54 protein-coding genes (2 of these 54 running past the window's edge) are annotated in these 55427 nt (G+C 68.4%); 37 read left to right on the forward strand and 17 right to left on the reverse strand.

Features of this window, described 5'->3' with window-relative positions; genetic code table 11:
- A protein-coding gene (locus FPJ27_RS24960) for an ABC transporter substrate-binding protein (protein WP_072435914.1) crosses the window boundary here: on the reverse strand, positions 1 to 599 show its 5' portion. 430 nt of this gene lie to the left of the window's left edge; only the first 599 of its 1029 coding nucleotides appear in the window; it begins with the start codon at positions 597 to 599; its stop codon lies beyond the left edge, outside the window.
- A 73-nt stretch (positions 600 to 672) separates the two neighbouring features.
- Positions 673 to 1698: a substrate-binding domain-containing protein gene (locus tag FPJ27_RS24965; RefSeq protein WP_072435913.1), complete on the reverse strand. Its 1026-nt coding sequence runs from the start codon at positions 1696 to 1698 to the stop codon at positions 673 to 675.
- Positions 1699 to 2711: 1013 nt separating this feature from the next.
- Between FPJ27_RS24965 and FPJ27_RS24970 the strand changes: the two genes are divergently transcribed.
- The 7 genes from FPJ27_RS24970 to FPJ27_RS25000 all read left to right on the forward strand — a co-directional run bounded on the left by FPJ27_RS24970 (position 2712) and on the right by FPJ27_RS25000 (position 11958).
- Positions 2712 to 3944, forward strand: a complete 1233-nt coding sequence (locus FPJ27_RS24970; protein ID WP_204426081.1) for a 3-methyl-2-oxobutanoate dehydrogenase (2-methylpropanoyl-transferring) subunit alpha — start codon at positions 2712 to 2714, stop codon at positions 3942 to 3944.
- A 2-nt stretch (positions 3945 to 3946) separates the two neighbouring features.
- Complete coding sequence (locus tag FPJ27_RS24975) at positions 3947 to 4987, forward strand: alpha-ketoacid dehydrogenase subunit beta (protein ID WP_072435911.1); 1041 nt, start codon at positions 3947 to 3949, stop codon at positions 4985 to 4987.
- A 1-nt stretch (position 4988) separates the two neighbouring features.
- Positions 4989 to 6338: a dihydrolipoamide acetyltransferase family protein gene (locus tag FPJ27_RS24980; RefSeq protein ID WP_204426082.1), complete on the forward strand. Its 1350-nt coding sequence runs from the start codon at positions 4989 to 4991 to the stop codon at positions 6336 to 6338.
- A 5-nt stretch (positions 6339 to 6343) separates the two neighbouring features.
- Positions 6344 to 7735: a dihydrolipoyl dehydrogenase gene (gene lpdA / locus FPJ27_RS24985; RefSeq protein WP_204426083.1), complete on the forward strand. Its 1392-nt coding sequence runs from the start codon at positions 6344 to 6346 to the stop codon at positions 7733 to 7735.
- 392 nt (positions 7736 to 8127) lie between these two features.
- Complete coding sequence (locus FPJ27_RS24990) at positions 8128 to 8757, forward strand: NAD(P)H-binding protein (RefSeq protein WP_204426084.1); 630 nt, start codon at positions 8128 to 8130, stop codon at positions 8755 to 8757.
- A gap of 534 nt (positions 8758 to 9291) precedes the next feature.
- Positions 9292 to 10722 (forward strand): cytosine permease, encoded by a 1431-nt coding sequence (locus FPJ27_RS24995; RefSeq protein WP_204426085.1) that lies wholly within the window; start codon positions 9292 to 9294, stop codon positions 10720 to 10722.
- A gap of 165 nt (positions 10723 to 10887) precedes the next feature.
- Positions 10888 to 11958, forward strand: coding sequence for a porin (locus tag FPJ27_RS25000; protein ID WP_204426086.1), 1071 nt, complete (start codon positions 10888 to 10890; stop codon positions 11956 to 11958).
- A 58-nt stretch (positions 11959 to 12016) separates the two neighbouring features.
- Here the strand turns inward: FPJ27_RS25000 and FPJ27_RS25005 are convergent, their stop codons facing one another.
- Positions 12017 to 12973, reverse strand: a complete 957-nt coding sequence (locus FPJ27_RS25005) for a LysR family transcriptional regulator (RefSeq protein WP_204426087.1) — start codon at positions 12971 to 12973, stop codon at positions 12017 to 12019.
- A gap of 192 nt (positions 12974 to 13165) precedes the next feature.
- Between FPJ27_RS25005 and FPJ27_RS25010 the strand changes: the two genes are divergently transcribed.
- From FPJ27_RS25010 to FPJ27_RS25020, 3 genes are read left to right on the forward strand one after another with little or no spacing between them, the layout of a single operon-like run.
- Positions 13166 to 14476 (forward strand): MFS transporter, encoded by a 1311-nt coding sequence (locus tag FPJ27_RS25010; RefSeq protein WP_072435904.1) that lies wholly within the window; start codon positions 13166 to 13168, stop codon positions 14474 to 14476.
- A gap of 31 nt (positions 14477 to 14507) precedes the next feature.
- On the forward strand, positions 14508 to 15779 hold the full coding sequence (locus FPJ27_RS25015) for a Zn-dependent hydrolase (RefSeq protein ID WP_204426088.1): 1272 nt from the start codon (positions 14508 to 14510) through the stop codon (positions 15777 to 15779).
- A 25-nt stretch (positions 15780 to 15804) separates the two neighbouring features.
- Entirely contained in the window at positions 15805 to 16827 is a 1023-nt protein-coding gene (locus tag FPJ27_RS25020) for a histone deacetylase family protein (protein ID WP_204426089.1), read from the forward strand.
- Positions 16828 to 16892: 65 nt separating this feature from the next.
- Here FPJ27_RS25020 and FPJ27_RS25025 read toward each other — a convergent pair whose 3' ends face one another.
- Entirely contained in the window at positions 16893 to 18098 is a 1206-nt protein-coding gene (locus FPJ27_RS25025; protein ID WP_204426090.1) for an MFS transporter, read from the reverse strand.
- 629 nt (positions 18099 to 18727) lie between these two features.
- A complete protein-coding gene (locus FPJ27_RS25030) occupies positions 18728 to 19639 on the reverse strand; it encodes a LysR family transcriptional regulator (protein WP_204426091.1) in 912 nt (303 codons plus the stop codon).
- Positions 19640 to 19795: 156 nt separating this feature from the next.
- On the opposite strand from FPJ27_RS25030, the gene FPJ27_RS25035 reads away from it, so the two are divergent.
- The gene (locus FPJ27_RS25035) at positions 19796 to 20716 is read left to right on the forward strand and encodes a pyridoxal-phosphate dependent enzyme (RefSeq protein WP_204426092.1); all 921 of its coding nucleotides are present in this window, start codon (positions 19796 to 19798) and stop codon (positions 20714 to 20716) included.
- 264 nt (positions 20717 to 20980) lie between these two features.
- On the opposite strand, the gene FPJ27_RS25040 is transcribed toward FPJ27_RS25035, so the two are convergent.
- Both FPJ27_RS25040 and FPJ27_RS25045 read right to left on the reverse strand, forming a co-directional pair.
- Positions 20981 to 22060: a DUF2242 domain-containing protein gene (locus tag FPJ27_RS25040; protein WP_204426093.1), complete on the reverse strand. Its 1080-nt coding sequence runs from the start codon at positions 22058 to 22060 to the stop codon at positions 20981 to 20983.
- Between the two features lie 227 nt (positions 22061 to 22287).
- The gene (locus FPJ27_RS25045; protein WP_204426094.1) at positions 22288 to 23181 is read right to left on the reverse strand and encodes a LysR family transcriptional regulator; all 894 of its coding nucleotides are present in this window, start codon (positions 23179 to 23181) and stop codon (positions 22288 to 22290) included.
- 108 nt (positions 23182 to 23289) lie between these two features.
- On the opposite strand from FPJ27_RS25045, the gene FPJ27_RS25050 reads away from it, so the two are divergent.
- Positions 23290 to 24045, forward strand: coding sequence for a TerC family protein (locus FPJ27_RS25050; RefSeq protein ID WP_072435896.1), 756 nt, complete (start codon positions 23290 to 23292; stop codon positions 24043 to 24045).
- A gap of 91 nt (positions 24046 to 24136) precedes the next feature.
- Positions 24137 to 24448, forward strand: a complete 312-nt coding sequence (locus tag FPJ27_RS25055; protein WP_204426095.1) for a zf-TFIIB domain-containing protein — start codon at positions 24137 to 24139, stop codon at positions 24446 to 24448.
- 111 nt (positions 24449 to 24559) lie between these two features.
- Here FPJ27_RS25055 and FPJ27_RS25060 read toward each other — a convergent pair whose 3' ends face one another.
- Positions 24560 to 24970, reverse strand: a complete 411-nt coding sequence (locus tag FPJ27_RS25060; RefSeq protein ID WP_204426096.1) for an Hsp20/alpha crystallin family protein — start codon at positions 24968 to 24970, stop codon at positions 24560 to 24562.
- A gap of 16 nt (positions 24971 to 24986) precedes the next feature.
- The gene (locus FPJ27_RS25065) at positions 24987 to 25427 is read right to left on the reverse strand and encodes an Hsp20/alpha crystallin family protein (protein WP_072435893.1); all 441 of its coding nucleotides are present in this window, start codon (positions 25425 to 25427) and stop codon (positions 24987 to 24989) included.
- A 245-nt stretch (positions 25428 to 25672) separates the two neighbouring features.
- Here FPJ27_RS25065 and FPJ27_RS25070 point away from each other — a divergent pair, with 245 nt between their 5' ends.
- Entirely contained in the window at positions 25673 to 26590 is a 918-nt protein-coding gene (locus tag FPJ27_RS25070; protein WP_072435892.1) for a 3-hydroxyacyl-CoA dehydrogenase NAD-binding domain-containing protein, read from the forward strand.
- A gap of 39 nt (positions 26591 to 26629) precedes the next feature.
- Here the strand turns inward: FPJ27_RS25070 and FPJ27_RS25075 are convergent, their stop codons facing one another.
- Together FPJ27_RS25075 and FPJ27_RS25080 are read right to left on the reverse strand one after the other, a co-directional pair.
- On the reverse strand, positions 26630 to 26908 hold the full coding sequence (locus tag FPJ27_RS25075) for a DUF4148 domain-containing protein (RefSeq protein ID WP_204426097.1): 279 nt from the start codon (positions 26906 to 26908) through the stop codon (positions 26630 to 26632).
- Positions 26909 to 27083: 175 nt separating this feature from the next.
- Positions 27084 to 27932 (reverse strand): LysR substrate-binding domain-containing protein, encoded by an 849-nt coding sequence (locus FPJ27_RS25080; RefSeq protein ID WP_072435890.1) that lies wholly within the window; start codon positions 27930 to 27932, stop codon positions 27084 to 27086.
- 328 nt (positions 27933 to 28260) lie between these two features.
- Here FPJ27_RS25080 and madL point away from each other — a divergent pair, with 328 nt between their 5' ends.
- From madL to FPJ27_RS25135, 11 genes are all read left to right on the forward strand, one after another.
- Positions 28261 to 28656, forward strand: coding sequence for a malonate transporter subunit MadL (gene madL, locus FPJ27_RS25085; protein WP_034183253.1), 396 nt, complete (start codon positions 28261 to 28263; stop codon positions 28654 to 28656).
- Positions 28657 to 28667: 11 nt separating this feature from the next.
- Positions 28668 to 29435 (forward strand): malonate transporter subunit MadM, encoded by a 768-nt coding sequence (gene madM, locus FPJ27_RS25090; protein ID WP_072435889.1) that lies wholly within the window; start codon positions 28668 to 28670, stop codon positions 29433 to 29435.
- 131 nt (positions 29436 to 29566) lie between these two features.
- A complete protein-coding gene (gene mdcA / locus FPJ27_RS25095; RefSeq protein WP_204426098.1) occupies positions 29567 to 31213 on the forward strand; it encodes a malonate decarboxylase subunit alpha in 1647 nt (548 codons plus the stop codon).
- Positions 31214 to 31223: 10 nt separating this feature from the next.
- Entirely contained in the window at positions 31224 to 31538 is a 315-nt protein-coding gene (gene mdcC / locus FPJ27_RS25100; protein WP_034183256.1) for a malonate decarboxylase acyl carrier protein, read from the forward strand.
- Positions 31535 to 32458, forward strand: coding sequence for a biotin-independent malonate decarboxylase subunit beta (locus FPJ27_RS25105; RefSeq protein ID WP_204426099.1), 924 nt, complete (start codon positions 31535 to 31537; stop codon positions 32456 to 32458). Before mdcC ends, FPJ27_RS25105 begins: the two co-directional genes overlap by 4 nt.
- Positions 32459 to 32549: 91 nt before the next feature.
- Complete coding sequence (gene mdcE, locus FPJ27_RS25110) at positions 32550 to 33257, forward strand: biotin-independent malonate decarboxylase subunit gamma (protein WP_204426100.1); 708 nt, start codon at positions 32550 to 32552, stop codon at positions 33255 to 33257.
- Positions 33244 to 33912: a malonate decarboxylase holo-[acyl-carrier-protein] synthase gene (gene mdcG, locus FPJ27_RS25115; protein ID WP_204426101.1), complete on the forward strand. Its 669-nt coding sequence runs from the start codon at positions 33244 to 33246 to the stop codon at positions 33910 to 33912. The genes mdcE and mdcG overlap by 14 nt, the downstream gene beginning before the upstream one ends.
- Positions 33909 to 34775, forward strand: coding sequence for a triphosphoribosyl-dephospho-CoA synthase MdcB (mdcB, locus tag FPJ27_RS25120; protein ID WP_204426102.1), 867 nt, complete (start codon positions 33909 to 33911; stop codon positions 34773 to 34775). Before mdcG ends, mdcB begins: the two co-directional genes overlap by 4 nt.
- Positions 34772 to 35704: a malonate decarboxylase subunit epsilon gene (gene mdcH / locus FPJ27_RS25125; protein ID WP_204426103.1), complete on the forward strand. Its 933-nt coding sequence runs from the start codon at positions 34772 to 34774 to the stop codon at positions 35702 to 35704. Before mdcB ends, mdcH begins: the two co-directional genes overlap by 4 nt.
- A gap of 117 nt (positions 35705 to 35821) precedes the next feature.
- Entirely contained in the window at positions 35822 to 36343 is a 522-nt protein-coding gene (locus tag FPJ27_RS25130) for a phospholipase D-like domain-containing protein (RefSeq protein ID WP_072435882.1), read from the forward strand.
- Between the two features lie 125 nt (positions 36344 to 36468).
- The gene (locus FPJ27_RS25135) at positions 36469 to 37134 is read left to right on the forward strand and encodes a phosphoribosyltransferase family protein (protein WP_072435881.1); all 666 of its coding nucleotides are present in this window, start codon (positions 36469 to 36471) and stop codon (positions 37132 to 37134) included.
- Here the strand turns inward: FPJ27_RS25135 and FPJ27_RS25140 are convergent.
- Entirely contained in the window at positions 37121 to 38344 is a 1224-nt protein-coding gene (locus FPJ27_RS25140; RefSeq protein ID WP_072435880.1) for a polyhydroxyalkanoate depolymerase, read from the reverse strand. The two genes, FPJ27_RS25135 and FPJ27_RS25140, sit on opposite strands and share 14 nt — an antisense overlap.
- Before the next feature lie 165 nt (positions 38345 to 38509).
- Here FPJ27_RS25140 and FPJ27_RS25145 point away from each other — a divergent pair, with 165 nt between their 5' ends.
- Together FPJ27_RS25145 and FPJ27_RS25150 are read left to right on the forward strand one after the other, a co-directional pair.
- Positions 38510 to 39139 carry a glutathione S-transferase gene (locus FPJ27_RS25145; RefSeq protein ID WP_204426104.1) on the forward strand — a complete coding sequence of 210 codons (630 nt, stop codon included), beginning with the start codon at positions 38510 to 38512 and terminating at the stop codon, positions 39137 to 39139.
- A 195-nt stretch (positions 39140 to 39334) separates the two neighbouring features.
- Positions 39335 to 39529, forward strand: coding sequence for a hypothetical protein (locus FPJ27_RS25150; protein ID WP_072436412.1), 195 nt, complete (start codon positions 39335 to 39337; stop codon positions 39527 to 39529).
- A gap of 109 nt (positions 39530 to 39638) precedes the next feature.
- On the opposite strand, the gene proP is transcribed toward FPJ27_RS25150, so the two are convergent.
- Positions 39639 to 41123 (reverse strand): glycine betaine/L-proline transporter ProP, encoded by a 1485-nt coding sequence (gene proP, locus FPJ27_RS25155; protein ID WP_204426105.1) that lies wholly within the window; start codon positions 41121 to 41123, stop codon positions 39639 to 39641.
- A 542-nt stretch (positions 41124 to 41665) separates the two neighbouring features.
- On the opposite strand from proP, the gene FPJ27_RS25160 reads away from it, so the two are divergent.
- Positions 41666 to 41998 (forward strand): YnfA family protein, encoded by a 333-nt coding sequence (locus FPJ27_RS25160; RefSeq protein WP_072435877.1) that lies wholly within the window; start codon positions 41666 to 41668, stop codon positions 41996 to 41998.
- 27 nt (positions 41999 to 42025) lie between these two features.
- On the opposite strand, the gene dnaQ is transcribed toward FPJ27_RS25160, so the two are convergent.
- From dnaQ to FPJ27_RS25175, 3 genes are read right to left on the reverse strand one after another with little or no spacing between them, the layout of a single operon-like run.
- Positions 42026 to 42760, reverse strand: a complete 735-nt coding sequence (gene dnaQ, locus FPJ27_RS25165) for a DNA polymerase III subunit epsilon (protein ID WP_072435876.1) — start codon at positions 42758 to 42760, stop codon at positions 42026 to 42028.
- A 38-nt stretch (positions 42761 to 42798) separates the two neighbouring features.
- Positions 42799 to 43242 (reverse strand): ribonuclease HI, encoded by a 444-nt coding sequence (gene rnhA / locus FPJ27_RS25170; protein ID WP_072435875.1) that lies wholly within the window; start codon positions 43240 to 43242, stop codon positions 42799 to 42801.
- Positions 43239 to 44051 (reverse strand): class I SAM-dependent methyltransferase, encoded by an 813-nt coding sequence (locus FPJ27_RS25175; RefSeq protein WP_034183269.1) that lies wholly within the window; start codon positions 44049 to 44051, stop codon positions 43239 to 43241. Before FPJ27_RS25175 ends, rnhA begins: the two co-directional genes overlap by 4 nt.
- An 18-nt stretch (positions 44052 to 44069) precedes the next feature.
- On the opposite strand from FPJ27_RS25175, the gene gloB reads away from it, so the two are divergent.
- From gloB to FPJ27_RS25215, 8 genes are all read left to right on the forward strand, one after another.
- Positions 44070 to 44876, forward strand: coding sequence for a hydroxyacylglutathione hydrolase (gene gloB / locus FPJ27_RS25180; protein WP_072435874.1), 807 nt, complete (start codon positions 44070 to 44072; stop codon positions 44874 to 44876).
- A 151-nt stretch (positions 44877 to 45027) separates the two neighbouring features.
- Positions 45028 to 46596 carry a transglycosylase SLT domain-containing protein gene (locus tag FPJ27_RS25185; RefSeq protein ID WP_072435873.1) on the forward strand — a complete coding sequence of 523 codons (1569 nt, stop codon included), beginning with the start codon at positions 45028 to 45030 and terminating at the stop codon, positions 46594 to 46596.
- Between the two features lie 163 nt (positions 46597 to 46759).
- The gene (locus FPJ27_RS25190) at positions 46760 to 47977 is read left to right on the forward strand and encodes an MFS transporter (RefSeq protein ID WP_204426106.1); all 1218 of its coding nucleotides are present in this window, start codon (positions 46760 to 46762) and stop codon (positions 47975 to 47977) included.
- A 390-nt stretch (positions 47978 to 48367) separates the two neighbouring features.
- Positions 48368 to 49513, forward strand: a complete 1146-nt coding sequence (gene carA / locus FPJ27_RS25195) for a glutamine-hydrolyzing carbamoyl-phosphate synthase small subunit (protein ID WP_072435871.1) — start codon at positions 48368 to 48370, stop codon at positions 49511 to 49513.
- A 28-nt stretch (positions 49514 to 49541) separates the two neighbouring features.
- Entirely contained in the window at positions 49542 to 50201 is a 660-nt protein-coding gene (gene leuE / locus FPJ27_RS25200; RefSeq protein WP_072435870.1) for a leucine efflux protein LeuE, read from the forward strand.
- Between the two features lie 49 nt (positions 50202 to 50250).
- Positions 50251 to 53505, forward strand: coding sequence for a carbamoyl-phosphate synthase large subunit (carB, locus tag FPJ27_RS25205; RefSeq protein ID WP_072435869.1), 3255 nt, complete (start codon positions 50251 to 50253; stop codon positions 53503 to 53505).
- A 118-nt stretch (positions 53506 to 53623) separates the two neighbouring features.
- Positions 53624 to 54100 carry a transcription elongation factor GreA gene (gene greA, locus FPJ27_RS25210; protein WP_021163362.1) on the forward strand — a complete coding sequence of 159 codons (477 nt, stop codon included), beginning with the start codon at positions 53624 to 53626 and terminating at the stop codon, positions 54098 to 54100.
- Between the two features lie 14 nt (positions 54101 to 54114).
- Positions 54115 to 54573 (forward strand): DUF4149 domain-containing protein, encoded by a 459-nt coding sequence (locus tag FPJ27_RS25215; RefSeq protein WP_072435868.1) that lies wholly within the window; start codon positions 54115 to 54117, stop codon positions 54571 to 54573.
- A gap of 40 nt (positions 54574 to 54613) precedes the next feature.
- On the opposite strand, the gene FPJ27_RS25220 is transcribed toward FPJ27_RS25215, so the two are convergent.
- A complete protein-coding gene (locus FPJ27_RS25220) occupies positions 54614 to 55141 on the reverse strand; it encodes a YhbY family RNA-binding protein (RefSeq protein ID WP_204426107.1) in 528 nt (175 codons plus the stop codon).
- Positions 55142 to 55334: 193 nt separating this feature from the next.
- Between FPJ27_RS25220 and FPJ27_RS25225 the strand changes: the two genes are divergently transcribed.
- A protein-coding gene (locus FPJ27_RS25225; protein ID WP_034183277.1) for an RlmE family RNA methyltransferase crosses the window boundary here: on the forward strand, positions 55335 to 55427 show its 5' end (the start). 570 nt of this gene lie beyond the right edge of the window; the window shows 93 of its 663 coding nt (coding positions 1-93); it begins with the start codon at positions 55335 to 55337; the stop codon falls past the right edge of the window.

A 55427-nucleotide genomic window follows, 5' to 3' on the forward strand; every position in this document is an offset into this window, starting at 1 on the left:
CGGAACCAGTCGAGCGCCGGCTTGAAGTTGTCGACGCTGCCGCCGAGCGCCTGGTTGACGGCCACCGCACCCGCGTAGCCGACGAATGCGCTGGACGGATCGAGATAACCGACCATGCCCTTGTATTCGGGCTTCAGCAGATCGGCCCACGAGCGCGGCACCGGCTTGCCGTCGAGCGCGTCCTTGTTCACGAAGAAGCCGAGCGTGCCCGAGTGGATCGCGAACCAGTAGCCTTGCGGATCCTTCAGGTTCGCGGGAATGTCGTTCCAGTGCGCGGGCTTGTACGGGGCGATCACGCCCTTGTCCTTAGCCTGGAATGCCGACGACACGCCGAGGTAGACGACGTCGGCGACCGGGCTCTTCTGTTCGGCGATCAGCTGCGCGATCGACTGGCCCGAGTTCTTGTTGTCGAACGGCACGCGAATGCCGGTCTTCTGCTTGATCGCCGCGATCTGCGCGGCCCAGTCGGCCCATTCGGGCGGGCAGTTGTAGCAGATCGCCGTTTCGTCGGCATGGGCGGCGGGTGCGCCGGCGAAAAGCGCGGCGCAGGCGAGCGGCGCGGCGAGTGCGCGCAGCAGCGAGGTCAGGCGAAAGGACACGGTGGGTCTCCGGGCGAGTGTGTGGCGCTGGGGTGATGTGGTGGTCGGCGTGCGTGGTGGCACGCCGGTGCGTTCAGGCCTTGCGCAATTGCAGGTCGGTGGCAGGCGGCGCGACCGTCGCGCCGTCGCGTACCGCATGCGGCAGGATCAGCGACGTGCGTTCGATCGTCGCGCCGCCGATGCATTCGACGAGACGCCGCCACGCGTGGCGGCCGATGTCGCGGTTCGGTGTCGCGACGCTCGCGAGCGGCGGCGCGAGCAGTTCGCCGATCGCGATCCCGTCGAAGCCGAGCACCGACAGGTCATCCGGGATCGAGAAGCCCGCGCGGCGCAGGCCGCGCATCACGACCATCGCGAGCAGGTCGTTGCTGCAGAAGAGGGCGGTCGGACGCGTGGCGCGCGAGGTCAGATGCGCGAGCACCGCGTCGGGCAGCTCGGGCGCGTTGAAGTCGACTTCGACCGGCGGCAGCGTGGCGACGCCGCTTTCCTCGAGTGCCTGCGCATAGCCGAGATGGCGCTGGCGCGCGCGATCCGACGCGGCGAGCGAACCGGCCAGCATCAGCACGCGGCGGTGACCGCGCGCGGTCAGCAGCCGCACGCCGTCATAGGCGGCGCTGCGGTTGTCGACCGATACCGACGGGCGGCGCTGCGTGTCGTTGTGCATCAGCACGTAATGCGGGCCGTCGCGGTCGAGCATGTCGAGCAGCGGGTGCGTGTCCGCGTCGGCGACGGTGAGGATCAGCCCTTCGACGCGCTGCTCGCGCAGCGTCTCGATCGCGTGACGCTCGCGCGCCGCGTCGTACTCGGTCGTCATCAGGATCAGCTTGAAGCCGGCCGCGGTCGCGAGTTCGTCGATGCCTTGCAGGCAATCGGCGAACACCGGGTTCGACAGCGTCGGCACGACGACGCCGACGAGCCGCGTGCGTTCGCCGCGCAGTTGCCGGCCGAGCGGGCTCGGGCGGAACTGCAGCGTGTCGATCGCGGTGCGGATCGTCTGCAGCGTGGCGGGGCTGACGGTATGCGGTGCGTTGATCGCGCGCGAGACGGTGGCGATCGAGAAGCCCGCGAGGGCAGCGACGTCCTTGATGGTCGAGGTCATGAAGTAGCGCGATGTAAACGTTTTCGGCAGGGGGATTATCGAAAACGTTTGTGACTTCGCGATGACGTACGCGACGCTTGTTTCGCAACAGGCGCGATACAAACGTCAGACAGTTTGCGACCGTCGGACAAGGCGGACTCGATTGTATCGACGGATATTGCGGCGCGGGACGAAATCGCGGGCAGTGTCGTATCGGCGCCGATTACACTGGATGAATGCGTGCGATGCGATGGTGCGTCGAGCGGCGATGGCGCGCGCACGTACGACGCGTCCCAATGCATGTCGTCCGAATAAGGGAACGTATGCGCAAGCAATGGTAGAATCGCGTCCGCCCTCTTGCCGGGGTGATGAAATTGGTAAACATAGCGGACTTAAACGATTGAGTGCCCGGCCGGAAACGGTCGGTGCAGAACCCTTCAAATTCGGCGAAACCCCTGATGCGCGCATCGAGGCAACGCCGAGCCAAGCCTCGCGGCTCCCGCGAGGAAGGTGTAGAGACTAGACGGGGGGCGCCTAAGGCGCACGGGCAGCGGTCACGCCCGCGCGCGACGGCGAAGGCATAGTCCAGCGCACGAACGGCATCGCGCTCGCGACGCCGGCTTTGAAAGAAGCAGTGTGACGAAAATCCGCCGCCTTGACAGGCTTGCCGGTTCAAGTCCGGTCCCCGGCACCACGATCGCTTCCACGCGATTCCATGAAGGCCCGAAAACCCGCGAGAGATCGAACGCTCGCGGGTTTTTTGTTTTTGCGGCATCGCGTCGGATGCGATGACCATGCAACCGACACAAGCGCGCGCGACCGCCAGCCGCGACAGGCATAACATTCCGCCATCCCGCGCCTATCATGGCAAATATGCTCACCGCGATCGAGCGGGTTGGTCATCGACGGCCGGCGCGGCATTGCATAGATTTCCAAGGCTGGCGTGCTTATCCGCGCGCCAGCCTGCGCGCAGGCCGGCAACCGGCCGCGCGCGCCTATCAGCGTGAGACACAATCGAGCGTGGAGACGACACGATGAGCCTGTCAGAGCCATTGCGTCTGCATGTGCCGGAGCCTACCGGGCGCCCGGGCTGCAAGACGGACTTTTCCTATCTGCATCTATCGCCGGCCGGCGCGGTCCGCCGCCCGCCGATCGACGTTGCCCCGGCGGATACCGCCAATCTCGCCCGCAGCCTCGTGCGCGTGCTCGACGACCACGGCAACGCCCTCGGCCCGTGGGCACCGGACCTCGACGATGCGCGCCTGATCGCCGGGCTGCGCGCGATGCTCAAGACCCGCATTTTCGACGCGCGCATGATGATCGCGCAGCGCCAGAAGAAAATCTCGTTCTACATGCTGAGCCTCGGCGAAGAGGCGATCGGCACCGCGCACGCGATGGCGCTGCGCGACGGCGACATGTGCTTCCCGACCTACCGGCAGCAGAGCATCCTGATCGCGCGCGACGTGCCGCTCGAGCGGATGATCTGCCAGCTCATGTCGAACGAAGGCGACCCGCTGAAAGGGCGCCAGCTCCCCGTGATGTACTCGGATCGCGACGCGGGCTTTTTCTCGATTTCCGGCAATCTCGCGACGCAGTTCATCCAGGCGGTCGGCTGGGGGATGGCGTCGGCGATCAAGGGCGACACGAAGATCGCGTCCGCGTGGATCGGCGACGGCGCGACGGCCGAAGCCGACTTCCACACCGCGCTCACGTTCGCGCACGTGTACCGCGCGCCGGTCGTGCTGAACGTCGTCAACAACCAGTGGGCGATCTCGACGTTCCAGGCGATCGCGGGCGGCGAAGGCACGACGTTCGCGGGGCGCGGCGTCGGCTGCGGGATCGCGTCGCTGCGCGTCGACGGCAACGACTTCCTCGCGATCTACGCGGCGTCGAGCTGGGCGGCCGAACGCGCACGCCGCAATCTCGGCCCGACGCTGATCGAGTGGGTGACCTACCGCGCGGGTGCGCATTCGACGTCGGACGATCCGACCAAGTACCGGCCGAGCGACGACTGGTCCCATTTCCCGCTCGGCGATCCGATCGCCCGCTTCAAGCGCCACCTGATCGTCAAGGGCATCTGGTCCGACCGCGCGCACGACGCGCTGACGGCCGAGCTCGAGGCCGAGGTGATCGCCGCGCAGAAGGAAGCGGAGAAATACGGGTCGCTGGCCGACGACCGGATCCCGTCGCCGGCCTCGATGTTCGACGACGTGTACAAGGAGCTGCCCGCGCACCTGCGCCGTCAGCGCCAGGAACTGGGAGCATGACCATGGCGCAACTCGAGACAGGCACGGCGACGCAGCCGATGACGATGATCCAGGCGCTGCGCTCCGCGATGGACGTGATGCTCGGGCGCGACGGCGACGTGGTCGTGTTCGGGCAGGACGTCGGTTATTTCGGCGGCGTGTTCCGCTGTACCGAAGGACTGCAGAACAAATACGGCAAGTCGCGCGTGTTCGATGCACCGATCTCGGAAGGCGGGATCGTCGGCGTGGCGGTGGGGATGGGCGCATACGGGCTGCGCCCGGTGTGCGAGATCCAGTTCGCCGACTATTTCTACCCGGCATCCGACCAGATCGTGTCGGAAGGCGCGCGGCTGCGCTATCGCTCGGCCGGCCAGTTCACCGCGCCGATGACGATCCGGATGCCGTGCGGCGGCGGCATCTACGGCGGCCAGACGCACAGCCAGAGCCCGGAGGCGATGTTCACGCAGGTGTGCGGGCTGCGCACGGTGATGCCGTCGAATCCATACGACGCGAAAGGGCTGCTGATCGCGTCGATCGAGAACGACGATCCAGTGATCTTCCTCGAGCCGAAACGGCTGTACAACGGGCCGTTCGACGGTCATCACGAGCGGCCCGTCACGTCGTGGCTCAAGCATCCGGCGAGCGCGGTGCCCGAGGGCTACTACACGGTGCCGCTCGATACGGCCGCCGTGGTGCGGCCCGGCAACGACGTGACGGTGCTGACGTACGGCACGACGGTGCACGTGTCGCTCGCGGCGGCCGAGGAGACGGGCATCGACGCGGAGGTGATCGACCTGCGCACGCTGTGGCCGCTCGACCTCGACACGGTCGTCGCGTCGGTGCGCAAGACCGGGCGCTGCGTCGTGGTGCACGAGGCGACGCGCACCTGCGGTTATGGCGCGGAACTGGTGTCGCTGGTTCAGGAACATTGCTTCTACCACCTCGAGGCGCCGGTCGAGCGCACGACGGGCTGGGACACGCCGTATCCGCATGCGCAGGAATGGGCGTACTTTCCGGGCCCGGCACGGGTCGGCGAAGCGTTGCGACGCGTGATGGAGGCGTGAAATGGGGATTCATGTCATCAAGATGCCGGACATCGGCGAAGGGATCGCCGAGGTCGAGCTGGTGGCCTGGCATGTGGAAGTCGGACAGACGATCGCGGAAGACCAGCCGCTCGCCGACGTGATGACCGACAAGGCGGCGGTCGAGATTCCGTCGCCGGTGTCGGGCAAGGTGCTGGAGCTCGGCGGCCGGCTCGGCGAGATGATGGCGGTCGGCAGCGAGCTGATTCGGCTCGAGGTCGAAGGCGACGGCAACCTGAAGCCGGGTGCGCCGGTGCGGGATGCGAAGGCGAAGGCGGAAGCGGCGCCGGTGCAAACGACAGCGGCGGCAAAGTCGGTGCCGGTGGCCGACGTGCCGGCGGCAGCGCCTGCGGCCGCTGCGGCGCCGGATCGTGCGGCGAACCGCGCCCCCGCGGAGGCCCGTCGTGCGGAACGTGCCGAACCTGCGGCGCAGCCGCGCGCGGCGCTCGCGCCGGGCGAACGGCCGCTCGCGTCGCCGGCCGTGCGTCAGCGCGCATGGGACATGGGCATCGAGTTGCGCTATGTGCGCGGCACGGGTGAAGCCGGGCGGATTCTGCACGCGGACCTCGATGCGTATGCGAAGACGAGCGGCGGTGCGGCGCGTGCGTCGCAAGCGCACGGCTACGAAGAACGCAACGACGAAACCGAAGTGCCGGTGATCGGCCTGCGGCGTGCGATCGCGCGCAAGATGCAGGAAGCGAAGCGCCGCATTCCGCACTTCAGCTATGTCGAGGAAATCGACGTCACCGAGCTCGAATCGTTGCGCGCGGACCTGAACCGCCGCTACGGCGATACGCGCGGCCGGCTCACGCCGCTGCCGCTGCTGATCCGCGCGATGGTGATCGCGCTGCGCGACTTCCCGCAGATCAACGCGCGCTTCGACGACGAAGCGGGCGTCGTTACACGCTACGGCGCGGTGCACATGGGTGTCGCGACGCAGACGGATGCGGGCCTCACGGTGCCCGTGCTGCGTCATGCGGAAGCGCGTGACGTGTGGTCGATCTCCGCCGAAATCGCGCGGCTCGCCGATGCGGTGCGCGCGAACCGCGCGCAGCGCGATGAGTTGAGCGGCTCGACGATCACGATCTCGAGCCTCGGCGCGCTCGGCGGCATCGTGTCGACGCCGGTGATCAATCATCCTGAAGTCGGCATCGTCGGCGTGAACCGGATCGTCGAGCGGCCGATGATCCGCGACGGCGCGGTCGTCGCGCGCAAGATGATGAACCTGTCGTCGTCGTTCGACCATCGCGTCGTCGACGGCGCGGACGCGGCCGAATTCATCCAGGCCGTGCGCGGGGTGCTCGAACGCCCGGCACTGCTGTTCGTGGAGTGAGGCCGATGAAAAACGAACACACCACGCTGCTCGTGATCGGCGGCGGCCCGGGCGGCTACGTCGCCGCGATCCGCGCCGGCCAGCTCGGCATTCCGACCGTGCTGGTCGAGCGCGACCGGCTCGGCGGCACCTGCCTGAACATCGGCTGCATTCCGTCGAAGGCGCTGATCCACGTGGCCGACGCATTCGAACAGGCCTGCGGCCAGGCCGGCGAAGGGGCGCTCGGGATCCGCGTGCGCACGCCCGAGATCGATATCGCGCAAAGCGTCGCGTGGAAGGACGGCATCGTCGACCGGCTGACGCGCGGCGTCGACGCGCTGCTCAAGAAGAACGGCGTGCGCGTGCTGCACGGCGACGCGCGCGTGATCGACGGCAAGACGGTCGACGTCGTCGCCGGCGGCCATACGGCGCGGATCGGTTGCGAGCACCTGTTGCTCGCGACCGGTTCCGAACCGGTCGAACTGCCGTCGATGCCGTTCGGCGGGCACGTCGTGTCGTCCACCGAGGCGCTGTCGCCCATGACGTTGCCGAAGCGGCTGGTCGTCGTCGGGGCCGGGTATATCGGGCTCGAACTCGGGATCGTCTATCGCAAGCTCGGGGTCGACGTGAGCGTCGTCGAAGCGGCGGAGCGCGTGTTGCCTGCGTACGATGCCGAGCTCGCGAGGCCGGTTGCCGATTCGCTCGCGCGGCTCGGCGTCGGGCTGTGGCTCGGCCACAAGGTGCTCGGGCTCGCGGAGCACGGTGCGGTGCGCGTGCAGGCGGCCGACGGTGCCGAACGGACGCTGCCGGCCGATCGCGTGCTGGTCGCGGTCGGCCGCCGGCCGCGCGTCGACGGCTTCGGGCTCGAAGCGCTGCCGCTCGATCGCAATGGCCGGGCGCTGTGGATCGACGACGAATGCCGGACGTCGATGCGCAACGTGTGGGCGATCGGCGACGTCGCCGGCGAGCCGATGCTCGCGCATCGCGCGATGGCGCAGGGTGAGGTGGTCGCCGAGCTGATCGCCGGCCGGCGCCGCAAGTTCATGCCGGCATCGATCCCGGCCGTGTGCTTCACGGATCCCGAGATCGTGACGGCCGGCTGGTCGCCGGACGACGCCCGCGCGGCCGGCGTCGATTGCCTGAGCGCGTCGTTTCCATTCGCGGCGAACGGGCGCGCGATGACGCTGCAGGCAACCGAAGGTTTCGTTCGTGTCGTCGCGCGGCGCGACAACCACCTGATCGTCGGCTGGCAGGCCGTCGGGCGCGGGGTGTCGGAGCTGGCCGCGGCGTTCTCGCAGTCGCTGGAGATGGGCGCGCGGCTGGAAGACATCGGCGGCACGATCCATGCGCATCCGACGCTGGGCGAAGCACTGCAGGAGGCGGCATTGCGTGCGCTGGGGCACGCGTTGCATGTTTGACGCGTCGCCCTGAAACGGAGGCGCCGGTGCGCAATACGCGCATCGGCGGCTTTCAGGTTGTCGTGCCGTTTGCTGCGAGCTGTGCCGGTTCCTGCGTCGAAGCAAATCCGAATCGATCGCGCACGGCTTTGGCGACGCAAAAAAGCCCGCGAATGGGTTTTATATCGTTCGTCGCACAAATATCGAATAACCATGATCTTAATGATCTGAGATGCGATGGCCCGGAGCCGGCGGCGTGACACGGCCAGTTCGAGATATGGAATGAGTGCGGCCTGTAATTTTTAGAGATGCGGGACGGTTGCCGGCGCCACGTCGGCCGACCATCATGTCGATAGCCGGAAACCGGGCCGCTTCCGGCCCGCCAACGCAGGCTCCACACGGAAGAACCGGACATGAAACTGCTGCTCGTCGGCGCGACCGGGCTCGTCGGGCGCCACGTCCTCGAAGTCGCGCTTGCCGATGCACGGGTCGATCACGTGGTCGTCCTCGCGCGCCGGCCGTTGTCGCCGCATCCGAAGATGCGCGCGCTGGAGGTCGACTTCGATCGTCTGCCCGACGCGGCCGACTGGTGGCAGGCCGATGCGGTGATCTGCACGCTCGGCACCACGATGCGCGCTGCCGGTTCGCAGGCCGCATTCCGGCGCGTCGATCACGACTATCCGTTCGCGGTCGCGCGGCTCGCGCACCGGCACGGCACGCCGGCCTACGTGCTGAACTCGGCACTCGGCGCGGACCCGGCGTCGCGCATCTTCTACAACCGCGTCAAGGGCGAGGTCGAACACGCGCTGGCCGGCGTCGGGTTCGCGTCGCTCACTTATGTGCGGCCGGGCCTGATCGGTGGCAGTCGCGACGAATTCAGGCTCGGCGAGCGGCTGCTGGTGTTCGCGTTGAACGTCGCCCGCCCCGTGTTGCCGGCGAAGTGGCGCGTGAATCCCGCGTCGCGGATTGCGCGCGCGCTGGTCGACGCCGCGATCGATGCGCGGCCGGGTGTGCAGGTCGTCGCATCGGATCGGCTCGTCTGAAACGGAGCGTCCGCCGAACTGTTCGGCGAGCGCTGCGGTGAATGCATACCCGCCATCTCGGCCGGCATTCGACCGGCAAGCTCGATGACGCCGGCGATGACATTCCGGCGCTCCAGATCGGGTCGGGCGTGCGCGAGCCGAACGCGTGATGCGCACATCGGCCGCCCCCCGACGCATCGCGCGTTCTCAAAACTGCTTCGCCGTGCAAACAGGCATCGTGCGCAAGCGCGAGGCCTTTCATTCTTCAAACTCAAAACTTACGAAAAACCAGTCGGACACGTCCCGATCGTTAGAACAATTTCGAAAATCGACGGATATCGGGTAATCACCGATATCTCGCAAGTTGTATATACAAGATCATCCGCTGGCAATGTCGGCACACGTCGTGCCGCTTGCGCGCCAGCGTGCAAACCGTGCGTGCGTGGCGCATGCCGGCGATCCACGGCGCCCCGCACCCGAAGAGCCGAAAGGGCGGCTCGCAGATTCCTGTCTTTTCAAACCATTTGCGGTCCTGAGTATTGTGGAGATTTCCCCGTGTCAACGAATCCCAGTGGAAAAGCCGGCGGCCTGATCGAGGTTCGCTCGATCGACTTCATTCCCGACGCCGAGCGCCACGGCGGGCTGCTGAGCCAGTTCACGCTGTGGCTGTCGGCCAACATGCAGATCACGGCCATCGTCACGGGCGCGCTCGCCGTCGTGCTCGGCGGCGACGTGTTCTGGTCGCTGGTCGCGCTGCTGCTCGGCCAGCTCGTCGGCGGCGCCGTGATGGCGCTGCACGGCGCGCAAGGGCCGCAGCTCGGGCTGCCGCAGATGATCTCGAGCCGCGTGCAGTTCGGCGTGTACGGCGCGATGATCCCGATCGTGCTCGTATGCCTGATGTATATCGGCTTTTCCGCGAGCGGCTCGGTGCTGGCCGGGCAGGCCGTCGCGCAATTGCTGCACGTCGACGACGCGGCCGGCATCCTGCTGTTCGCGGCCGTGATCGTCGTGCTGACCGTGTTCGGCTATCGCGCGATCCACTTCGTTGGCCGGATCGCGAGCGTGGTCGGCATCGTCGCGTTCATCTACATGTTCTCGCAGCTGTTCGCGAACCACGACGTCGGCGCGCTGCTCGCGAACAGGCATTTCTCGCTCGCGAGCTTCCTGCTGTCGATGTCGCTGTCGGCGTCGTGGCAGATCGCGTTCGGCCCGTACGTCGCCGACTATTCGCGCTACCTGCCGCGCTCGACGTCGTCGGTCGCGACGTTTCTCGCGGTCGGCCTGGGCTCGGTGATCGGCGCGCAGGCCGCGATGGTGTTCGGCGTGTTCGCGGCCGCGCTGGCCGGTAGCCAGTTCGCGCACCATGAAGTGGCGTATATCGTCGGTCTCGGCTCGACGGGCGCCGTGGCCGCGCTGCTGTACTTCAGCATCGCGTTCGGCAAGGTGACGGTGACGGCGCTCAACGCGTACGGCAGCTTCATGTCGATGGCGACGATCGTCAGCGGCTTTCGCGGCAAGGGTGCCGTGTCGTCGAAGAGCCGCCTCGTGTACATCTTCGGGATGATCTGCGTGTCGACGCTGATCGCGCTCGCGGGCCGCCATTCGTTCCTGAAGGAATTCACCGCGTTCATCCTGTTCCTGCTCGCGTTCTTCACGCCGTGGAGCGCGATCAACCTGGTCGACTACTACTGCTTCACGCGCTCGCGCTACGACGTGCCGGCACTGTCCGATCCGGATGGCCGCTACGGCCGCTGGAACGCGATGGCGATCACGATCTACGTGGTCGGCATCCTCGTGCAGTTGCCGTTCATGTCGACGCACATCTACACCGGTCCGCTCGTCGACGCGCTCGGCGGCACCGACATCTCGTGGATCCTCGGCCTGATCGTGCCGGCCGTGCTGTATTACATCGCCGCGCGCGCGTCGCGGCGCAGCATCCCCGAGCGCCTGATCCTGCCGCTCGAAACCGGCGAAGTTCACCACTGACGACGCGCGTCGTGCATCGGGCCGGCCGGCGGCCGGCCTGAGCAGCAGGTCGCTTCGGTCCCGGCGTTGCCGGCGCCGGGTGGTCCACACATTTCCTGTCTTGCGATGCCGGTGCGGCGCGATTGCCGTGCCCGGCATCGTCTCGTTCTCTTTTCATCAAATAGTATGACTAAACAAATGAAATGCCGTGCGAGCACTTCGCCGGTACGGCTGCCGCATGCCGTTCTTCGGATAACGGTCGCAGTCGTGTGTCTTGGCGGCTCGGGAGCCGTGTTCGCGCAGGACGGCGTCACGCTGTACGGCGTGATCGACGAATTCGCGCAGTACGTGAATACCGGCAACGGCTATACGGCGGCGATCAACTCGGGCGGCCAGTGGGGCAGCCGGTTCGGGCTGAAGGGCGGTGAGGATATCGGCGGCGGGCAGAAGATTGAGTTCGCGCTGGAAAACGGCTTCAACCCGAACGACGGCTCGCTGGCGAGTTCGGGCAGCATGTTCAACCGTCAGGCGTGGGTCGGCATCGTGGGGCAGTGGGGCAAGGTGCGCGCGGGCCGGCAGAATTCGCCGCTGTTCAACGACCAGGGCGGGCAGGATGCGTTCGGCGGCGTCACGCAGGCGTCGGGCATGGACAACCTGACCGTGTTCGCGTTCCGCACCAGCAATACGCTGTCGTACCAGAGCCCGGAGATCGCCGGCTTCCAGGGCGGGCTGTATTTCGGGTTCGGCGATGCGGGCGGCGCGCGCTCGGCCGGTTCCAGCCAGCAGTTCGACCTGACCTACGAGCACGGGCCGTTCGCGGCGTTCGTCGCGGGCCAGTGGCTGAAGAACACGACGGCGACCACGACCGATCGCACGATCATGGCCGGCGCGTCGTATGCGATCGGCAAGGCGACGGTCTACGGTGGTTTCTCCGCGGTGAAGTGGGCCGACCTCGGAATCGATTCGCGTGTGTACGGGCTGTCGGTCAAGTACCAGTTCAACCCGGCCAACTATGTCGCGCTCGGTTACGCGTATCTGCACGACCAGTCGTCGCAGGGCAACAACGCGGACCAGCTCGGGCTGATGTACGAGTACGACCTGTCGAAGCGCACGAGCTTCTACGGCGCGCTGTCGTACCTGCGCAACCGGAACCAGGCCGGCTACACGCTTGCCGGCGCGGCGAATCCCGGCTTGCCGCTCGCGTATCCGGGCGCGAATGCGCGCGGCGTGCAGCTCGGCATCGTGCATCGCTTCTGACGTCGTCGACGCGCCGGGCCGTGTGCACCCGGCGCTTTCCCCGGGCGCGTTCGCGCCGTTACTTCCCCAGCCGCTCCGCGAGCGAATAGCGCTGCATGCAGCGCTCCATCGCGTCGAGAAACGCGTGCTCGGCCGCGTTCATCTTGCGGTCGCGATGCCACAGCAGGAACACGTCGACATCGACGAGCCCGTCGTCGGGCGGCAGCCGCCACAGCCGCTGCTGCGCGATATCGTCGCGCACGATGTGCTCGGGCAGGCAGCCGATCCCGTAGCCCGCGAAGATCAGCCGCCGCACTTCATCGAGGCTCGGCGACGACGCGACGATGCGCCCCGTGAAACCCTTCTGGTCGCGGAACACGGTGAGCGGCGACAGGCTGTCGCCGATCTGGTCGCTCGTGAACGACACGAAATTCTCCGCGAGCAGATCGTCCATCCGCAGTTGCGTCTGCCCGAATAGCCGGTGATGGCGGCCGCAGTAGATCGCATAACGCTGGCGCAGGAAGCAGCGCATCTCCAGCTTGTCGTGCGGCGTGCGGCACAGGCCGAGCCCGGCCGTGGCCGTCTTCTGCAGCAGCGACGAAAGAATGTCCGACGAGCGCATCACTTCGATCTGCAGGTCGATGCGCGGATACGCGCGATGGAAGTCCGCGAGGAATTCGTCGTAGACGGGCGATTCGATGCGGCTCACCGTCAGCAGCCGGATCGAACCGGTCAGGTCGGCAGTGCTGTCGTCGATTTCCGTTTCGAGGCGCGAGATGCCGCCGTAAATGTCGCTCGCGATCCGGTACACGGCTTCGCCGGCCGGCGTCGGCGCGAAGTGCGCGCCGCGCCGCTCGATCAGCCGGCGCTCGAGTGCGTCCTCGAGCCGCCTCAATGCCTGGCTCACGGCCGGCTGCGTCACATGCAGGCGCGCGGCCGCGCGGCTCACGCTGCGCTCCTGCATGATCACCAGGTAGGTGCGCAGCAGGTTCCAGTCGAGACGGTCGTTCAGGAACGGGGCGAGGTCGGGGCGCATCGGGTCTCCGGGCGAGGCGTCGGGGTGGACATTAGTTAAATTTATACAGCGAATAATAACTTGAAATTTGACTAATGATTTGCGGTCGCCGATAAAGGAGGGGTGCCGCAGCGTGCGGCGCGAGGCCGCGACAGACGGCCGTCACCACGATATTGCGTGTTGCCCGCAACGCGGCGCGCATCAGGAGCCCGCATGACCCAGTCCCTTCCTTCCGCCCGCCAGCCGGGACGCGCCGCGACGGCCGCGTTCATCGGCACGATGATCGAGTGGTACGACTTCTACATCTACGCGACCGCCGCCGCGCTCGTGTTCGGCGAACTCTATTTCCCGTCGCACGACCCGTTCGTCAGCACGATGGCGTCGTTCGCGACGTTCGCGGTCGGCTTCTTCGCGCGGCCGCTCGGCGGTGTCATCTTCGGCCATCTCGGCGATCGCATCGGCCGCAAGAAGGCGCTGATGACGACGCTGATGATGATGGGCGTGGCGACCGTCTGCGTCGGGCTGCTGCCCGACTATTCGAAGGTCGGCATGCTCGCGCCGGTGCTGCTCGTCGTGCTGCGCGTCGTGCAGGGGATCGCGGTCGGAGGCGAATGGGGCGGCGCGGTGCTGATGGCGGGCGAGCATGCGCCGCAGGGGCGCCGCACGTTCTTCGCGTCGTTCGCGCAGCTCGGCAGCCCGGCCGGGCTGATCCTGTCGCTGATCGCGTTCCGCGCGGTCACGTCGATGGACAAGGCCGACTTCCTCGCATGGGGCTGGCGCCTGCCGTTTCTCGCGAGCGCGGTGCTGCTCGTGGTCGGCATCCTGATCCGGCTCGGCGTGAACGAGTCGCCGGAATTCGCACGCGTGAAGGAAGCGAACCGCACGGTGAAGCTGCCGGTCGCCGAAGTGTTCCGTTCCGCGTCGGGGCTCGTGGCCCTGTGCATCGGCGCGAACACGATCGGGATCGCGGGCGTCTATTTCACGAACACGTTCATGATCGCTTACACGACGCAGTACGTCGGCGTATCGCGCTCGCTGATCCTCGACAGCCTGTTCGCGGTCGCGATCATCCAGTTCGTCGCGCAGCCGATCGCCGCATGGATCGCCGAGCGCATCGGCGGCGCGCGCTTCCTGAAGCTCGCGGCGCTGCTCGCGATGTTGTCGCCGTATCCGATGTTCATGCTCGTGCAGGGCGGCACGTCCGCGTCGCTCGTCGCGGGCATCGCGCTCGCGGTCGTATGCATGGCCGGTTTCTACTCGGTGATCGCGGGCTTCGTCAGCGACGTGTTTCCCGCGCATGTGCGCTATTCGGCGATCTCGCTCGCGTATCAAATCTGCGGCGCGATCGCGGGCGGCCTGACGCCGCTCGTCGGCACGTGGCTCGCGCATCGCTTCACGGGTCAGTGGTGGCCGCTCGCGGTGTTCTACTCATGTCTCGCCGGCATCTCGCTGCTCTGCATCGTCGCGCTCGATGCGCGCCGGGCCGCGCAGCCGGCCGCCGCCGAAGCGCTCGGCTCGCATTGAACCGCTAAGAACGAATTCATCCGGAGTGCAGATGAAAGACCTGTTGGAAATCGATGGCGCACGTCTGTGGCAGAGCCTGGCCGACATGGCGCGCGTCGGAGCGACGCCGCGCGGCGGCGTGCGGCGCCTTGCGCTCACCGACGACGACCGCCGCGGTCGCGACCTGTTCGCGCAATGGTGCCGCGACGCGGGGATGACGGTGAGCGTCGACGCAGCCGGCAACCTGTTTGCACGGCGCGACGGCACCGATGCGCAGGCTGCGCCGGTGCTGATCGGCAGCCATCTCGATACGCAGCCCGAAGGCGGCCGCTTCGACGGTGTGTACGGCGTGCTTGCCGCGCTCGAACTCGTGCGCACGTTGAACGACGCAGGCGTCGCGACCGACAAGCCGCTGGAGATCGTGTCGTGGACCAACGAGGAGGGCGCGCGCTTCGCGCCGGCGATGCTCGGTTCGGCCGTGTTCACGGGCGCGTTGCCGCTCGCCGACGCACTGGCGAAGCAGGACGCCGACGGTGTCACGCTCGGCGCGGCACTCGACGCATGCGGTTATCGCGGCACGCGCGCGACGGGCGGTGCCGTCGATGCGTATTTCGAAGCGCATATCGAGCAGGGGCCCGTGCTCGAGGCGAACGGCACGACGATCGGCATCGTCACGGGCGGGCAGGCGATCCGCTGGCTCGACATGACGGTAACGGGCATCGCCGCGCACGCAGGCACGACGCCGATGCCGTATCGCAAGGACGCATATTTCGCGAGCGCGCAGATCGCGCTCGAACTCGAACGGATCGTCGCCGGCTACGCGCCGCGCGGGCTCGCGACGATCGGGCAGGTCGGGATCCGCAACGCGTCGCGCAACACCATTGCCGGCGACGTGACGTTCACGGTCGACCTGCGCCATCACGACGATGCCGAAGTCGATGCGATGGAGCGCGACCTGCGCGATGCGTGCGCGCGCATCGCCGCCGCGCGCGGCGTGCAGGTCGCGATCGATACCTGCTGGCGCAGCCCGGCGACGCCGTTCGATCGCGCTTGCGTCGAGCTGGTCGCGCAGGCGGCGGCCGCGTTCGGCTACACGAACGAGCGGATCGTCAGCGGCGCCGGCCACGATGCGATCCTGCTCGCGCGCTGCTTCCCGACCGCGATGGTGTTCATCCCGTGCGTCGACGGCCTGTCGCATAACGAAACAGAGGATGCATTGCCCGACGACGTGACGCGCGGCACGAACGTGCTGCTCCATGCGGTGCTGGCGCGCGCCGGCGTCGCGGCGCGCGCCGAAACGGCGACCACCGCGCACGGTGCATGACGCGGCGAACCGACGAGGACGAACGATGAAAACCTATTTCCATCCCGAACAACTGCTGCACCATCCGCGCAGCTACCTGTCGCGCGGGCAGATGCGCGAACCGCAGGAAGTGCCCGAGCGCGCGGCGCGGCTCGTCACGGCCGTGCGGTCGCTCGACTTCGACGTGCGCGAGCCGGCCGACCGCGGCACCGCGCCGATCGCGGCCGTGCACGACATGAACTACCTGCGCTTTCTCGAGGACGCGCACCGCGACTGGAAGCAGATGCCCGACGACTGGGGCGACGAAGTGATGTCGAACGTGTTCGTGCGCGACCCGAACCCGCTGCGCGGCATACTCGCGAAAGCCGCGCGCTACCTCGCCGACGGCAGTTGCCCGGTCGGCGCGAACACGTGGCGTGCCGCGTACTGGTCCGCACAGGGCGCGCTCGCGGCCGCGGCCGACGTCAACGACGGCGCGCGCGAGGCCTACGCACTGTGCCGGCCGCCCGGCCATCATGCGCGCCGCGACGCGGCCGGCGGCTTCTGCTACCTGAACAATGCGGCGATTGCCGCACAATCGCTGCTCGGCCGCCATCGCCGGGTCGCGATCCTCGATACCGACATGCATCACGGACAGGGCGTGCAGGAGATCTTCTACGGCCGCGACGACGTGCTGTACGTATCGATTCACGGCGATCCGACCAACTTCTACCCGGTCGTCGCCGGCTACGAGGAAGAGACGGGCGCGGGGGCGGGCGACGGCTTCAACCTCAACTTGCCGATGCCGCACGGCGCGCCGGAGTCGGTGTTCTTCGAGCGGCTCGACGACGCGCTGCGCGCGCTCGCGAGGTTCCAGCCCGATGCGCTCGTGCTCGCGCTCGGCTTCGACATCTACAAGGACGATCCGCAATCGCAGGTCGCCGTCACGACCGACGGTTTCGGGCGGCTCGGCGGCGCGATCGGCGCGCTCGGCCTGCCGACGGTGATCGTGCAGGAGGGCGGTTATCACCTCGACAGCCTCGACGCGAACGCGCGTGCGTTCTTCGGCGGGTTCGCCGGCGCGCGCTGACGCAGCAGGGCCGGACCGCGTGCGCCGCCCACCCGAGCCAGGTGCCGGCGCGGGACGGGGCGCGATTACGAATTCGCGGTGGCCGGTGCGCGGCGGCGCTGCGCCATCTGCAGCATCACGAGCGCGAGTCCGGCCGCGGCGATCAGCCCGCCGACGAGCGGCACGGCCGCATAGCCGAAGCCGGCCGAGATCGCCGCGCCGCCGGCTGCCGCGCCGACCGCGTTGCCGAGGTTGAACGCGCCGATGTTGACGGCCGACGCGAGGCCAGGTGCCTCGTGAGCCGCACGCATCACGCGCATCTGCAGCGGCGGCACGACCGCGAACGTCGCGATACCCCACACGAGCAGCGTGACGGCGGCGCCGGCATGCGTGCTCGCGAGCAGCGGGAACGCGGCCATCGTCGCGATCAGCAGCAGCAGGAAACCGACCAGCGTGCCGTCGAGCGAGCGGTCGGCCAGACGGCCGCCCGCGATGTTGCCGATCGAGAAGCCGACGCCGATCAGCACGAGCATCGCGGTCACGAAGCCGGGCGTCGCGCCGGTCAGGTGTTCGAGCGTGGGCGCGACATACGTGTAGAGCGTGAACATCGCACCGGCGCCGAGCACCGTCGTCCCGAGCGCACCGAGCACGACCGGGCGCGTCAGCACCGACAGTTCGGCGCGCAGGTCGGGCATCTTGCCGGCTTCGCCCTTCGGCAGCGCGGCGAACAGGCCGGCGATCGCGATCAGGCCGAGGCCCGCGGTCGCCGCGAACGACATGCGCCAGCCGATGATCTGGCCGAGCCAGGTCGCGGCCGGCACGCCGCCGACGTTCGCGATCGTGAGACCCATGAACATCGTCGCGACCGCGCTGGCCTGCTTGTCGCGCGGCACGAGGCTGGCCGCGACCACCGAGCCGAGCCCGAAGAACGCGCCGTGGTTGAGGCTCGTCACGAGGCGGGCGAGCAGCAGCGTCGTGTAGCCCGGTGCGACGGCCGACAGTAGGTTGCCGATCGTGAAGATCGACATCAGCGCGATCAGCGCCGAGCGGCGCGACCAGCGCGCGAGCAGCAGCGTCATCAGCGGGGCGCCGACCATCACGCCGATCGCATAGGCGCTGATCAGCATGCCGGCCTGCGGGATCGACACGTGCACGCCGTCGGCGATCACGGGCAGCAGGCCCATCGGCGAGAACTCGGTCGTACCGATGCCGAACGCGCCGGCGGCGAGCGCCAGCAGCGGCAGCGCGGCGCTGCCGCCCGGGCGGGAAGGAGAGGAAGTCGTGGTGTTCACGCGTTGGGCTCCTGTAATCGAGGGACAACGGCACGGGCCGTTGACGACAGCGCGAAGTGTGCCTGCATTACTTTTGCGGAAAAAGCCGCATGCGGACGAAATTATCTTGATTCCATGTCAACAATGCGGAGCGCGTCCCGCGTGCGCGCGAGGCCCGCGGGCGGTGATCCGGGAGCCGGCCGGCGACTGCGCAGCGGCGTGTGCCCGCGGAGATCGAACGGGGCGTTCATGCGTTGGCTGCAACCCGGCGCGGGCATCGCGTCGCGGCCCGAAAACCCTTTGCCGGCGCGGCGCACAGGCAAAAAAAGCCCCGGTCACAGGGGGGCCGTGACCGGGGCGGAAACGCATCCTCTCTTTGGCACGAGGACTGGATGCGCGCGAAGTATATTTCGGCACATGACAATTCGAAATGGCGTTAAACGGCCGTTTTTGGTGTCAATTTAAAAATACGGGCGCAGGGGCGTCCGTCGTCATCGCTTAAAAAGATTTTTCGCGGGCGCGATGCTGCTGTTTAGCGCGTTGCAACGGCTGAACGTTGATTTGACGGAGGGCGGAATCCGTTCGCCGGCCGGCGGCGCGAATCGCACCGCTCGAGCGCTTGCCGCGCCTGACCGGTATCCGGTACCGGGTCAATCCGGTGCGCCGGCCGCCTCGCGCACGGCCGCGAGAAACCGTGCGACGACGGGCGACGGTACCGCCGCCGCGCCGTCGAACACGAACTCGATATCGAAGCGGCTCGCTAGCTCGTCGAGCGCGACGAGCCGAACCGTGCGCGGGCACGTCGGCGACGCGCTTTCCGGCACGAACGCACAGCCCATTCCGGCCGCGACGAGGCCGATCAGCGTCGGGATGTCGCTGCCGACCTGCGCGATGCGCGGCGTGAAGCCGGCCTGCCGGCACTGCGTCATCAGGAACCGGTGGTGGGCGGCGGAGCGCTGTGCGTCGAACCAGACGAACGGCTGGTTCGCTACGTCGGCCAGCGTGCGCGGCGCGTTGAAGCGTCCGCCGGGCGGCGCGGGCATCGCGAGCACGAAACGGTCGCTCAGCAGCCGCACGCCGGACAGGTGCGGCGCCTCGTCGCGACGCCACGCCATGATCCCGCCATCGAGTTGGCCGCGCACCAGCGCGTTCGCCTGTTCGGCCGACAGCATCGGCGCGATCGACAGCTTCACGTCCGGGCATGCGTCGCGAAACGCCTTGAGCACGTTCGCGACGACGGGCAACGGCAGGCAGTTCGGCAGTGCACCGAGCCGCAGTTCGCCGAGCTGGCCGGCCGCACTGCGCAGCGCGCGTTCGCGGCTGTCCTGCAGCGTCGCGAGCAGGCCGGTCGCATCCCGCAGGAAGCTCGCGCCGGCCGCGGTGAGCGTGACGCCGGTGGTGCGGCGGATCAGCAGCGGCGTGCCGATCGCGTCCTCGAGTTCGCGGATCTGACGCGACAGCGCGGGCTGGACGATGCCGGCCGCGCGGGCGCCGGCCATCACGCTGCCGGCTTGCGCGACGGCCACGAAGTAACGCAGGTGACGCAGTTCGATCTGGCGCATGCGGAGCCCGTCCCGGTTCAGTGATATGCCTGTGAAGCATAACAAATGCCATTCGATGGTATTGGAAAGCATGGCGCGCGTGCCGTACGATGACCGTCGTTGCCGCACTCGTTCGCAGTCGCGTGCGTTCCCTCCGTTCCGATCGTGTCTCGTTCCATGCCGCTTCATATCCCGACCCCTTATATCCGCTCGCAAATCGCATCCCGCCGGCTCGGCAGGACCATTCGGCTGAAGCTCGATGCGCTACAGCCGTCGGGCTCGTTCAAGCTGCGCGGCATCGGCGCCGTCTGCGAAGCGCGGCACGCGGCCGGCTCGCGGCGGTTCGTGTCGTCGTCGGGCGGCAACGCGGGTATCGCGGTTGCGTATTGCGGGCGCGAACTCGGCGTGCCGGTGCTGGTCGTCGTGCCGGAAAGCGCGTCAGCCCGCGCGCGCGAACTGATCCGCGTCGAGGGCGCGGAGCTGGTCGTGCACGGTGCGAGCTGGGCCGAGGCGAACGCGTTCGCGCAGTCGGCGCTCGGCGAGCACGACGCGTTCGTGCATCCGTTCGACGACCGCGTGCTGTGGCAGGGCCACGCGACGATGATCGACGAGATGGCGGCCGTCGGCCCGAAGCCCGACGCGGTCGTGCTCGCGGTCGGCGGCGGCGGGCTGCTGTGCGGCGTGCTGGAAGGGCTGGCGCGTAACGGCTGGCACGACGTGCCGGTCGTCGCGGCCGAAACGGAAGGCGCCGACTGCTATGCGCGCTCGGTCGCGCAGGGGCGTCCGGTCGAATTGCCGGCGATCGCGAGCATCGCGACGACGCTCGGCGCGAAGCGGCCGTGCGACGCGGCGGTCGAATGGGCGACGCGGCACGAGATCCATCCCGTCGTCGTGTCCGACGCGGACGCGGTGGCCGCGTCGCTGCGGTTCCTGGACGAACACCGGATCGTCGTCGAGCCCGCGTGCGGCGCTGCGCTGGCCGTGCTCGAGCGGCCGGTGCCGGTGCTTGCGTCGGCATCGGACATCGCCGTGATCGTCTGCGGCGGCGTGACGGCGACCGTCGAGCATCTGCAGACGCTGCGCGCGACGTTGCGGTAAGCGGGGAAGCCGCCACGCGGGTTGGTCGGGCGACGGAAGGACGGTCGTCGATTTCGGCGACCGCGGGCATCGGCTATGCAGCGCTTGCCGCGACGCGTCGACGTCACGTTCCCGTTATCGCAATGGCGAAAACGCAGCCGGCAGGCAGCCGGGCGCGCGGAAATTCCTGGGGGGGACGAAGGGGATGCGTATCGTCGCGCTGCGCCGGATGCGGCCGGGCGCGACGATACGGACGGCCGGTTGGACGGCCAGTTGGACGGCCGGTCAGTGCGCGGCCGGTGCGCTCGCGCCGGACGGCGCGGATGACGCGACGGGGTTCGCAGCGGCGGGGGCGGGCGTTTTATTCGCCGGCGCAGTCGAGACGCTCGACGGCGTGGATGCCGATGCGGGTGCGGACGTGGCGGACGCAGGCGCCGGCACGACGGCCGATGCCTGCGTTGCGGCGGCCGGTGCCGAAACGGCGGGCGTCGATGCCGCACCGGCAGGCGGCGACGCCGTGCCGGAAGCAGGTGCAGAAACCGGTGCGGGAGCTGAAGCCGATGCTGCCGTCGAACCGGACGCCGCCATCGGCGCGGCCGCGCGCATCGCAGCCGGCGCGACAACGGCCGACGCCGCGGCCGGTACGGCGTTCGCGCCCGACCCCGGCGCGACACCCGGCACCGAAAGCGGCACCGGCGCCGCGGGCGGCGTCGGCACGACCGGCGTCGTCATCTTCAGCGGTTCGCCCTGCGGCGTCGGCGCGGGTTCGGGCAGCGGCGTGACGGCTTCCTTCTCGGCGGCCTTCACGGTAGCGCGGTCGCGGCGCGCCGGGTCGATCTTCAGGAAATGGTCGACAAGATTGAAGAAGCGCTCGTAGAACACGCCGGCGGGAATCGTCTCGCTCGCGGTCTTGACGAGCGCGTCGTCGCTCGACCCGATCGGCAGCGACAGCGAGCCGAACACGCTGAGGCCGACGCTGGCCGACGTATTCGACTTCTTCAGCGTGTAGCGGTCCTGCACTGCGTTCACGTACGCGATGCTCGACGAGCCGTCCGCGGTAGCGTCCGCGCACACCACGTGAAACTCGATCACGACGTGCATGTCGTTGTTCGGCTGGAAATTCTTGCTGCCGTCGACCGCGTCGTTGCGCGACGACGACACCACATAACCCTGGCTCAACAGCGCGCGCCGCGCGGCCTCGCAGGCCGCGTCGGATTTCGAGTGGAACGTATGCGCATACGGGCTGGTCGCCGCGTCGAACTGTTCCTGCTGGTAGATCGGCTTGGGCGGCGACGAGCACGCCGCCAGCACGGTCGCGGCCGCGAGCGCGCACGAAACGGAAAACAGGCGAAATCGATTGTGCATGGCGTCTTTCAGAAGGCTCGGCGAGATGCCGCGCGGGGTTGCGCGCGTCGCGCCGCAACCGGATGGCGGCCGTCGCGCAAGGGCGGGGCCGGCAATGGGCGCGTGGCAATCTCGGATGGCCGGGGCGTCATTATAGTTTCGTTTGATGTCGCGTTCGCTTCGGCGGCTGTTTCCGCCCATGACAGTTTCGGCGAACCGTTACCGGCGAGAACGATCGCGAACCGGCGCTAGCCGGCCGGCGACGGCCGCGCGGAAGCCAGCAATCGCGACGTCAGCGGATGATGTTCGCCGCGCCGCGAGCGGATCGCGTGGATCTCCTCGGTCACGTCGCCCGCGCGCCCGAGCCGCCTGAGGCCGCGCAGCAGCGACGCGTCGTTCGCGCCGAGTTCACTCAGCGGGAACACGCCGAGGCCGCGCGCCGCGAACACGGCCATCAGCGCGCTGTCCTCGAATTCCCCGGCCACGCGCGGCACGATCCGTTCGCCTTCCAGCCACAGGTCGAGGCGCGCGCGCAGCGCCGAATGCGCGGTCGGCAGCAGCACGGGCAGGTCGGCCAGGCATTGCGGAAAGCGTTGCCGCGCGGCCGGCGTGACGAGCGCCGCGGGGCCATACCAGTCGACCGGCGACGCGACGAGCCGCTCGCTCGTCACGCGCAGGTTCGAACCGGACGGCGCGCCCTGGCCGGCCAGCACGAGATCGAGATGATGCAGCGCGAGTTCCGCGAGCAACGCATCGTGCTCGCCCTCGTGGCACAGCAGCCGCAGCGTGGGCGTGTCGAGCACGGGCGCGAGGATCGCATGCGCGGCGAGCTTGGAGATGCCGTCCGCGAGGCCGACCGCGAGCCGCACGGTCGGCTGGCTGGCCGCTGCGCGCACTTCGTCCGGAATCAGGCGCCCCATCTCGAAAATGACTTCCGCGCGCGCATACGCGGCCTGGCCCGCGTCGGTCATCGCGACGCTGCGCCCGGCCGGGCGCAACAACTGGTGCCCGAGCGATTTCTCGAGCTCGCGCACCTGCGCGCTGATCGTCTGCACGGCCATGTCGAGCCGCCCGGCCGCGCGCGCGAAGCCGCCTTCCTTCACGACGACCCAGAAATAGTACAGATGTCGGAAATTGAGCATCGGATCGAAACTTCGTAAAAACCGAACTTAAAATCAGATTCTCTCTGATTTTTTCGAAGCCTGGGTCGGCATATCATCGGGCTTTCCACTTTCGTATCGGCCCATTTCATGGACTACCTGCTGACGCTTGCCGCCGACCCCGCCGTCTGGGCCGCGCTCCTGACGCTCGTCGTGATGGAAGTCGTGCTCGGCATCGACAACCTGATCTTCATCTCGATCCTCAGCAACAAGCTGCCCGAAGCGCAGCGTGCCCGCACGCAGCGCCTCGGCATCGCGCTCGCGCTGGTGATGCGCCTCGCGCTGCTCGGCAGCGTCGCGTGGATCGCGAGCCTCACCGAACCCGTGTTCACGCTCTTCGACCACGCGTTCTCGTGGCGCGACATGATCCTGCTGTCGGGCGGCCTGTTCCTCGTGTGGAAGGCGACCACCGAGATCCATCACCACGTGTCGCACGACGTTGACGGCGACGGCGGTTCCGGCGGCGCGGCCGGCCTGACGATGTGGGCCGCGATCGGCCAGATCGTGATGCTCGACATCGTGTTCTCGATCGACAGCATCGTGACCGCGATCGGCATGACCGAGCACGTCCCGATCATGTTCGTCGCGGTGATCGTCGCCGTGTCCGTGATGCTGTTCGCTGCGCAGCCGCTCGCACGCTTCATCGACCGCAACCCGACCATCGTGATGCTTGCGCTGTCGTTCCTGGTCGTGATCGGCATGACGCTGATCGCCGAAGGCTTCGGTTCGCACGTGCCGAAGGGTTACATCTACGCGGCGATGGCGTTCTCGGCTTTCGTCGAAGGCATGAACATGCTGGCGCGGCGCGCGAAGGCGAAGCGCGCGGCACGGGTGGAAGGCCACTGAGCCAGCGCGCGGGATGCCGGCCGCCGCAACGGCCGGCTCGCGCGCCTTGATATGGAAGTCGTCTGGAATTCGCACGGAAAGGAGAAACGCGATGAAATGCCCTGTCTGCAAGACGCCCGACCTGCTGATGGCCGAGCGCCAGTCGATCGAGATCGACTACTGTCCGACGTGCCGCGGCGTGTGGCTCGATCGCGGCGAACTCGACAAGCTGATCGCCCGCGAGGGCGGCGATGCGCCGGCGCGGCGCGACGAGCCGCCTGCTTCGCGCGACGCCCACGCCCACACCCACGCGTCGCGCGATCGCGATGGCTGGGGGCGCGACGGCCGCTCGCACGACGACCGTCACCCGCATGACGGCCAGCGCCGCCGCAAATCGATGTTCGACCTGTTCGATTTCGATTGAATCCGCATACGGCGCGCGCGTCGCCGGTTGCAAAAAGGCCCCGCCGGGTATCGCGCCCGGCGGGGCTTTTTCATGCATGTCGCAACATGTCGCGCTTCGGCGCGCCGACGCTTACGCGTTGCCTGCCGTCACGTCGATGCGGCGCGGGCGCGTTTCTTCGCGGCGCGGAATCGTCAGCGTCAGCACGCCGTCACGCAGGTTCGCGTCGATCCTCGACGTGTCGAGATCGGGGCTCAGCACGAACGTGCGCGCATAGCGCCGCGCGCGGACTTCGGCATGCCGCACGCGCAGGTCGGCCGGCGTGTCGATGTGCGTGTCGGCTTCGATCGTCAGCGTGTTGTCGTGCACCTTCACGTCGAGGTTCTCGCGCGGCACGCCGGGCAGGTCGGCCCGCAGCGTGACGCCGAGATTGTTCTCGACGATGTCGACGGCCGGCGTGATTGCGGGCCGTCGCGCGGCTTCCGCGGCAGCCGGGTGGGCAGTGGCGGCGTGGCGTTCGGCCAGGGTCGGGTTCGTGTTCATGTCGGTATCCTGAAGATTACTGAACGGTGATCGCACGCGGCTTCGATGCTTCGCGCCGGCCGACGCGAATCAGCAGGCAGCCGTTTTCGTAACGCGCGCTGACGTTGTCGGCGTCCGCATTCTGCGGCAGCTCGACGACGCGGCGGAACGTGCCGTGAAAGCGCTCCTGTGCATACGTGCGCACGTCGTCGCCTTCGCCGCGCGGCGCCGGTTTGCGCTCGCCGCTGATCGTCAGCAGGTCCTTGTCGATCGACACGTCGAAGTCGGCCGCGGCCATGCCGGGCGCGAACGCGACGATCTCGATCGCATCGTCGGTGGCGCCGACGTTGAGCGCGGGAAATGCGCCCGGCCGCACCGCACGGATGCCGGACGGGAGCTCGCCGAACAGGTTCGCCACCTGCCGCTGCACGCGGGCGAATTCGTCGAACAGGTCCTGGCCGTTATGGATACCGCTCATGATGGTCCTCCGGAACAGTGAACGCGGGAGACGCGACGGCGCGACGCCTGCGGCGGGCGTGACGGGTGGCTCCACTGGGTCGAAACGGGGGCAGTGCGTTTGCGTGGAGCACTGCCCGGCAACGCGTAATTAGTGGCCGCCGCAGCACATTTCAAGAGGGAATCTGCAACTTGCGTCAACGCGTGCCCGTGCGGTTCGATGCGACAATCGCCGCGATATCAGCAGACCAACGAGACGGGACAACCATGGACATTCGACGCATCGCGATCGTCGGCGCCGGCGTGATCGGCGCGAGCTGGGCCGCTTTTTATCTGACGCAGGGCTTCGACGTCGTCGCGACCGATCCGGCGCCGCAAGCCGACGCGCGGCTGCGCGACGCGCTGGCCGCGTTTCTCGGCGACCGGGCCGCCGAACTTTCCGCGCGGCTGTCGTTCGACGCCGATCTCGTGCGCGCGCTCGACGGCGTCGACTTCGTGCAGGAGAACGGCCCGGAACGGCTCGACCTGAAGCGTGCGCTGTACCGGCAGATGGACGACGTGCTGCCCGCGCACGTGCCGATCGCGTCGAGTTCGTCGGGCCTGAAGATGTCGGACATCCAGACCGCGTGCGAAAAGCATCCGGAACGCTGCCTGATCGCGCATCCGTTCAACCCGCCGCACCTGATTCCGCTCGTCGAGCTGGTCGGCGGCGACGCGACCGGCCAGGACGTGATCGCGCGCGTGAAGGATTTCTACGATGCGCTCGGCAAACAGACGATCGTCCTCAACAAGGAGATGACCGGCCACGTCGCGAACCGGCTCGCGGCCGCGCTGTTCCGCGAGGTGTATCACCTCGTCGGCGAAGGCGTCGTGAGCGTGGCCGATGCGGACAAGGCGGTCGCATGGGGCCCCGGCTTGCGCTGGGGGCTGATGGGGCAGTGCCTGACCTATCACCTCGGCGGCGGCGCGGGCGGGATCGCGCACTTCCTCGAACACCTGTCGGGGCCGATCGCGAGCTGGTGGGACGACCTCGGCACGCCTTCGTTCGATCCGGACGTCGACCGCAAGCTGACCGACGAATTGCGCGCGATCCAGGGCGAGCATTCGATGCAGGAACTGGCGGCAGAGCGCGACCGGCTGCTCGTCGAACTGATCGACGCGCGTCGCCGCAGCTTTTTGCCCTGACCGCGTTGCAGCGCCGGGTATCGGCCGGGCCGAGCTTGGCTACTGCTGCGCTGCCGTTTGCGGTGCCTGCGGCGTCCGTGCAAGCCACGAGGGGCTCGCGGCCTGCACGAGTTCGCGGTTGCGCGCGCGCGTCGCGGCGCTCGGCGGATAGTTGCCGTCGTTCGTCGGCAGTTCGCCGTCGAGATAGGCTTGCTTCAACTGGGCGATGACTTCCGCGCGTGTCAGGCCCTGTTCGGGCGCGGCGGCATCGGTCTGGGCGAAGGCGGGGGAAAGCAGGGCGGCGGCTGCGGTCGCGACGGCGAATCGCAAGACGTTCATGGTGCGCTCCGATCAAGGGGACGGGACACCGGATGCGCGCGGCGGTTTGCCGTGCGTTCCGATGGGGCCCATTGTCGCGAGCGGGTGCTGCGCGGACGATGACGTGTTCCGGGCAAAGCTGTCAGTTGCGGGCACGGCCGCGCATGCGTGTCGCCCGCCGTCGCTGCCGTTGCCGCTACAACTCCGCCGCTGCCGCGATCAGCGTGGCTTCGAGCGCGAGCGTCGAGCGCGACGCGGCCGCCGGCCGGTCGATCACGTATTCGAGTTCGCCGAGTTCGGGCAGCCCCGCGTCGAGCCGCGCGAGCCCGGCCGGGATCACGTAGCCGGCGAACGCGCTGACGCCGAGCCCCGCGCTCGCGGCCGCGCGCAGCACCGCGATGCTGCTGCTCACCACCGCGATCCGGTAGGGTCGGCCGATCGCGTCGAGCGTTTCGAGCACGCGGCGCCGCGACACGCTCGGCTCCGGATGCAGGGCGAGCGGCAGCACGGCCTCGTGGCCGGTGATCCGCGAATCGGGGCCGGTGCACCAGTACAGCGGCTCGCTGCGGATCACGCGGCCGCGCCGGCTGCCCGCGATGCGCTTCGCGAACACGAGATCGTGCCGGCCTTCGTCGAGCGCGTCGAACAGGTCGCCCGACAGCCCGGTCGAGATCGCGAGCTCGACTTCCGGATTGCGCTGCACGAAGCTCGCGAGCGCGGACGTCAGGTGCGTCGACGCGAAATCCTCCGACATCGCAAGCCGCACCTTGCCCGACAGCGGCGGCCCGCACACCGACGTGACGGCTTCGTCCATCAGTTCGAGGATGCGCACCGCGTAGCGGAACAGCGCGTCGCCGTGCTGCGACAGGTGAACGTTGCGCGTGTCGCGCTCGAAGAGTGGCCGGTCGAGCAGCTCCTCGAGGCGGCGGATGTGCTGGCTGACGGTCGACTGCGACAGGTTCACGCGCTCGGACGCGGCGGTGAAGCTGCCGGACTGGGCGACGGCGACGAAGCTGCGCAGCAGCTCGGGCGGTAACGGGCGCATTGCTAAATCCACTGAATCGGTTTCGACAACTTCATAAATGGCCGGATATTGCGGCGCTAGTATCGGATCACGCCCCGGTGCGGCCCGTGCAACGGGGCGAACCGGACGCGTGGTCCGCGTCGTGCCGGCGGCTGCTTCGGTCAGTCTACGGCATCCGGCGTCCGGCCCGAAACCGCATCATCCCATCGACCGCCCGAGAACGCGCCCGCACGACGGGCCGCCGGGCCGCGGCGCACCGCCGCAGGAGACAGTCCGCGCACGGGATCGACGTGCGGGCCCGCTTTCTGCACGCGTCAGGCGCCCGTTACGAAGAGACTGGAGACGACTCATGATCATCTACGGAACCGCGCTGCTGGCGTTCTGCCACCTGGCCGGACTGTTCCTCGGCGACCTGCTGGGCACGGCCATCGGCGTGAAAACCAACGTCGGCGGGGTCGGCATCGCGATGCTGCTGCTGATCTGCCTGCGCCTGTGGCTGCACCGGCGCGGCTGGCTGCCGAAGGAGACCGAGGCCGGCGTCGGCTTCTGGGGCGCGATGTACATCCCGGTCGTCGTCGCGATGGCCGCGAACCAGAACGTCGTCGCCGCGCTGAAGGGCGGCCCGGTCGCGCTGCTGGCCGCCGTCGGCGCGGTCGCGATCTGTGCATGCTGCATCGCGGTACTCGTGCGCATGGGGCGCGACGACACGGCCTTCGCGGGCGTGCCGCAATTCGAAGAACAGTAACGGAGGCCGCCATGCTGCAGATGCTCGAAAAAGTCGTCGCCCACAACGGGCTCGTCGCGTCGTTCGCGCTGGTCGGCCTGATCATGTGGCTGTCGTCGATCGCGTCGCGCAAGCTCACGTTCGGCCGCGTGCACGGCTCCGCGATCGCGATCGTGATCGGTCTGGCGCTCGCGTACGTCGGCGGCGCATTCACCGGCGGCGAGAAGGGACTCGCCGACGTGCCGCTGTTCGCGGGCGTCGGCCTGATGGGCGGCGCGATGCTGCGCGATTTCGCGATCGTCGCGACCGCGTTCGAAGTGCAGCCGACCGAGGCGCGCAAGGCCGGGCTCGTCGGCGTCGTGTCGCTGCTGCTCGGCACCGTGCTGCCGTTCATCGTCGGCGCGTGCATCGCGCGCGCGTTCGGCTACACCGACGCGGTCAGCATGACGACCATCGGCGCGGGCGCCGTCACCTACATCGTCGGGCCCGTCACGGGCGCGGCGATCGGCGCGAGCTCCGACGTGATCGCGCTCAGCATCGCGACGGGGCTCGTGAAGGCGATCATCGTGATGGTCGGCACGCCGGTCGCGGCCGGCTTCATGGGCCTGAAGACGCCGCGTTCCGCGATGATCTTCGGCGGACTCGCGGGCACCGTCAGCGGCGTGAGCGCGGGGCTCGCCGCGACCGACCGCCGGCTCGTCCCGTACGGCGCGCTGGTCGCGACGTTCCATACGGGCGTCGGCTGCCTGCTCGGCCCGTCGGTGCTGTTCTTCACGACGCGCGCGCTGGTCGGCGGCTAGGTCGATGGATGCTGCCCGCACGCGGGCCGCACCCATCGCGGCGTCCTCTGAGTCGCATTCGTCAACATCATCAATCGGCGGCGGCGCCAGGCTTAGAATGCCGCTGAACCATCGAAGCGGGAGAACTGTTCATGACCGGATGGAATCACGCGCGGCAGGCGCGCGATGCACGCCTCGCGGCCGGCGCGGTTTACGCGCAAGGCAAGCGCGTCGCTGCGCGCGACACCGTGGCGTTGCTCGAAGCGGTGCTGCGGCCCGGCGACCGCGTGTGCCTCGAAGGCGACAACCAGAAGCAGGCCGACCTGCTCGCGACGGCGCTCGCCGACGTCGACAGCGCGAAGGTGCACGACCTGCACATGGTGCAGTCGGGCGTCGTGCTGCCCGAGCATCTCGACGTGTTCGAGCGCGGCATCGCGAAGCGTCTCGACTTCGCGTATTCGGGCCCGCAGTCGCAGCGGATCGCGAAGCTGCTGTTCGGCGGCAAGATCGCGCTCGGCGCGGTGCACACCTATCTCGAGCTGTTCGCGCGCTACTTCATCGACCTCACGCCGCACGTCGCGCTGATCGCCGCGGTCAGCGCCGACCGCGACGGCAACCTGTACACGGGCCCGAACACCGAGGACACGCCGACCGTCGTCGAGGCCACCGCGTTCAAGGACGGCATCGTGATCGCGCAGGTCGATCGCATCGTCGACAAGGTGCCGCGCGTCGACATCCCCGGCGACCGCGTGCATTTCGTCGTCGAGGCCGGCCGGCCGTTCTACGTCGAGCCGCTGTTCACGCGCGATCCGGCCGCGATCACCGAAACGCAGATCCTCACCGCGATGCTCGCGCTCAAGGGCATCTACGAGCCATACGGCATCAAGCGCCTGAACCACGGGATCGGCTTCAACACGGCCGCGATCGAGCTGCTGCTGCCGACCTACGGCGCGAAGCTCGGGCTGAAGGGCAAGGTCTGCACGCACTGGGCGCTCAATCCGCACCCGACGCTGATTCCGGCGATCGAATCGGGCTGGGTCGAGCAGGTCCACTGCTTCGGCTCCGAGGTCGGGATGGACGACTACATCCGCGCGCGTTCCGACGTGTGGTTCACGGGCCCCGACGGGTCGCTGCGCTCGAACCGCGCGTTCTGCCAGACAGCCGGCCTCTATGCGTGCGACATGTTCATCGGCTCGACGCTGCAGATCGATTTGTCCGGCCATTCGTCGACGGTCACGGCCGAGCGGATCGCCGGCTTCGGCGGCGCGCCGAACATGGGCAGCGACGCGCGCGGGCGGCGCCATCCGAGCGAGCCGTGGCTGAAGGCCGGCGCGCAAGCCGATCCCGACACGCCGGCGGCGCTGCGGCGCGGCCGCAAGCTCGTCGTGCAGATCGGCGAGACGTTCGGCGACAAGAACGTGCCGATGTTCGTCGAGAAGCTCGATGCGCTGAAGCTCGCCGACAAGCTGCAGCTCGATCTCGCGCCGATCATGGTCTATGGCGACGACGTCACGCACATCGTCACCGAGGAAGGGATCGCGAACCTGCTGATGTGCCGCGACAAGGACGAGCGGGAGCACGCGATCCGCGGCGTCGCCGGCTATACGGAGGTCGGCCGCGGCCGCGACCGGAAGATGGTCGAGCGGCTGCGCGAGCGCGGCGTGATCCGCCGCCCGGAGGATCTCGGCATCGATCCGCTCGACGCCGACCGCCGCTGGCTCGCCGCGCGCTCGATCAAGGATCTCGTGCACTGGTCGGGCGGGCTCTATGCGCCGCCGGCCCGGTTCCGCAACTGGTGAGGAAGAGGGCATGGAACAGTTGAACTATCGCTTCACCGCGCGCGAGCGCGCGAAGGGCGAGCTGGCCGCGGCGCTCGTCGGCGTGGTCGCGTCCGGCAATCTCGAAGTGCTCGTCGAGCGCGTGCTGCCGGGCAACGAATGCGAGATCGACATCCGCACCGCGGCGGTCGGCTTCGGCGCGGTGTGGCAGGCCGTCGTGTCGGATTTCGTCGAGCGGCGCACGCCGGGTGGCCTGAAGCTGTCGATCAACGACGGCGGCGCACGGCCCGACATGGTGTCGCTGCGGCTCGCGCAGGCCGTGCGCGCGATCGAGGGAGACGCATGATGACCGACGTGATCCACGACGCGCCCGCGTTCGTCGCGAACGGCGCGAGCTGGTACGAAGCGTCGGCGCGGCAGCGCATCGACGGGCTGCTCGACGCGGGCAGTTTCAGCGAATTCCTCGGGCCGGCCGAACGCGTGACGAGCCCGCACCTGCCGCTGTTCGACCTGCCGCAGCAGTTCGACGATGGGATGGTGGTCGGTCACGGTCGGCTCGACGGCCGGCCGGTGTTCGTCGCCGCGCAGGAAGGCCGCTTCATGGGCGGCGCGTTCGGTGAAGTGCACGGTGCGAAGCTCACCGGCTTGCTGCGCGCCGCGCGCGAAGTCGGCAAGCCGGTGCTGATCCTGTTCGATACGGGCGGCGTGCGGCTGCAGGAAGCGAACGCGGGCGAGCTGGCGATCGCCGAGATCATGCGTGCGCTCGTCGATGCGCGCGCGGCCGGCGTGCCGGTGATCGGGCTGATCGGCGGGCGCGCGGGCTGCTACGGCGGCGGCGGGTTGCTCGCCGCGTGCTGTTCGGCGCTCGCGGTGTCGGAGCAGGGGCGCATCAGCGTATCGGGCCCCGAAGTGATCGAGACGAATCGCGGCGTCGACGAATTCGACGCGAAGGACCGCGCGCTGATCTGGCGCACGATGGGCGGCAAGCATCGGCGGCTGATCGGCGGCGCGGACCGCTATGTCGCCGATACGCCGGACGCGTTCCGCGCGGCGGCGCTCGACTTGATCGGCCGCGCGCCGAAGTTCGATGCGGCGATGCTGCATGAGGAACAGGCGCGCCTCGAAGCGCGTGTCGAACGGTTCGGTGCATGCAAGGATGCGCTCAACGTATGGCGTGCGCTCGGCGCAGACACGCCCGAAGCGATTCCCGGGATGCCCGACGAGGCGTTCGCGAAACTCGCCGACCAGCTACAGGAGCCGAAATGAAACGACCCCCACGCTCACTTCGTTCGCTGCCTCCCGAGGGGGCGGCTGCCTTCCTGGGGGCGGCCCTTGAGGCTGCCCGGCGGGAGGCAGCATGACGCTCGATGAAGTCCTGATCTCGCTGTTTCCGAAAGGCCATTCGATCGTGCGCACCGGCGGCCTGCTGACGGGCCACGCGGAACTGGCCGGCACGCGCGTCGACGTGATCGGCGTCGCCGACCGTTTGCCGTTCGGCATCGACGAGGCGCTGACGCTCGCGTCGCGCGTGCTCGACACGATCGCGCGCGGCGGCGGCACGCCGATCCTCGTGCTCGTCGATAGCGACAGCCAGCGGATGAGCAAGCGCGACGAACTGCTCGGCCTGAACGAAGGGCTGTCGCATCTCGCGAAGTGCCTGATGCACGCGGATCTCGCCGGGCACCGGACGATCGGCGTGCTGTACGGCCACACGGCCGCGGGCGCATTCATCGCGACCGCGCTCGCGACGCGCACGCTGCTCGCGGTGCCGGGCGCCGAGCCGGAGGTGATGGACCTGCCGTCGATGTCGCGCGTGACCAAGCTGCCGATCGACGTGCTGAAGGAGATGGCGCGCTCGACGCCCGTGTTCGCGCCCGGGCTCGACAATCTCGTGAAGATGGGTGCCGTCGATGCCGTGCTCGATCCGTCCCGCGCGCTCGACGGACAGGTCGGCGAATGGCTCGGCAAGCCGGCCGACCGCATCGACCGTCGCGCGGAGCGCGGCCGGCCGGTTGCGGCCGACGTCGCGCGGCGCGTCGAGGAACTCGCGCGTGCCGCACGCTGAGATGCCGCTGCGCCGCCACACGCTCGTCACGCTGACGGCGGCGGGGTGGGGCGCGGCATTCGCGCGCGATCCCGCGCTCGCGGCCGATCCGCTCGTGCGCGCGTGGGCCGAACGCGGCTGGCCGCTGATCGTGCGCCGCGCGTCGCCCGACGAGGCCGATGCCGGCCGCGTGCCGCTCGGCCTGCCGCTGCCGCCTGCCGCGGGCAAGCGGCGCATCGCGCTGAATGTCGCTGCCGACGCGCTCGCGACGGTCGGCCCGCTGCCCGCGCTGGCCGACGTGCTTGCCGCCGCGCCCGATGCGTGGCACGCATCGTTGCGCGAGCTCGATGCGCTCGGCGCGCGCTGCGGCGTGCAGGGCCGCGTGTTCGGCAGCCTCGCGTGGCAGGCGCTGACGGGCGAGCGCTACCTGAGCGAGTCTTCCGATCTCGACATCGTGTTTCCGCTGCCGGAGGCCGCGTCGCTCGCACCGCTGCTCGACGGCCTCGCGGCGATCGACGCGCGCGCGCCGATGCGCATCGACGGCGAACTGCTGCGCGCCGACGGCGCGGGCGTCAACTGGCGCGAACTGCACGCGCGGCTGCCCGAAGTCGCGGTCAAGACCGCGATCGCCGTCGAATTGATGCCTGTCGGCGCATTCAACGGAGACGCGCGATGAGTGCATGGGCCGCCTGCCGCGTACCGGCGCCGTCCGCTGCCGAGCGTATCGCCGAGCTGGCCGAGCGCAGCCTCGTGCTCGAGATCGACACCTATCCGAAGCCGGGGCTCGTCAGCCACGTCGACACCGGCAGTCATTCGGACATGGATGCCGCGACGTTCGCGCGCAGCGCCGCCGTGCTGCGGCCGTACTTCGCGGAACTTGCCGACGCGGGCGCGCGCGACGCGGACATGGCCGTGCTGCGCAAGATCGGCCTGCGTGCCGAGCATGCGATGCTCGCGGCGACCGGCGGCGTCAATACGCATCGCGGCGCGATCTTCGGGCTCGGGCTGCTGTGCGCGGCCGCGGGCCGGCGTGCGATGCCGGGGGGAGTGCCGGGCGGAATGACGCTCGGTGCGTTCGTCGCCCGCCGCTGGGGCGCCGATATCCTCGGCGGCCCGCGCCTGCCGGATAGCCACGGCGAGCGCGCGAGCCGACGCTACGGCGTCGGCGGCGCGCGTCGCGAAGCGGCCGACGGTTTCGCGACCGTATACGCGATCGGGCTGCCCGCGCTGCGCCGTGCGAAGCGCGATCTCCCCGACGATCCGGAAGCCGCGCGCGTCGCTGCGTGCTTCGCGCTGATCGCCGCGCTCGACGATACGAACCTGCTGCACCGGGGCGGGCAGGCCGGCCTCGATTTCGCGCGGGCGACCGCACGTGCGTTCGTCGCACGCGGCGGCGTGCGTGCGCGCGACTGGCGGCTGCGCGCGGTGGCCGCGCATCGTGCGTTCGTTGCGCGCCGGCTGAGCCCGGGCGGCGCGGCCGACCTGCTCGCGATGAGCGTATTCGTCGATGCGCTCGAAGCAGACGGGGACGCGCGATGACGCTGGCGATCCTCTGTTCGGGACAAGGCGCGCAGCGCGCCGACATGTTCGACCTGACGGGCACAGTGCCGCAGGCCGATGCGTTGTTCGCGCACGCCGGCCGGCTCCTCGGCGACGATCCGCGCGCGTGGGTCCGGCAGGCCGGACCGGACGCGCTGCGCGAGAACCGCGCCGCGCAGATCCTCTGCACCGTCCAGGCGCTTGCGGCGGCTGCGCTGCTCGACGCGGCGTGGCCGCGCCGGCGCTGCGTCGCGGGCTACAGCGTCGGCGAGGTCGCGTCGTGGAGCGTCGCGGGAATGATCGATCCGCATGACGCGCTCGACCTGGCCGACGCACGCGCGCGCGCGATGGATGCGGCGAGCGGCGGCGACGAGCGGATGGCGTTCGTGCGCGGCCTGACGCGCGCGCAGCTTGCGCAGTTGTGCGCCGGTCGCGACGCGGCGATCGCGATCGCAAACCCCGGCGACGCATTCGTGGTCGCGGGGCGGCAGGCCGATGTCGATGCGGTGGCCGACGGCGCCGCGCGCGCCGGTGCGCTGCGCGTCGCGCCCGTGTGCGTGCGGATCGCGTCGCATACGCGCCGGCTCGCAGCGGCCGTGCCGGTATTTCGCGCGTCGCTTGCCGACGTGCGCGTGCGCCGGCCGCTGCCCGGCACGCGATTGTTTTCGGGCATCGACGGCGCGTCGGTGCTCGACGTCGACGCGGGCCTCGACAAGCTCGCGCGGCAGATCGCGGAGCCAGTCGAGTGGGCGGCCTGTCTCGCCGCCTGCGTGGAGGCCGGTGCGACCGCGTTTCTCGAACTCGGCCCCGGGCGCGCGCTGGCCGAGATGGCAGGCGGCGCGTATCCCGCGCTGCCGGCGCGCAGCCTCGCGGATTTCCGTTCCGTCGACGGCGTGACGAACTGGCTCGCGCGCGTCGCGGCTGGCTGACCGGCGGCCCGAAAACCGGCCTGCAACATCCCCGCCGCGCCCCGGTTTCGCACTGTGTGTTGCGCCGGCGCAGCAGCGTCGCAGGCGGCGCTTGCCACGCGAATTGGCGTCGCTACAATGGCGCCCGCCATGAGACCAGCCGCCTTCTTTTTCGCCGCGCTTTGCTGTGCGGCGAGCGCCCACGCCAGCCGGATTCCGTCCGATGCCGCCTCGGTCGGCACGTACTTTTCGTATGACAATGCCGCGGCCGACGCGACCGTCGACCTGATCGAACAGGCGCAGCGCCGCGTACTGCTGGCCGGCTACGCGCATGTGCCGCCCGCCGTCGCGAGCGCGCTGCGCGCGGCCCGTGCGCGCGGGATCGAGGTGCGCGTCGTGCTCGTGCGCTCGCCGCGCGCGGGCAGGTACAGCGGCGCTGGCTATCTGAAATCCGCGGGCATCGACGTGGCGATCGATTCGCGGCACGGCGATCCCGCGCCGCGCTTCGTGATCGTCGACGACAGCGTCGCGCTGACGACGCTGTCCGACGGCGCGGCCGCGCACGCCGAGACGGTCAACGTGTTCCAGCGCGCGCCCGAGCTCGCGCAATCCTACGCGCAGTCGTTCTGGCGGCTATACCGGCAGGCCGGCGGCCTCTGACCCTTTCCTTCGGTGTCGTGCACGCCGGTGTGACCCCGCTTGCATCGGCGCTGCCGATGAACCATGCTCGTTGACAGGCGCCGGCGCGCGTTTCGCGCATCCGGCGCAACGGCAGGGAGCCGATCGTGACCGAGTGTTTTGCCGATCGCGCCGATGCGGGCCGCCAACTGGCCGGCGCGCTGAGCGACTATGCGGGGCGTAGCGACGTCGTCGTGCTCGCATTGCCGCGCGGCGGCGTGCCCGTCGCGTATCCGGTTGCCTGCGCGCTGCGCGCGCCGCTCGACGTGCTGGTCGTGCGCAAGCTCGGCGTGCCGTGCGAGCCCGAGCTGGCGATGGGCGCGATCGCAACGGGTGGCGCGATGCATCTGCAGCGTTCCGTGATCCGCTCGATGGGCGTGACCGACGCGCAGCTCGCCGACGTGATCGTGCGCGAGACGGCCGAGCTGCATCGCCGCGAAGCGCTGTATCGCGGCGCTGCGCCGCCGCTGCCGGTCGACGGGCGCATCGTCATCGTCGTCGACGACGGCGTCGCGACCGGCGCGTCGATGCGTGCCGCGCTGCAGGCGCTGCGCGAACGCCACCCGGTGCGGATCGTGGCGGCCGCGCCGGTCGCGCCGGCGGGCGCGCAGCATGCGTTCGACGGTCTGGCCGACGCGTTCGTCGCGGTATCGCAGCCGCAACCGTTCTTCGGGATCAGCCAGTTCTACGCGCACTTCGGGCAAACGAGCGACGACGAGGTGCGTACGTTGCTCGACGCGGCCCGCATGCAACGCGGCATCACGTCCGCCTGATCCGGCGCGAGCGCGGGCGAGGGCGGCCGGCCTCGGCCAGCGCGAACACGCGCTGCAGCATCGGATGGACATTGCCGAGCCAGCGCGCGCCGGTGAACAGCCCGTAGTGATCGCAATCGTCGATATCGACGCGATAGCGCTCGTCGGCCGCGAGGCCGCTGCACATGTCGAGTGCCGCATGCGTTTGGCCGGCGCCCGTGACGGCGTCGCATCGGCCTTCGACGGTCAGCAGCGCGACGCCGCGCAGCGCGGCAGGCTCGACGCGCCGGCCGCCCACGTCCCACGTGCCGTTCGCGAGGCACATGCGCTGGAACACGATGTCGACCGTGTCGAGGAAATATTCGGCCGGCATGTCGAGCAGCGCCGTGTATTCGAGCAGCGCGCGCCGCGCGCCGGCGAGCGCGGCCATGTCGAAGCGCGACGCGGCCAGCGCGTACGCCTCGACCAGCGACATGAAACGCTGCGGGTACATCAGCGCGATCTCGCCCTGCTGGAGATAGGTCGGGAACACCTGGCGACCGTGCCCCGCGAAGCCGGGCGGCACGATGTCGATCAGGTGGCGGCGGCACCAGCCGAGCGAGCGGGTGGCTGCCGCGGTGCCGAGCGCGCTCGGATTCAGGCGTGCGTCGAGCGGGCCGCCGATCAGCGTGATGCTCGCGGGCGGCGCCAGGCCGCGCTCGGCGCGCAGCGCGAGCGCGCCGAGCGCCGGCACGGTCGCCTGGCACACGGCGACGACGTGCAGCGGCCGATCGTCGAGCGCGAGCCCGTCGACGAAGCCGTCGAGCGTCGCGACATACTCGTCGAGCCCGAAGCGGCCCGACGCGAGCGGCACGTCGCGCGCATTGCGCCAGTCGGTCACGCAGACGTCGCCGTCGGCGAGCAGCGTCTCGACGGTTTCCCGCATCATCACGGCCGCGTGCCCGGCGAGCGGCGCGCACAGCAGCACCGTGCGCCGCGCATCGGCGCGCGTGAAGCGCCGCAGGTCGCAGAACGGCGTGTGCGCGGCAACCCGTTCGCCGATGGCGGATCGCCCGATGTCGAATCGCGGCGGCCCGGCCGGCTGCCCGAGCAGCGGCTCGAACAGGTCGTCATAGCACGACGACGCGGCCTGCGGCAGCGTCGCCGCGGGCCACGCATCGAACGCGTGCCGCGTCGCCGCGCGCCAGGCGCGCATCCATTCCCGCTGCTGCTCGACGAGGGCATACCACATGGCGGACCTTGAGGCGGAAGGGGCGTGAATCTGCATTATGGTCACTGCGGCCGGGTAGCGGGGCGCTGATACGTATCAAGCGAACGCGCGTACGAGCATGCTAGGCGACGGCTCGCGACGCTGCTACAGTCGTCGGTCCCATTCCCCTCAAGCGGAGCGTTTGCGATGAAGCTGATCGGCATGCTGGATTCCCCGTTCGTGCGCCGTGTCGCCATTTCGGCGAAGCTGCTCGACCTGCCGTTCGAACACGAGTCGATCTCGGTGTTCCGTCATTTCGAGCAGTTCAGGGCGATCAATCCGGTCGTCAAGGCGCCGACACTCGTGACCGACGACGGCGCGACGCTGATCGATTCGTCGCTGATCGTCGACTATCTCGATCACCTGGTCGCGCCGGAGCGGCGCCTGCTGCCCGACGCCGCCGACGCGCGGCTGCGCGCGCTCGTGCCGGTCGGTTTCGCGCTGGCGGCGGCCGAGAAGACCGTGCAGGTCGTCTACGAACAGGCGCTGCGCCCGTCCGACAAGCAGCACGCGCCGTGGCTCGAGCGCGTGCTGAGCCAGCTCGAGGGCGCGTATGGCGAGCTGGAGCCGCTCGTCGCGGCCGCGAACGGCTGGTTCGGCGGCGCGCGCCTGCTGCAGTCCGACGTGACGGTCGCGGTGGCGTGGCGCTTCACGCAGTTCATGACGGCCGATTACCCGGCGCTCGCGCGGATCGATCCGGCCCGCTATCCGGCGCTCGCCGCGCATTCTGCGCGTGCGGAAGCGTTGCCGGCGTTCGTCGAAACGCCGCTCGTGTAGGCCTGACGGCCCTTGGCGGCGGGGCGCGAGGCCGCCCCGCGCCGTTGCCTGCCGGCCGCTCGGCCGCACCCGGCAAGCCGCCGCCGATTGTTCTCGGTGGCCGACAAGTGACTTCGCATTCGCGCCGTTTATCCGGAAGCGGCCGGTCCCTAGAATCCACTCCATCGAATCACGCATTGCCAGATGGAGCCGATGATGAAAGCCCTGCTCGAATCAAGCCTGTACCACCCGTCCGTCGTGTTGCCGCTTGCCGCGCTGACGCAGTTGATGGTCGAGCGCGATTTCAATCTCGGCCAGGTCGGGCTGATCGTCGCGGCACGCGGCGCGCAGGCGGCGGTATCTCGCTCGCGTGCGCTGATCTTCAGCCGTCACGGCGAAGCGCACGCATGATGGCGCTCACGGCTAACGGATGAAAAAAAGCCCGGCCGGTGCAAGCCGGTCGGGCGGATCGGATTCGATCGGGCCCCGGCTTCGGCCGGGGCTTTTTCATGGGCGACGCTCAGGCGCGTGCGGGCGACACGACGCCGTACATCTCCGAGTCGTCGTCCTCGCGCAGCTGGCGCGCGAGCTGGTGCGCCTCGCGGCGCGTCGCGACGGCCGGCGGCGAGCCCTTGAGCGGCTGGCGCGCGGTTTCCGCGAGCGCGACGACCGACACGATGCCGATCACGGCGGCGCCCATCATGTAGTACGCGGGCATCATCAGGTTGTGCGTCACGTCGACGAGCCATGCGGTAACGAGCGGTGTCGTGCCGCCGAACAGCGATACCGACACGTTGAAGCCGATCGCGAGCGCGCCATAGCGGATCTCGGTCGGGAACAGCGCCGGCAGCGCCGACGGCATCACGCCGGTGAAGCAGGACAGCAGCACGCCGAGGACCAGCAGGCCGCCGAACACCGATGCCGTGGTGCCCGCATGGATCAGCATCATCGACGGGATCGACAGCACGAGCAGCCCGACACAGCCGGCGAGCATCACCGGCTTGCGGCCGATCCGGTCGGACAGGCGGCCGGCGAAGAGCGTCATCGGCATCATCAGCACCATGACGAGCAGCACCAGCACGAGGCTGTGCGATTCGTCGAAGTGCAGCGTCGACGACATGAAGCTCGGCAGGTACGACAGCACCATGTAGTCGGTCACGTTGAAGATCAGCACGAGGCCGACGCACAGCAGCAGCGCACGCCAGTTGCGCATCAGCGTTTCGCGGAAGCGCGCCTTCGGCACGGCCTTGTCCTGCGCTTCGCGCTCTTCGGCCTGGCGCTTGAACGCGGGCGTTTCCTCGAGCTTCATCCGGATATAGAGACCGATCAGGCCGAGCGGGCCGGCGATCAGGAACGGCACACGCCAGCCCCACGACAGCAGCGCTTCCTGTGACAGCGACGCGGTCAGCAGCGCGACGACGCCCGCACCCATCACATAGCCGATCAGCGTGCCGAATTCGAGGAAGCTGCCCATGAAGCCGCGGCGCTTGTCGGTCGAGAATTCGGCGATGAAGGTGGCCGCGCCGCCGTATTCGCCGCCGGTCGAGAAGCCCTGCACGAGGCGGGCGACGAGCAGCAGCACGGGCGCCATGATGCCGATCGATGCGTAGCTGGGAATCAGGCCGATCGCGAAGGTGCCGGCGGCCATCATGATCATCGTCGCGGCGAGCACGCGCTGGCGGCCGATGCGATCGCCGAGCGGGCCGAACACCATGCCGCCGAGCGGGCGCACGAGGAATGCGGCCGCGAACGTGCCGAAGGTCGCGAGCAGCTGCGCGGACGGGCTGCTGGACGGGAAGAACACCTTGCCGAGCGTGACGGCGATATAGCTGTACACGCCGAAGTCGAACCATTCCATCGCATTGCCGATGGCCATCGCGCTGACGGCGCGTTTGAGCAGGCTCTGGTCGACGACGGTGATGTCGTCCGCGGCGAGCGGAGCGTCGCCGGACGAAGTGGAGGAAGAAGCAGCGGTCGGGCTGACGTGTGTTGCGGTCAAGGTCATGCACTCCTTTGACTGCGCCGGAACGGGCGGGCCGTCCGACACGGTTTGCCTGCAAGCGCGGTGTCGTACGCGGCGCGTCGGGGCAGGCCATTAAGCACTTACTGCGCAACGGGCAGCAAAGGGCCGTAAGGGGCTGCTTCGACGCGGGCCCGATGGGCCGTCGCGACAGTGCGCTCATGAAGAATGGGCCGCGTGATGCTGGCGGCAGATGCCGGTGCGGACGGAGGTCCGGCGTTCCGGCAAGCGCCCCGAAAGGGGCAACGAAACGAGAAAAGCGGGCCTGTCGGGCGGGCTTTCCTGTGGGTGCAATTTCGGTCGAAGCGCCGGCCCGCAACGCGCGGACGGACTTCTCTCGAAATCGAATAGACAGAGATTGAATGTTGAAACAGGCGACATGATAGCACGATGACGGATGATCGTGCAAATTGCCGGGAGGCGCCCGTCTGGCGGGGCGTCCGGCGCGGCCTGCTCGGGTATGATCGGCGGCGCGCGGCGGGGCCGTGCGGCTCCCCGGCGACGGGGCCGAATTCACGAGGAACCGGATGACCGAACTGATGAGGATCGCGGCGCTGTTCGCCGCCACCGCGCTGGCCGAAATCGTCGGCTGTTACCTGCCGTGGCTCGTGCTGAAGGGCAGCCGGCCGGCCTGGCTGCTGGTGCCGGCCGCGCTGTCGCTCGCGCTGTTCGCGTGGCTGCTGACGCTGCACCCGAGCGCGGCCGGGCGTACCTATGCCGCGTACGGCGGCGTGTATATCGCGGTTGCGCTGGTCTGGCTGCGGGTGGTCGACGGTGTCGCGCTGACCCGCTGGGACGTGGCCGGCGCGGTGCTTGCGCTCGGCGGGATGGCGGTCATCGCGCTGCAGCCGCGCGCGTAAGCGCGGCCGCAGTGCGTGCCGCGTGCGTCAGGCCGTTTCGGCGGCGCCCGCGTCGGCGGACTTGCGCCACACGCATGCGCCCTTGACCGACTTGTCGAGCTCGTCGAGTTGCGCCTGGTGCGCGGCGAGCTCGTCGTCGCTCGCGGCCACCACGACCAGATCGAGCGCGGCGAGCGACACGCGCTGGCCGTTCGCCGCGCCGCCGTCGGCGCCCGCGTCGTCGAGCATGTCGATCACGAGGCTGTCCTGGCCGCGCGTCATCGCGAGATACACCTCGGCGAGCAGCTCCGAGTCGAGCAGTGCGCCGTGCAGCGTCCGGTGCGCGTTGCTGATGCCGAAGCGGTCGCACAGCGCGTCGAGCGAGTTGCGCTTGCCGGGGAACATCTGCTTGGCCTGCACGAGCGTGTCGATCACGCCGCCGCAATGTTCGGTGAACGGCGGCAGGTCGAGGCGCGCGAATTCGGCGTCGAGGAAGCCAAGGTCGAACGGTGCGTTGTGGATGATCAGCTCGGCGTCCTTCACGAAGTCGAGGATCTGGCTGGCGACTTCCGCGAACTTCGGCTTGTCGCTGAGGAATTCGGTCGTGAGGCCGTGCACTGCCAGTGCGCCCGGATCGCTGTCGCGCTCGGGGTTCACGTAGAAGTGCAGGTTGTTGCCGGTGAGCCGCCGGTTCAGCAGCTCGACGCAGCCGATTTCGATGAGACGGTCGCCCGTGCGGGCGTTCAGGCCCGTGGTTTCGGTATCGAGAATGATCTGGCGCATGTCGGGAAAAACGATGGAAACAGGGGAGTGGCCGGCGTTCAGGCCGTGAGCGATTCGACGCCGCGATTCGCGAGCGCGTCCGCGCGCTCGTTTTCGGGATGGCCCGCGTGACCCTTGACCCAGCGCCACTCGACCTCGTGCTGCGCGACGAGCGCGTCGAGCCGTTTCCACAGGTCGGCGTTCTTCACGGGCGTCTTTGCCGCGGTGACCCAGCCTTTCTTCTTCCAGCCGTGGATCCACTCGCTGATGCCTTTCTGCACGTATTGCGAATCGGTGTGCACGATCACCTGGCACGGCCGCTTCAGCGCCTCGAGCGCGGCGATCACGCCCATCAGCTCCATGCGGTTGTTGGTCGTGTTGGGCTCGCCGCCGAACAGCTCCTTTTCGCGGTCGCCGTAGCGCATCAGTGCGCCCCAGCCGCCGGGGCCGGGGTTGCCCTTGCAGGCGCCGTCGGTATAGATGTCGATCGTATCGATTGTCATGAATGTTCTTGATGGGTGGTCGGGGAGGCCGCGGGCGTCAGGCCTGGCGCGAGCACGGGTTTTTTCATCTTGATCTGGCCGACGAGGCGCATGCCGCGCACGCGCTTGACGGCCGTCACCATGTAGACGGCGCCGAAGATCGGCCACCAGCGGTCGCCCGCGGCTTCCATGAAGCCGTAGCGGGCCAGCCACTTGTCGGTGACCAGCGGCGGCCGGTAGCAGCCGAAGCGGCCGCGTTCGAGGTCGAAACCGAGCAGCTTGATCCAGTCCTTGAGCCGGATGAACGCGATCTGGTCGCGCGTGGCCGGCACGAACGGGCGGTTCGCCATGCGCCCGAACGATTGCCGCATGCCCCACAGGCTGAGCGAATTGAAGCCGGTGATCACGAGCTGGCCTTCCGGCATCAGCACGCGCTCGGCCTCGCGCAGCAGGCGGTGCGGGTCGGACGTGAATTCGAGCGTGTGCGGCATCACGATCAGGTCGACGCTCTGTGACTCGAACGGCAGGTCGAGCAGGTCGCACCACGTCGTGCTGCGATCGGCGGGCGCGTGCTCCGGCGCGTGCGCTTCGCGCGCCCACGGATACTGGTACGGCGCGCTCGCGCCGCTCGCCGGATCGAGCACGAGGCCGCGATACGGCATGCGGTTCTCGCGCAGCGCGTCGAGCTGCGGCAGGCCGAGCTGCAGCGCGTGGAACCCGAAGACGTCGGACACGATCCGGTCGAGCTGCGCCTGCTCCCAGTCCAGCACGTAGCGGCCGGGAGGCGAGTCGGTCCAGGCAGGCCAGTCTATAATTTGACGATCAGGCATAACGATGGTTGCGCGCCCATGAACGAGCTGGAATACGTGCCGGTTCCGGCATTCGAAGACAACTATATCTGGCTCGTCTCGGACGGCCGCGATGCGATCGCCGTCGATCCGGGTGAAGCCGCGCCGGTGCGCCGGGTTCTTGCCGAACGAGGCTGGCGGTTGACCGCTATTTTACTCACGCACCATCACGCCGACCATGTCGGCGGTGTCGAGGCGCTGCGCAATAGCCAACCGGCCGATGTGCCGCTCACCGTTTACGGCCCCGCGGCCGAGGCGATCGGCGTGGTCACGCGGCCGCTTTCGGGCGGCGATCGCGTGACGGTCGACGCGCCGGCCGTCGCGTTCGACGTGCTCGACGTGCCCGGCCATACGCGCGGCCACATCGCCTATTTCCAGGCGGCCGGGCAGGGCGCCGCGGTGCCGCACGTGTTCTGCGGCGACACGCTGTTCTCGTGCGGCTGCGGCCGCCTGTTCGAAGGCACGCCCGCGCAGATGCTCGCGTCGCTCGACGCGCTCGCGGCACTGCCGGGCAATACGCACGTTCATTGCGCACACGAATACACGCTGTCGAACATCCGCTTCGCGCTCGCGTGCGAGCCCGGCAATGCGGCGCTTGCCGCGTGGCGCGACGACGCGCAGGCGCTGCGCGCGCGCGGCGTGCCGACGCTGCCGACGACGATCGCGCACGAGCGCGCGGTGAACCCGTTCATGCGCGCGGACAGCGCCGCCATCCATGCGACGCTCGAGGCCGAGCTTCACGAAACGGTGCCGGATCGTCTGGCGGCGTTTACGCTGATGCGGGAGTGGAAAAACCGGTTCAGATGATCATTTCCGGAGGACTCCAAAGCTCAAGCGGTGTCTGTAAAAATTGCTCCAAATGTAGGATTTCGCTGAGTTTTCGGTGTTTTTATTGACGTGAAGCACGCACTTCCGTAGTATCGCCAGCAATTTCCAGCCGTCGGAAGCCGAGATTTTCATGCGACTTATATTGAGTGCGATGGTGGTCCTGCTACTCGCCGCTTGTGCGAGCCAGGCTCCTGTCGCCAACAACGCCGCCGATCCGCAGGCGGCGTCCAACTACCTCCGTAAATCAGCCACCGCCAAAGAAACTGTCGACGTCGACAAGCAATCCGTCGGCGACCTGACCAGTGCGGACTCCGATCTGTGGGGCCGCATCCGTCGCGGCTTCCAGATGCCCGACCTGCAGAGCGACCTCGTCGACATGCAGACGACCTGGTACACGCAGCGTCCCGATTACGTGCAGCGCATGACCGAGCGCTCGCAGAAGTACCTGTATCACATCGTCGAGGAACTCGAGGCGCGTCACATGCCGACCGAGCTCGCGCTGCTGCCGTTCATCGAGTCCGCGTTCAACCCGCAGGCGCTGTCGGTCGCGAAGGCGGCCGGCATGTGGCAGTTCATGCCCGGCACGGGCCGCACGTACAACCTGAAGCGCAACATGTGGCAGGACGAACGGCGCGACGTGCTCGCGTCGACGAGCGCCGCGCTCGACTACCTGTCGCGCCTGCATGACATGTTCGGCGACTGGTATCTGGCGCTGGCCGCGTACAACTGGGGCGAGGGCAACGTGCAGCGCGCGATCGCGCGCAATCAGGCGGCCGGCCTGCCGACCGACTACCAGAGCCTGCGGATGCCGAACGAGACGCGCAACTACGTGCCGAAGCTGCAGGCGGTGAAGAACATCATCGCGAGCCCGAAGCAGTACGGCCTGACGCTGCCGGACATCCCGAACCACCCGTATTTCGTGACGGTCACGACGTCGCGCGACATCGACGTCGCGGTCGCCGCGAAGCTCGCGAACCTGTCGCTCGACGAATTCCGCTCGCTGAACCCGTCGTTCGCGAAGCCGGTGATCCTCGGCGCGACCGAACCGCAGATCCTGCTGCCGTTCGACAACGCGTCCGCGTTCGAGAAGAACCTGAAGTCATACAACGGCCAGCTTTCGACGTGGACCACCTATACGGTCAGCGAACGTGCGCGGCCGGCCGCGATCGCCGAGAAGATCGGCGTGGACGCCGATACGCTGATGTCGGTCAACAAGATTCCGGCCGGCATGCGCCTGAAGCCGGGTTCGACGATCGTCGTGCCGCGCGGCGATGACGACGACGAGGACATCAGTGCCGACGTCGCCGAAAACGGCGCGCTCGCGATGGAGCCCGACGTACCCGACACGCGCAAGATGCTGATCCGCGTGCGCCGCAAGCAGTCGATGGCGGCGATCGCCGGCCGCTACGGCGTGTCGGTCGGCCAGCTCAAGGCGTGGAACCGCACGCACCGCGATCTCGCGATGCCGGGCCAGGCGCTCGTGCTGCACGTGCCGGTCGGCCGCTCGGTGCCGGCGGAACCCGGTCCGGAGCGGATCGCGACGTCGGTCGGCGGTGCGCGCATCGAGCGCGCGAGCCTGGCGGTGGGCGGCAAGTCGCACGGCGCGAAGCGCGGCGCGGCAAAGCCGGCGGCCAAATCGGCCAAATCTGCGAAAGCTGCACCCGCGAAGGCCGCGCCGGCCAAGGGCAAGAAGAAGTAACGCGGCTGCGAAGCGCGGCGGGCGGCCGGTCCGGGCCGCGCGATTGCGCTATCATCCGACGAATTGCAACGAAACGCCGTCACCGAGGTGACGGCGTTTTCGTTTGTGCGCGGTGCGAGGGCGCCGCGCCGTTTCGACAGTCTTCATATCACGAGGGGGAGCGATGTCGTCGGTGCAGGTGAGGGTGCTCGCGCTGTTTTCGATCGGGTATTTCGTGTCGTATGTGTTTCGTGGCGTCAATCTGGGCTTCGCGCCGTTCGTCACGCATGAGCTCGGGTTGTCGGCCGCCGATCTCGGCCTGCTCACCAGTCTCTATTTTCTCGGTTTCGCGGGCGCGCAGATTCCGGCCGGCGTGATGCTCGACCACTTCGGCCCGCGCCGCGTGACGGCCGGCATGCTGCTGTTCGCCGCGGCCGGCGCCGCCGTGTTCGGCGCCGCGCACGGCATCGGCACGATGATGGTCGGCCGGCTGCTGATCGGCGTCGGCGTGTCGGTGTGTCTCGGCGCGGCGTTCAAGGCGCTCGCGCAGCATTTCCCGGTCGGCCGGCTGCCGCTCGTCAACGGCCTCGTGATGGCGGTTGGCGGCCTCGGCGGCGTCGTGGTCGGTTCGCCGCTGACCTGGCTGCTCGGCTGGACGAACTGGCGCGCGATCTGTTTCGGCCTCGCGGTGCTGACGGTGATCGTCGCGGCCTCGATCGGCTTCGGCGCGCCCGAAGCGAAGCAGGTGCGCCACCAGGGCGGGCTCGTCAGCCAGTTCAAGGGCACGTGGCACATCCTGAGCAGCCGCGCGTTCTGGAAGATCTCGTCGTTCTCGGTCGTCACGCAGGGCGTGTTCTACGCGATGCAGTCGCTGTGGGTCGGGCCGTACCTGCGCGACGTCGCGGGGTTCGATGCGCCGCATGCCGCGCGCCTCGTGTCGGTGCTCGGCTTCGCGATGATGGCCGGCTGCGTCGGCTTCGGCGCCGCGGCGCGCGTGCTCGAGCGGCGCGGCGTGTCCGTCTACGCATTCTGCGGGGTCGGCATGGCGCTGTTCGTCGCGACGCAGGTCGCGATCGTCGCGCGCATGCCGTTGCCGCCGGCCGTGCTGTGGGCTGCATACGGGATGTTCGGCGGCGTCGGCATCCTGACCTATGCGGTGATGGCCGGGCACTTTCCCGCCCACCTGATCGGCCGCGCGAACACGACGCTCACACTGGTGATCTTCCTGCTGATCTTTGCGTTCCAGATCGGTGTCGGCGCGGTGCTGTCGCGCTGGCCCGCGGTCGACGGCCGTTATCCGGCCGCCGCGCACCTCACCGCATGGGGCGTGCTGCTCGCGCTGCAGCTCGCGAGCGCGGTCTGGTACGTGTGGCCCGCGCGCGGCGCTGGCCAAGCGCACTGATCCGGCGGTACGCTGGTGGGTGGGGCGGCTGCGGAAACGGGGCCGCAGCCCGTCGAGCGTGCGCCGTTGCGCGTACGCCGTACCGCGCTGCCGGTGGCGGCGCGCGCATGATCGGACGGCCATATCGATTGAAGATAGGGCCATTTTCGGGCTATAATTTGAAAGTTTGTGCTGATCAACCTCGCACCCTAGCGCCTACCTCATTCATCCCGTTCATCCGCCGCACGCCGCCTGCCGGGCGATGCCGCGAAGCCTCGTGCGCCACGCGCCGGGTTCGCGTCTCGGCAACGCAGGCCGCGTCCAGCTAGCGACTACGCGCGCCCACGCAGCGCGGCGCTCGCGCGGCAGGGTAAACAGGTCGGCAGCAGGGTGTTCCCCAAGGAGCCTCCCGTGTTGCCGTCTTTTTCTCCCGCCTTGCTTGCACTCGCCGACGGCACGGTCTTTCGTGGTTATTCGATCGGGGCCGAAGGCCATACGATCGGCGAAGTCGTGTTCAATACCGCGATCACCGGCTATCAGGAAATCCTGACTGATCCGAGCTACGCGCGCCAGATCGTCACGCTCACCTACCCGCATATCGGCAACGTCGGCGTCAACGCCGAAGATGTCGAAGCCACGAAAGTCCATGCCGCCGGCCTGATCATCCGTGATCTGCCCACGCTCGCATCGAACTTCCGCATGGACCGCACGCTCGGCGATTACCTGCGCGACGAAGGCGTCGTCGCGATCGCCGGCATCGATACCCGCAAGCTGACCCGCATCCTGCGCGACAAGGGCGCGCAGAACGGCTGCATTCTCGCCGGCTCGGACGACGAGGCGAAGGCGATCGAGCTCGCGCGCTCGTTCCCGGGCCTCGCCGGCATGGATCTCGCGAAGGTCGTGTCGACCACCAAGCCGTTCGAGTGGAAGCAGACGGAATGGCGCCTCGGCAGCGGCTACGGCATGCAGGAAGCGCCGAAGTACCGCGTCGTCGCGTACGATTTCGGCGTCAAGTACAACATCCTGCGCATGCTCGCGGAACGCGGCTGCCAGGTCACGGTGCTGCCCGCACAGGCGAGCGCGGCCGATGCGCTCGCGCTGAATCCGGACGGCATCTTCCTGTCGAACGGCCCCGGCGATCCGGAGCCGTGCGATTACGCGATCGCGGCCACGAAGGAATTCATCGAGCGCGGCGTGCCGACCTTCGGCATCTGCCTCGGCCACCAGATCATGGGCCTCGCGGTCGGCGCGAAGACGCTGAAGATGAAGACGGGCCACCACGGCGCGAACCACCCGGTGAAGGATCTCGGCGACGGCCGTGTCGTGATCACGTCGCAGAACCACGGTTTCGCGGTCGATGCGGATTCGCTGCCGGCCAACGCGCGCGTGACGCACGTGTCGCTGTTCGATGGCACGCTGCAGGGCTTCGAGCTGACCGACAAGCCGGCGTTCTGCTTCCAGGGCCACCCGGAAGCGTCGCCGGGCCCGCACGACATCGGCTATCTGTTCGACCGTTTCACCGCGCTGATGGACGCGGCGAAGCAGCGCAACGCCTAACGCAACCGAAGGACGGGAGATTCGCATCATGTTCGGCCACGCACTCGGCATCACGGATATCTGGACCTACGTGTTCGGCGTGATCTTCATCATCCTGCTGCCGGGGCCGAACTCGATGTACGTGCTGTCGCTCGCGGCGCAGCGCGGCGTGAAGGCCGGCTATCGCGCGGCCTGCGGCGTGTTCGTCGGCGACACGGTGCTGATGGTGCTGTCCGCCGCGGGCGTCGCTTCGCTGCTGAAGGCGAATCCGCTGCTGTTCTCCGTCGTCAAGTACGGCGGCGCCGCGTATCTGCTCTACATCGGCACCGGCATGCTGCGCAGCGCGTGGCGCAAGCTGCGCGCGCCGGCGGGCGAGCCCGCCGAGGCACCGCAGGCGGTCGACGGCGAGCGGCCGTTTCGCAAGGCGCTGATCGTGAGCCTGCTGAATCCCAAGGCGATCCTGTTCTTCATCTCGTTCTTCATCCAGTTCGTCGACCCGGCATTCCCGCATCCCGCGCTGTCGTTCGTCGTGCTCGGGGCGATCGCGCAATGCGCGAGCTTCCTGTACCTGAGCACGCTGATCTTCGCGGGTGCGCGGCTCGCCGAGCACTTCCGCCGCCGCCGCAAGCTCGCGGCAGGCGCGGCGAGCAGCGTGGGCGGCCTGTTCATCGGTTTCTCGGTGAAGCTCGCGCTCGCGACCATGAGCTGAGCGCTGCCGGCCGACCCACGACAACGATTACTTATTGAATTCACAAGCCATGCCAAAACGCACAGACATCAAAAGCATCCTCATCATCGGCGCCGGCCCGATCATCATCGGCCAGGCGTGCGAGTTCGACTATTCGGGCGCGCAGGCTTGCAAGGCGTTGCGTGAGGAGGGCTACAAGGTCGTTCTCGTCAACAGCAACCCGGCGACGATCATGACCGACCCGAACACGGCCGACGTGACCTACATCGAGCCGATCACGTGGGAAGTCGTCGCGCGCATCATCGAGAAGGAGCGCCCGGACGCGATCCTGCCGACGATGGGCGGCCAGACCGCGCTGAACTGCGCGCTCGACCTGCACCACCACGGCGTGCTCGAGAAGTTCGGCGTCGAACTGATCGGCGCGTCGCCGGAGGCGATCGACAAGGCGGAAGACCGCCAGAAGTTCAAGGAAGCGATGACCAAGATCGGTCTCGGCTCCGCGAAGTCGGGCATCGCGCACTCGATGGAAGAGGCGACCAAGGTGCATGCCGAGATCATGGCGGGCACCGGCGGCAGCGGCTATCCGGTCGTGATCCGTCCGTCGTTCACGCTCGGCGGCTCGGGCGGCGGCATCGCGTACAACCGCGAAGAGTTCGAGGAAATCTGCAAGCGCGGTCTCGACCTGTCGCCCACGCGCGAACTGCTGATCGAGGAATCGCTGCTCGGCTGGAAGGAATACGAGATGGAAGTCGTGCGCGACCGCGCCGACAACTGCATCATCGTCTGCTCGATCGAAAACCTCGACCCGATGGGCGTGCACACCGGCGACTCGATCACGGTCGCGCCGGCGCAGACGCTCACCGACAAGGAATACCAGATCCTGCGTAACGCATCGCTCGCGGTGCTGCGCGAGATCGGCGTCGACACGGGCGGCTCGAACGTGCAGTTCTCGATCAACCCGAAGGACGGCCGCATGGTCGTCATCGAAATGAACCCGCGCGTGTCGCGTTCGTCGGCGCTTGCATCGAAGGCGACCGGCTTCCCGATCGCGAAGGTCGCCGCGAAGCTGGCGGTCGGCTACACGCTCGACGAGCTGAAGAACGAAATCACCGGCGGCCAGACGCCGGCGTCGTTCGAGCCGACGATCGACTACGTCGTCACGAAGATTCCGCGTTTCGCGTTCGAGAAGTTCCGTGAAGCCGATTCGCGCCTGACGACGCAGATGAAGTCGGTCGGCGAAGTGATGGCGATCGGCCGCACGTTCCAGGAGTCGTTCCAGAAGGCGCTGCGCGGCCTCGAAGTCGGCGTCGACGGTCTCGACGAGAAGTCGACCGACCGCGACGAGATCGCGATCGAGATCCACGAGCCGGGCCCGGACCGCATCTGGTATGTCGGCGACGCGTTCCGCATCGGCATGACGGCCGAGGAAATCTTCGCGGAAACCGCGATCGACCCGTGGTTCCTCCATCAGATCGAGCAGATCATCCTGAAGGAAAAGGCGCTCGCGGGCCGCACGCTCGCGTCGCTGACGTTCGACGAGCTGCGTTACCTGAAGCAGAGCGGTTTCTCCGACCGCCGCCTCGCGAAGCTGCTCGGTGCGACGCCGGAAGACGTCCGCCGCCGCCGCGTCGAGCTGAACGTGCGCCCGGTCTACAAGCGCGTCGACACCTGCGCGGCCGAGTTCGCGACGAAAACCGCGTACATGTACTCGACCTACGAGGAAGAGTGCGAGGCGCAGCCGACCACGAACAAGAAGATCATGGTGCTGGGCGGCGGCCCGAACCGGATCGGCCAGGGCATCGAGTTCGACTACTGCTGCGTGCACGCGGCGCTCGCGATGCGCGAGGACGGCTACGAAACGATCATGGTCAACTGCAACCCGGAAACGGTGTCGACCGACTACGACACGTCCGACCGCCTGTACTTCGAGCCGCTGACGCTCGAAGACGTGCTCGAGATCGTCGACAAGGAAAAGCCGGTCGGCGTGATCGTCCAGTACGGCGGCCAGACGCCGCTGAAGCTCGCGCTCGACCTCGAGGCGCACGGCGTGCCGATCGTCGGCACGTCGCCGGACATGATCGACGCCGCCGAAGACCGCGAACGCTTCCAGAAGCTGCTGCAGGATCTCGGCTTGCGCCAGCCGCCGAACCGCACCGCGCGCGCGGAAGACGAAGCGCTCAAGCTCGCCGAGGAAATCGGCTATCCGCTGGTCGTGCGTCCGTCGTACGTGCTCGGCGGCCGCGCGATGGAGATCGTCCACGAGCCGCGCGACCTCGAGCGCTACATGCGCGAGGCCGTGAAGGTGTCGAACGATTCGCCGGTGCTGCTCGACCGCTTCCTGAACGACGCGATCGAGTGCGACGTCGACTGCATCTGCGACGGCGAAGCCGTGTTCATCGGCGGCGTGATGGAGCACATCGAGCAGGCGGGCGTCCACTCGGGCGACTCGGCATGCTCGCTGCCGCCGTACTCGCTGTCGAAGGAAACCGTGGCCGAGCTGAAGCGCCAGACGGGCGCGATGGCGAAGGCGCTGAACGTGGTCGGCCTGATGAACGTGCAGTTCGCGATCCAGCAGGTGCCGCAGGCGGACGGTTCGAAGCAGGACATCATCTACGTGCTCGAAGTGAACCCGCGCGCGTCGCGCACGGTGCCGTACGTGTCGAAGGCCACCAGCCTGCCGCTCGCGAAGATCGCGGCGCGCGCGATGGTCGGTCAGAAGCTCGCGCAGCAGGGCGTGACGAAGGAAGTCGAGCCGCCGTACTTCAGCGTGAAGGAAGCCGTGTTCCCGTTCGTCAAGTTCCCGACCGTCGATCCGGTCCTCGGGCCTGAAATGCGTTCGACCGGCGAAGTGATGGGCGTCGGCCAGACGTTCGGCGAAGCGCTGTTCAAGTCGCAGCTCGCGGCCGGTTCGCGCCTGCCGGAGTCGGGCACGGTGCTGCTGACCGTGATGGACGCCGACAAGCCGAAGGCCGTCGAAGTCGCGCGCATGCTGCACGACCTCGGCTACCCGATCGTCGCGACCAAGGGCACGGCTGCCGCGATCGAAGCGGCCGGCGTGCCGGTGAAGGTCGTGAACAAGGTGAAGGACGGCCGCCCGCACATCGTCGACATGATCAAGAACGGCGAGATCGCCCTCGTGTTCACGACGGTCGACGAGACGCGCCAGGCGATCGCCGATTCGCGTTCGATCCGCATGAGCGCGCAGGCGCACAAGGTCACGTACTACACGACGATGTCGGGCGCGCGCGCGGCCGTTGAAGGCTTGCGCTACCTGAAGGATCTGGAAGTCTATGATTTACAAGGTCTTCACGCTCGCCTAAACTAAGCAGTCAGTTACCTGTCGAAGCAATACGTGCCGCGGTTAAGCGGTGTTTCCGGTTCATCGGAAACGCGCTTAATCGCGGTGATTTTTTTTAAAGCCGTTTTTAGCGATTGAGCCGTTTATGAGCACCATTCCGTTGACAAAGCGTGGCGCAGAGCAACTGCGCGATGAATTGCAGCGCCTCAAATCCGTCGAGCGGCCGGCCGTGATCAACGCGATCGCGGAGGCCCGCGCACAGGGCGATCTGTCCGAAAACGCCGAATACGATGCCGCGAAGGAAAAGCAGGGCTTCATCGAGGGTCGTATCGCGGAAATCGAATCGAAGCTGTCGGCCGCGCAGGTCATCGATCCCACCGTGCTCGATGCCGAAGGCCGCGTGGTCTTCGCGTCGACGGTCGAGCTCGAGGATCTCGAGTCGGGCGACACCGTCAAATACCAGATCGTCGGCGACGACGAAGCCGATATCGATCACGGCCTGATCTCGGTCAGCTCGCCGATCGCGCGCGCGCTGATCGGCAAGTCCGAAGGCGACGTCGCGGCCGTGCAGGCGCCGAGCGGCGTGCGCGAATACGAAATCATCTCGGTCAGCTACATCTGAAGCGGGGCGACGTGATGCCGCATCGCGTGTTCCGTCTGCTGTCGGCCGTGTGGGTCGGCAGCCTGCTGACGATCGGGTATGCGGTCGCGCCCGTGCTGTTCAAGACGCTGGAGCGGATGACGGCCGGTTCGGTCGCTGCCCAGCTGTTCCGTATCGAGGCGATCCTCGGTGTCGTGTGCGGCGTGCTGCTGCTCGCGTTGTCGAACCAGCAGGTGCGGCGCGGCAGCGGCGAATATCGCCGCGTGCGCTGGATCGTCGCCGCGATGGTCGTGTGCGTGCTGGTCGGGTATTTCGCGCTGCAGCCGTTCATGAACGCGCTGCGCGTGGCCGCGATGGACGCGGGCACCGACATCGCGAACTCGCCGTACGCGAGTCGCTTCGGGATGCTGCACGGCGTCTCGAGCGTGTTCTATCTCGTCGAGAGCGTGCTGGGGCTGATGCTGATCTGGCGTCTGCCGGCGCGCGACGCCTGAGTGCAGCGCGGCACGGCGTGACCCGTGCCGCGTACGCGTTTTACTTGTCCTGGTGCGGCCGCTTGGTGCTTGCCTGGCGCTTTTTCGCGCGCTTCACGTTGCCGCCTGCCGTCACGCGCTCGTTGCCGCGCACGACGACCTTCGTCGGCTTCGGACGACGCACGGGGCTCGCGTTCGGCGACACCTTGACGACCTTGACCGTGCGCGGTGCGCGGCCTTTCCTGTCGTCGGCGGCTTCGGCCGCGCTCGGCAGCGTGCCGGCGCGACGGCCGCGGGCCGGGGCCGCTGCGGCGGCCTCGGGTTTCCAGATCACCAGCAGCTTGCCGATGTGCTGGATCGGTGCCGCGCTCAGGCGGTCGCAGATCTCGTCGTAGATCGCGATGCGTTCGTCGCGCTCGTCGCCGAACACGCGGATCTTGATCAGCTGGTGCGCGGCGAGGTGCACCTTGATTTCCTTCAGCACGGCGTCGGTCAGCCCTTCGGCGCCGATCAGCACGACGGGCTTGAGCGCATGGGCCTGGGAGCGCAGCGCGGAGCGCTCGGCGGGAGAAAGCGAAAGGGCGGGCATGGAAATGTCGAAATCTAAATAGGGGCACGCGGCCTGAAAAACGATCGCGGGAAGTTACCGCGTCAGCCGTGCGCCGAAACCACGTAAAATCGCGGCTTGGGCCTGAAAAGGGGCCGCAGCCGCGCGAAGAAGACGCGTATTATCCGCTAAAAGCGCGGCTTCACGAAGCAAATGGCAGCAATCTCTCTCTCGAATGGCAAAAAACCGCTTTAACCAGCACTGGCTGCACGACCACATCAACGACCCGTACGTCAAAATGGCGCAGCGGGAGGGCTATCGCGCGCGT

Source organism: Burkholderia sp. MS455 (assembly GCF_016899445.1).
GTDB classification, from domain to species: Bacteria; Pseudomonadota; Gammaproteobacteria; order Burkholderiales; family Burkholderiaceae; genus Burkholderia; species Burkholderia pyrrocinia_C.

Coding starts and splice junctions, on each gene's coding strand:
- FPJ27_RS24965 (WP_072435913.1), bottom strand. CDS start 1,698: ATGACCTCGACCATCAAGGACGTCGCTGCCCTCGCGGGCTTCTCGATC.
- FPJ27_RS24970 (WP_204426081.1), top strand. CDS start 2,712: ATGAGCCTGTCAGAGCCATTGCGTCTGCATGTGCCGGAGCCTACCGGG.
- FPJ27_RS24975 (WP_072435911.1), top strand. CDS start 3,947: ATGGCGCAACTCGAGACAGGCACGGCGACGCAGCCGATGACGATGATC.
- FPJ27_RS24980 (WP_204426082.1), top strand. CDS start 4,989: ATGGGGATTCATGTCATCAAGATGCCGGACATCGGCGAAGGGATCGCC.
- lpdA (WP_204426083.1), top strand. CDS start 6,344: ATGAAAAACGAACACACCACGCTGCTCGTGATCGGCGGCGGCCCGGGC.
- FPJ27_RS24990 (WP_204426084.1), top strand. CDS start 8,128: ATGAAACTGCTGCTCGTCGGCGCGACCGGGCTCGTCGGGCGCCACGTC.
- FPJ27_RS25000 (WP_204426086.1), top strand. CDS start 10,888: ATGACTAAACAAATGAAATGCCGTGCGAGCACTTCGCCGGTACGGCTG.
- FPJ27_RS25005 (WP_204426087.1), bottom strand. CDS start 12,973: ATGCGCCCCGACCTCGCCCCGTTCCTGAACGACCGTCTCGACTGGAAC.
- FPJ27_RS25010 (WP_072435904.1), top strand. CDS start 13,166: ATGACCCAGTCCCTTCCTTCCGCCCGCCAGCCGGGACGCGCCGCGACG.
- FPJ27_RS25015 (WP_204426088.1), top strand. CDS start 14,508: ATGAAAGACCTGTTGGAAATCGATGGCGCACGTCTGTGGCAGAGCCTG.
- FPJ27_RS25020 (WP_204426089.1), top strand. CDS start 15,805: ATGAAAACCTATTTCCATCCCGAACAACTGCTGCACCATCCGCGCAGC.
- FPJ27_RS25030 (WP_204426091.1), bottom strand. CDS start 19,639: ATGCGCCAGATCGAACTGCGTCACCTGCGTTACTTCGTGGCCGTCGCG.
- FPJ27_RS25035 (WP_204426092.1), top strand. CDS start 19,796: ATGCCGCTTCATATCCCGACCCCTTATATCCGCTCGCAAATCGCATCC.
- FPJ27_RS25040 (WP_204426093.1), bottom strand. CDS start 22,060: ATGCACAATCGATTTCGCCTGTTTTCCGTTTCGTGCGCGCTCGCGGCC.
- FPJ27_RS25045 (WP_204426094.1), bottom strand. CDS start 23,181: ATGCTCAATTTCCGACATCTGTACTATTTCTGGGTCGTCGTGAAGGAA.
- FPJ27_RS25050 (WP_072435896.1), top strand. CDS start 23,290: ATGGACTACCTGCTGACGCTTGCCGCCGACCCCGCCGTCTGGGCCGCG.
- FPJ27_RS25055 (WP_204426095.1), top strand. CDS start 24,137: ATGAAATGCCCTGTCTGCAAGACGCCCGACCTGCTGATGGCCGAGCGC.
- FPJ27_RS25060 (WP_204426096.1), bottom strand. CDS start 24,970: ATGAACACGAACCCGACCCTGGCCGAACGCCACGCCGCCACTGCCCAC.
- FPJ27_RS25065 (WP_072435893.1), bottom strand. CDS start 25,427: ATGAGCGGTATCCATAACGGCCAGGACCTGTTCGACGAATTCGCCCGC.
- FPJ27_RS25070 (WP_072435892.1), top strand. CDS start 25,673: ATGGACATTCGACGCATCGCGATCGTCGGCGCCGGCGTGATCGGCGCG.
- FPJ27_RS25075 (WP_204426097.1), bottom strand. CDS start 26,908: ATGAACGTCTTGCGATTCGCCGTCGCGACCGCAGCCGCCGCCCTGCTT.
- FPJ27_RS25080 (WP_072435890.1), bottom strand. CDS start 27,932: ATGCGCCCGTTACCGCCCGAGCTGCTGCGCAGCTTCGTCGCCGTCGCC.
- madL (WP_034183253.1), top strand. CDS start 28,261: ATGATCATCTACGGAACCGCGCTGCTGGCGTTCTGCCACCTGGCCGGA.
- madM (WP_072435889.1), top strand. CDS start 28,668: ATGCTGCAGATGCTCGAAAAAGTCGTCGCCCACAACGGGCTCGTCGCG.
- mdcA (WP_204426098.1), top strand. CDS start 29,567: ATGACCGGATGGAATCACGCGCGGCAGGCGCGCGATGCACGCCTCGCG.
- mdcC (WP_034183256.1), top strand. CDS start 31,224: ATGGAACAGTTGAACTATCGCTTCACCGCGCGCGAGCGCGCGAAGGGC.
- FPJ27_RS25105 (WP_204426099.1), top strand. CDS start 31,535: ATGATGACCGACGTGATCCACGACGCGCCCGCGTTCGTCGCGAACGGC.
- mdcE (WP_204426100.1), top strand. CDS start 32,550: ATGACGCTCGATGAAGTCCTGATCTCGCTGTTTCCGAAAGGCCATTCG.
- mdcB (WP_204426102.1), top strand. CDS start 33,909: ATGAGTGCATGGGCCGCCTGCCGCGTACCGGCGCCGTCCGCTGCCGAG.
- mdcH (WP_204426103.1), top strand. CDS start 34,772: ATGACGCTGGCGATCCTCTGTTCGGGACAAGGCGCGCAGCGCGCCGAC.
- FPJ27_RS25130 (WP_072435882.1), top strand. CDS start 35,822: ATGGCGCCCGCCATGAGACCAGCCGCCTTCTTTTTCGCCGCGCTTTGC.
- FPJ27_RS25140 (WP_072435880.1), bottom strand. CDS start 38,344: ATGTGGTATGCCCTCGTCGAGCAGCAGCGGGAATGGATGCGCGCCTGG.
- FPJ27_RS25145 (WP_204426104.1), top strand. CDS start 38,510: ATGAAGCTGATCGGCATGCTGGATTCCCCGTTCGTGCGCCGTGTCGCC.
- FPJ27_RS25150 (WP_072436412.1), top strand. CDS start 39,335: ATGAAAGCCCTGCTCGAATCAAGCCTGTACCACCCGTCCGTCGTGTTG.
- proP (WP_204426105.1), bottom strand. CDS start 41,123: ATGACCTTGACCGCAACACACGTCAGCCCGACCGCTGCTTCTTCCTCC.
- FPJ27_RS25160 (WP_072435877.1), top strand. CDS start 41,666: ATGACCGAACTGATGAGGATCGCGGCGCTGTTCGCCGCCACCGCGCTG.
- dnaQ (WP_072435876.1), bottom strand. CDS start 42,760: ATGCGCCAGATCATTCTCGATACCGAAACCACGGGCCTGAACGCCCGC.
- rnhA (WP_072435875.1), bottom strand. CDS start 43,242: ATGACAATCGATACGATCGACATCTATACCGACGGCGCCTGCAAGGGC.
- FPJ27_RS25175 (WP_034183269.1), bottom strand. CDS start 44,051: ATGCCTGATCGTCAAATTATAGACTGGCCTGCCTGGACCGACTCGCCT.
- gloB (WP_072435874.1), top strand. CDS start 44,070: ATGAACGAGCTGGAATACGTGCCGGTTCCGGCATTCGAAGACAACTAT.
- FPJ27_RS25185 (WP_072435873.1), top strand. CDS start 45,028: ATGCGACTTATATTGAGTGCGATGGTGGTCCTGCTACTCGCCGCTTGT.
- FPJ27_RS25190 (WP_204426106.1), top strand. CDS start 46,760: ATGTCGTCGGTGCAGGTGAGGGTGCTCGCGCTGTTTTCGATCGGGTAT.
- leuE (WP_072435870.1), top strand. CDS start 49,542: ATGTTCGGCCACGCACTCGGCATCACGGATATCTGGACCTACGTGTTC.
- carB (WP_072435869.1), top strand. CDS start 50,251: ATGCCAAAACGCACAGACATCAAAAGCATCCTCATCATCGGCGCCGGC.
- greA (WP_021163362.1), top strand. CDS start 53,624: ATGAGCACCATTCCGTTGACAAAGCGTGGCGCAGAGCAACTGCGCGAT.
- FPJ27_RS25215 (WP_072435868.1), top strand. CDS start 54,115: ATGCCGCATCGCGTGTTCCGTCTGCTGTCGGCCGTGTGGGTCGGCAGC.
- FPJ27_RS25220 (WP_204426107.1), bottom strand. CDS start 55,141: ATGCCCGCCCTTTCGCTTTCTCCCGCCGAGCGCTCCGCGCTGCGCTCC.